The sequence below is a fragment of the Halomarina halobia genome, assembly GCF_029338575.1.
In the GTDB taxonomy this organism is placed as follows: domain Archaea; phylum Halobacteriota; class Halobacteria; order Halobacteriales; family Haloarculaceae; genus Halomarina; species Halomarina halobia.
The window spans coordinates 2,470,858-2,524,815 of the sequence record NZ_CP119992.1 but is presented as its reverse complement, the minus strand read 5'-3'; the positions used below and the strand labels follow the sequence as shown (position 1 = coordinate 2,524,815).

At 69.3% G+C, this 53,958-nt stretch carries 59 protein-coding genes, 1 tRNA gene and 1 pseudogene (2 of these 61 cut by a window edge); 28 read left to right on the top strand and 33 right to left on the bottom strand.

The features are described from left to right. Positions 1-1,596, top strand: partial view of a PAS domain S-box protein gene (locus tag P1K31_RS13380; protein WP_276303826.1) — the 3' end only. It extends 2,127 nt beyond the left edge of the window; the window shows 1,596 of its 3,723 coding nt (coding positions 2,128-3,723); the start codon falls outside the window, past its left edge; the stop codon is at positions 1,594-1,596. Positions 1,597-1,703: 107 nt separating this feature from the next. Further along, on the top strand, positions 1,704-2,162 hold the full coding sequence (locus P1K31_RS13375) for a spore germination protein GerW family protein (RefSeq protein WP_276303825.1): 459 nt from the start codon (positions 1,704-1,706) through the stop codon (positions 2,160-2,162). Between the two features lie 23 nt (positions 2,163-2,185). Here P1K31_RS13375 and P1K31_RS13370 read toward each other — a convergent pair whose 3' ends face one another. The 4 genes and pseudogenes from P1K31_RS13370 to P1K31_RS13355 all read right to left on the bottom strand — a co-directional run bounded on the left by P1K31_RS13370 (position 2,186) and on the right by P1K31_RS13355 (position 6,456). Continuing rightward, the gene (locus P1K31_RS13370) at positions 2,186-4,369 is read right to left on the bottom strand and encodes a heterodisulfide reductase-related iron-sulfur binding cluster (RefSeq protein WP_276303824.1); all 2,184 of its coding nucleotides are present in this window, start codon (positions 4,367-4,369) and stop codon (positions 2,186-2,188) included. A 77-nt stretch (positions 4,370-4,446) separates the two neighbouring features. Next, positions 4,447-5,247: pseudogene (locus P1K31_RS13365) on the bottom strand (energy-coupling factor transporter transmembrane component T family protein); the annotation flags it as partial. After that, positions 5,148-5,870 (bottom strand): energy-coupling factor ABC transporter ATP-binding protein, encoded by a 723-nt coding sequence (locus P1K31_RS13360; protein ID WP_276303822.1) that lies wholly within the window; start codon positions 5,868-5,870, stop codon positions 5,148-5,150. The gene P1K31_RS13360 and the pseudogene P1K31_RS13365, both read right to left, overlap by 100 nt. A 4-nt stretch (positions 5,871-5,874) precedes the next feature. Next, positions 5,875-6,456 (bottom strand): biotin transporter BioY, encoded by a 582-nt coding sequence (locus P1K31_RS13355; RefSeq protein WP_276303821.1) that lies wholly within the window; start codon positions 6,454-6,456, stop codon positions 5,875-5,877. A gap of 102 nt (positions 6,457-6,558) precedes the next feature. Between P1K31_RS13355 and P1K31_RS13350 the strand changes: the two genes are divergently transcribed. Both P1K31_RS13350 and P1K31_RS13345 read left to right on the top strand, forming a co-directional pair. Beyond that, on the top strand, positions 6,559-7,155 hold the full coding sequence (locus P1K31_RS13350) for a sigma-70 family RNA polymerase sigma factor (protein ID WP_276303820.1): 597 nt from the start codon (positions 6,559-6,561) through the stop codon (positions 7,153-7,155). A 327-nt stretch (positions 7,156-7,482) separates the two neighbouring features. Further along, positions 7,483-8,136 carry a CRISPR-associated protein Cas4 gene (locus P1K31_RS13345; protein ID WP_276303819.1) on the top strand — a complete coding sequence of 218 codons (654 nt, stop codon included), beginning with the start codon at positions 7,483-7,485 and terminating at the stop codon, positions 8,134-8,136. Positions 8,137-8,243: 107 nt separating this feature from the next. On the opposite strand, the gene P1K31_RS13340 is transcribed toward P1K31_RS13345, so the two are convergent. The 3 genes from P1K31_RS13340 to P1K31_RS13330 are packed head-to-tail and all read right to left on the bottom strand — an operon-like array spanning position 8,244 to position 9,672. Further along, positions 8,244-8,852, bottom strand: a complete 609-nt coding sequence (locus P1K31_RS13340; RefSeq protein ID WP_276303818.1) for an L-threonylcarbamoyladenylate synthase — start codon at positions 8,850-8,852, stop codon at positions 8,244-8,246. Positions 8,853-8,896: 44 nt separating this feature from the next. Continuing rightward, positions 8,897-9,409 carry a redoxin domain-containing protein gene (locus P1K31_RS13335; RefSeq protein WP_276303817.1) on the bottom strand — a complete coding sequence of 171 codons (513 nt, stop codon included), beginning with the start codon at positions 9,407-9,409 and terminating at the stop codon, positions 8,897-8,899. After that, the gene (locus P1K31_RS13330) at positions 9,409-9,672 is read right to left on the bottom strand and encodes a glutathione S-transferase N-terminal domain-containing protein (RefSeq protein ID WP_276303816.1); all 264 of its coding nucleotides are present in this window, start codon (positions 9,670-9,672) and stop codon (positions 9,409-9,411) included. The genes P1K31_RS13335 and P1K31_RS13330 overlap by 1 nt, the downstream gene beginning before the upstream one ends. An 85-nt stretch (positions 9,673-9,757) precedes the next feature. Here P1K31_RS13330 and P1K31_RS13325 point away from each other — a divergent pair, with 85 nt between their 5' ends. Further along, positions 9,758-11,128, top strand: coding sequence for a hemolysin family protein (locus tag P1K31_RS13325; protein WP_276303815.1), 1,371 nt, complete (start codon positions 9,758-9,760; stop codon positions 11,126-11,128). Here the strand turns inward: P1K31_RS13325 and P1K31_RS13320 are convergent. The 3 genes from P1K31_RS13320 to P1K31_RS13310 form a co-directional block, all read right to left on the bottom strand. After that, on the bottom strand, positions 11,117-12,322 hold the full coding sequence (locus P1K31_RS13320) for an inorganic phosphate transporter (protein WP_276303814.1): 1,206 nt from the start codon (positions 12,320-12,322) through the stop codon (positions 11,117-11,119). The genes P1K31_RS13325 and P1K31_RS13320 overlap by 12 nt on opposite strands. Positions 12,323-12,424: 102 nt before the next feature. After that, positions 12,425-13,114, bottom strand: coding sequence for a DUF5828 family protein (locus P1K31_RS13315; protein WP_276303813.1), 690 nt, complete (start codon positions 13,112-13,114; stop codon positions 12,425-12,427). A 61-nt stretch (positions 13,115-13,175) separates the two neighbouring features. Continuing rightward, positions 13,176-13,394: a DUF8007 family protein gene (locus tag P1K31_RS13310; protein WP_276303812.1), complete on the bottom strand. Its 219-nt coding sequence runs from the start codon at positions 13,392-13,394 to the stop codon at positions 13,176-13,178. A 79-nt stretch (positions 13,395-13,473) separates the two neighbouring features. Here P1K31_RS13310 and P1K31_RS13305 point away from each other — a divergent pair, with 79 nt between their 5' ends. Next, entirely contained in the window at positions 13,474-13,857 is a 384-nt protein-coding gene (locus tag P1K31_RS13305) for a cupin domain-containing protein (protein WP_276303811.1), read from the top strand. Then, the gene (locus P1K31_RS13300; protein ID WP_276303810.1) at positions 13,854-14,519 is read left to right on the top strand and encodes a DUF8052 family protein; all 666 of its coding nucleotides are present in this window, start codon (positions 13,854-13,856) and stop codon (positions 14,517-14,519) included. The genes P1K31_RS13305 and P1K31_RS13300 overlap by 4 nt, the downstream gene beginning before the upstream one ends. Positions 14,520-14,574: 55 nt before the next feature. Here the strand turns inward: P1K31_RS13300 and P1K31_RS13295 are convergent, their stop codons facing one another. The 3 genes from P1K31_RS13295 to P1K31_RS13285 all read right to left on the bottom strand — a co-directional run bounded on the left by P1K31_RS13295 (position 14,575) and on the right by P1K31_RS13285 (position 17,846). Continuing rightward, positions 14,575-16,401: a carbon starvation CstA family protein gene (locus tag P1K31_RS13295; protein WP_276303809.1), complete on the bottom strand. Its 1,827-nt coding sequence runs from the start codon at positions 16,399-16,401 to the stop codon at positions 14,575-14,577. A 174-nt stretch (positions 16,402-16,575) separates the two neighbouring features. Continuing rightward, positions 16,576-17,550, bottom strand: coding sequence for an ArsA family ATPase (locus tag P1K31_RS13290; RefSeq protein ID WP_276303808.1), 975 nt, complete (start codon positions 17,548-17,550; stop codon positions 16,576-16,578). Next, a complete protein-coding gene (locus P1K31_RS13285) occupies positions 17,550-17,846 on the bottom strand; it encodes a DUF7990 family protein (RefSeq protein ID WP_276303807.1) in 297 nt (98 codons plus the stop codon). The genes P1K31_RS13290 and P1K31_RS13285 overlap by 1 nt, the downstream gene beginning before the upstream one ends. A gap of 542 nt (positions 17,847-18,388) precedes the next feature. Between P1K31_RS13285 and P1K31_RS13280 the strand changes: the two genes are divergently transcribed. Then, positions 18,389-19,651 carry a GTP-binding protein gene (locus P1K31_RS13280; protein ID WP_276303806.1) on the top strand — a complete coding sequence of 421 codons (1,263 nt, stop codon included), beginning with the start codon at positions 18,389-18,391 and terminating at the stop codon, positions 19,649-19,651. Positions 19,652-19,659: 8 nt separating this feature from the next. Here the strand turns inward: P1K31_RS13280 and P1K31_RS13275 are convergent, their stop codons facing one another. From P1K31_RS13275 to P1K31_RS13265, 3 genes are all read right to left on the bottom strand, one after another. Beyond that, positions 19,660-19,872, bottom strand: coding sequence for a hypothetical protein (locus P1K31_RS13275; protein WP_276303805.1), 213 nt, complete (start codon positions 19,870-19,872; stop codon positions 19,660-19,662). A gap of 65 nt (positions 19,873-19,937) precedes the next feature. Further along, positions 19,938-20,348, bottom strand: coding sequence for an SRPBCC family protein (locus tag P1K31_RS13270; protein ID WP_276303804.1), 411 nt, complete (start codon positions 20,346-20,348; stop codon positions 19,938-19,940). A 14-nt stretch (positions 20,349-20,362) separates the two neighbouring features. Beyond that, positions 20,363-20,683 carry a hypothetical protein gene (locus tag P1K31_RS13265; RefSeq protein ID WP_276303803.1) on the bottom strand — a complete coding sequence of 107 codons (321 nt, stop codon included), beginning with the start codon at positions 20,681-20,683 and terminating at the stop codon, positions 20,363-20,365. A gap of 57 nt (positions 20,684-20,740) precedes the next feature. Between P1K31_RS13265 and P1K31_RS13260 the strand changes: the two genes are divergently transcribed. The 3 genes from P1K31_RS13260 (at position 20,741) to P1K31_RS13250 (ending at position 22,226) form a co-directional block, all read left to right on the top strand. Beyond that, entirely contained in the window at positions 20,741-20,917 is a 177-nt protein-coding gene (locus P1K31_RS13260) for a DUF8107 family protein (protein WP_276303802.1), read from the top strand. Positions 20,918-21,057: 140 nt separating this feature from the next. Further along, the gene (gene upp / locus P1K31_RS13255) at positions 21,058-21,735 is read left to right on the top strand and encodes a uracil phosphoribosyltransferase (protein ID WP_276303801.1); all 678 of its coding nucleotides are present in this window, start codon (positions 21,058-21,060) and stop codon (positions 21,733-21,735) included. Positions 21,736-22,034: 299 nt separating this feature from the next. Next, positions 22,035-22,226: a hypothetical protein gene (locus P1K31_RS13250; RefSeq protein ID WP_276303800.1), complete on the top strand. Its 192-nt coding sequence runs from the start codon at positions 22,035-22,037 to the stop codon at positions 22,224-22,226. A 15-nt stretch (positions 22,227-22,241) separates the two neighbouring features. On the opposite strand, the gene P1K31_RS13245 is transcribed toward P1K31_RS13250, so the two are convergent. From P1K31_RS13245 to hisB, 3 genes are all read right to left on the bottom strand, one after another. Beyond that, complete coding sequence (locus P1K31_RS13245; protein WP_276303799.1) at positions 22,242-22,910, bottom strand: IMPACT family protein; 669 nt, start codon at positions 22,908-22,910, stop codon at positions 22,242-22,244. Positions 22,911-22,955: 45 nt separating this feature from the next. Continuing rightward, positions 22,956-23,468: a TrpY family transcription regulator gene (trpY, locus tag P1K31_RS13240; RefSeq protein ID WP_276303798.1), complete on the bottom strand. Its 513-nt coding sequence runs from the start codon at positions 23,466-23,468 to the stop codon at positions 22,956-22,958. Between the two features lie 780 nt (positions 23,469-24,248). After that, positions 24,249-24,836, bottom strand: coding sequence for an imidazoleglycerol-phosphate dehydratase HisB (gene hisB, locus P1K31_RS13235; RefSeq protein WP_276303797.1), 588 nt, complete (start codon positions 24,834-24,836; stop codon positions 24,249-24,251). 167 nt (positions 24,837-25,003) lie between these two features. Between hisB and P1K31_RS13230 the strand changes: the two genes are divergently transcribed. Further along, positions 25,004-25,297 (top strand): GYD domain-containing protein, encoded by a 294-nt coding sequence (locus tag P1K31_RS13230; protein WP_276303796.1) that lies wholly within the window; start codon positions 25,004-25,006, stop codon positions 25,295-25,297. 38 nt (positions 25,298-25,335) lie between these two features. Here P1K31_RS13230 and P1K31_RS13225 read toward each other — a convergent pair whose 3' ends face one another. Continuing rightward, positions 25,336-26,676 carry a tryptophanase gene (locus tag P1K31_RS13225; RefSeq protein WP_276303795.1) on the bottom strand — a complete coding sequence of 447 codons (1,341 nt, stop codon included), beginning with the start codon at positions 26,674-26,676 and terminating at the stop codon, positions 25,336-25,338. Between the two features lie 133 nt (positions 26,677-26,809). Then, positions 26,810-27,532, bottom strand: coding sequence for a 1-(5-phosphoribosyl)-5-[(5-phosphoribosylamino)methylideneamino]imidazole-4-carboxamide isomerase (gene hisA / locus P1K31_RS13220; RefSeq protein WP_276303794.1), 723 nt, complete (start codon positions 27,530-27,532; stop codon positions 26,810-26,812). A gap of 138 nt (positions 27,533-27,670) precedes the next feature. Between hisA and P1K31_RS13215 the strand changes: the two genes are divergently transcribed. Then, positions 27,671-28,807, top strand: a complete 1,137-nt coding sequence (locus P1K31_RS13215) for an inorganic phosphate transporter (RefSeq protein ID WP_276303793.1) — start codon at positions 27,671-27,673, stop codon at positions 28,805-28,807. 62 nt (positions 28,808-28,869) lie between these two features. Continuing rightward, a complete protein-coding gene (fer, locus tag P1K31_RS13210; protein WP_276303792.1) occupies positions 28,870-29,259 on the top strand; it encodes a ferredoxin Fer in 390 nt (129 codons plus the stop codon). A 159-nt stretch (positions 29,260-29,418) separates the two neighbouring features. Here the strand turns inward: fer and P1K31_RS21905 are convergent, their stop codons facing one another. Beyond that, complete coding sequence (locus P1K31_RS21905) at positions 29,419-29,640, bottom strand: hypothetical protein (protein ID WP_368410864.1); 222 nt, start codon at positions 29,638-29,640, stop codon at positions 29,419-29,421. Positions 29,641-29,980: 340 nt separating this feature from the next. Next, complete coding sequence (gene prf1 / locus P1K31_RS13205; protein WP_276303791.1) at positions 29,981-31,231, bottom strand: peptide chain release factor aRF-1; 1,251 nt, start codon at positions 31,229-31,231, stop codon at positions 29,981-29,983. Between the two features lie 79 nt (positions 31,232-31,310). Between prf1 and P1K31_RS13200 the strand changes: the two genes are divergently transcribed. Both P1K31_RS13200 and P1K31_RS13195 read left to right on the top strand, forming a co-directional pair. Further along, the gene (locus P1K31_RS13200; protein ID WP_276303790.1) at positions 31,311-32,459 is read left to right on the top strand and encodes a MinD/ParA family ATP-binding protein; all 1,149 of its coding nucleotides are present in this window, start codon (positions 31,311-31,313) and stop codon (positions 32,457-32,459) included. Positions 32,460-32,513: 54 nt separating this feature from the next. Further along, positions 32,514-32,678 carry a hypothetical protein gene (locus P1K31_RS13195; protein ID WP_276303789.1) on the top strand — a complete coding sequence of 55 codons (165 nt, stop codon included), beginning with the start codon at positions 32,514-32,516 and terminating at the stop codon, positions 32,676-32,678. On the opposite strand, the gene argS is transcribed toward P1K31_RS13195, so the two are convergent. Continuing rightward, positions 32,670-34,427: an arginine--tRNA ligase gene (gene argS, locus P1K31_RS13190; RefSeq protein ID WP_276303788.1), complete on the bottom strand. Its 1,758-nt coding sequence runs from the start codon at positions 34,425-34,427 to the stop codon at positions 32,670-32,672. The two genes, P1K31_RS13195 and argS, sit on opposite strands and share 9 nt — an antisense overlap. Before the next feature lie 185 nt (positions 34,428-34,612). On the opposite strand from argS, the gene P1K31_RS13185 reads away from it, so the two are divergent. Further along, positions 34,613-35,314 carry a DUF120 domain-containing protein gene (locus P1K31_RS13185; protein ID WP_276303787.1) on the top strand — a complete coding sequence of 234 codons (702 nt, stop codon included), beginning with the start codon at positions 34,613-34,615 and terminating at the stop codon, positions 35,312-35,314. A 1-nt stretch (position 35,315) separates the two neighbouring features. Beyond that, on the top strand, positions 35,316-35,969 hold the full coding sequence (gene ribB / locus P1K31_RS13180) for a 3,4-dihydroxy-2-butanone-4-phosphate synthase (protein ID WP_276303786.1): 654 nt from the start codon (positions 35,316-35,318) through the stop codon (positions 35,967-35,969). On the opposite strand, the gene P1K31_RS13175 is transcribed toward ribB, so the two are convergent. Then, entirely contained in the window at positions 35,966-36,709 is a 744-nt protein-coding gene (locus tag P1K31_RS13175) for a hypothetical protein (RefSeq protein WP_276303785.1), read from the bottom strand. The genes ribB and P1K31_RS13175 overlap by 4 nt on opposite strands. Before the next feature lie 161 nt (positions 36,710-36,870). Here P1K31_RS13175 and P1K31_RS13170 point away from each other — a divergent pair, with 161 nt between their 5' ends. After that, complete coding sequence (locus tag P1K31_RS13170; RefSeq protein ID WP_276303784.1) at positions 36,871-37,806, top strand: branched-chain amino acid transaminase; 936 nt, start codon at positions 36,871-36,873, stop codon at positions 37,804-37,806. Between the two features lie 57 nt (positions 37,807-37,863). On the opposite strand, the gene P1K31_RS13165 is transcribed toward P1K31_RS13170, so the two are convergent. The 3 genes from P1K31_RS13165 to P1K31_RS13155 form a co-directional block, all read right to left on the bottom strand. Beyond that, complete coding sequence (locus tag P1K31_RS13165; RefSeq protein ID WP_276303783.1) at positions 37,864-38,958, bottom strand: DUF373 family protein; 1,095 nt, start codon at positions 38,956-38,958, stop codon at positions 37,864-37,866. A 42-nt stretch (positions 38,959-39,000) separates the two neighbouring features. Then, a complete protein-coding gene (locus tag P1K31_RS13160) occupies positions 39,001-39,666 on the bottom strand; it encodes a DUF6517 family protein (RefSeq protein WP_276303782.1) in 666 nt (221 codons plus the stop codon). 159 nt (positions 39,667-39,825) lie between these two features. Next, positions 39,826-40,482 carry a DUF6517 family protein gene (locus P1K31_RS13155; RefSeq protein ID WP_276303781.1) on the bottom strand — a complete coding sequence of 219 codons (657 nt, stop codon included), beginning with the start codon at positions 40,480-40,482 and terminating at the stop codon, positions 39,826-39,828. Between the two features lie 89 nt (positions 40,483-40,571). Here P1K31_RS13155 and P1K31_RS13150 point away from each other — a divergent pair, with 89 nt between their 5' ends. Next, positions 40,572-41,204 carry a YbhB/YbcL family Raf kinase inhibitor-like protein gene (locus P1K31_RS13150; RefSeq protein WP_276303780.1) on the top strand — a complete coding sequence of 211 codons (633 nt, stop codon included), beginning with the start codon at positions 40,572-40,574 and terminating at the stop codon, positions 41,202-41,204. A gap of 133 nt (positions 41,205-41,337) precedes the next feature. Beyond that, positions 41,338-42,333, top strand: a complete 996-nt coding sequence (locus tag P1K31_RS13145; protein WP_276303779.1) for a radical SAM protein — start codon at positions 41,338-41,340, stop codon at positions 42,331-42,333. Positions 42,334-42,566: 233 nt separating this feature from the next. On the opposite strand, the gene P1K31_RS13140 is transcribed toward P1K31_RS13145, so the two are convergent. Continuing rightward, positions 42,567-43,259, bottom strand: coding sequence for a twin-arginine translocation signal domain-containing protein (locus tag P1K31_RS13140; protein ID WP_276303778.1), 693 nt, complete (start codon positions 43,257-43,259; stop codon positions 42,567-42,569). Between the two features lie 557 nt (positions 43,260-43,816). Between P1K31_RS13140 and P1K31_RS13135 the strand changes: the two genes are divergently transcribed. Continuing rightward, on the top strand, positions 43,817-44,059 hold the full coding sequence (locus P1K31_RS13135; protein WP_276303777.1) for a DUF8593 domain-containing protein: 243 nt from the start codon (positions 43,817-43,819) through the stop codon (positions 44,057-44,059). A gap of 81 nt (positions 44,060-44,140) precedes the next feature. Here P1K31_RS13135 and P1K31_RS13130 read toward each other — a convergent pair whose 3' ends face one another. Beyond that, the gene (locus tag P1K31_RS13130; RefSeq protein ID WP_276303776.1) at positions 44,141-46,171 is read right to left on the bottom strand and encodes a DEAD/DEAH box helicase; all 2,031 of its coding nucleotides are present in this window, start codon (positions 46,169-46,171) and stop codon (positions 44,141-44,143) included. A gap of 118 nt (positions 46,172-46,289) precedes the next feature. Then, complete coding sequence (locus tag P1K31_RS13125) at positions 46,290-46,658, bottom strand: cupin domain-containing protein (protein ID WP_276303775.1); 369 nt, start codon at positions 46,656-46,658, stop codon at positions 46,290-46,292. Positions 46,659-47,266: 608 nt separating this feature from the next. On the opposite strand from P1K31_RS13125, the gene P1K31_RS13120 reads away from it, so the two are divergent. From P1K31_RS13120 to P1K31_RS13110, 3 genes are read left to right on the top strand one after another with little or no spacing between them, the layout of a single operon-like run. After that, a complete protein-coding gene (locus P1K31_RS13120; RefSeq protein ID WP_368410863.1) occupies positions 47,267-48,271 on the top strand; it encodes a thiamine pyrophosphate-dependent dehydrogenase E1 component subunit alpha in 1,005 nt (334 codons plus the stop codon). Continuing rightward, positions 48,271-49,287 (top strand): alpha-ketoacid dehydrogenase subunit beta, encoded by a 1,017-nt coding sequence (locus P1K31_RS13115; protein WP_276303773.1) that lies wholly within the window; start codon positions 48,271-48,273, stop codon positions 49,285-49,287. The genes P1K31_RS13120 and P1K31_RS13115 overlap by 1 nt, the downstream gene beginning before the upstream one ends. Beyond that, a complete protein-coding gene (locus P1K31_RS13110) occupies positions 49,284-49,544 on the top strand; it encodes a biotin/lipoyl-containing protein (RefSeq protein ID WP_276303772.1) in 261 nt (86 codons plus the stop codon). Before P1K31_RS13115 ends, P1K31_RS13110 begins: the two co-directional genes overlap by 4 nt. A gap of 41 nt (positions 49,545-49,585) precedes the next feature. Here the strand turns inward: P1K31_RS13110 and P1K31_RS13105 are convergent, their stop codons facing one another. Continuing rightward, entirely contained in the window at positions 49,586-50,767 is a 1,182-nt protein-coding gene (locus P1K31_RS13105; protein ID WP_276303771.1) for a M14 family zinc carboxypeptidase, read from the bottom strand. 160 nt (positions 50,768-50,927) lie between these two features. On the opposite strand from P1K31_RS13105, the gene P1K31_RS13100 reads away from it, so the two are divergent. From P1K31_RS13100 to P1K31_RS13090, 3 genes are all read left to right on the top strand, one after another. After that, positions 50,928-51,518, top strand: a complete 591-nt coding sequence (locus tag P1K31_RS13100) for a 2Fe-2S iron-sulfur cluster-binding protein (RefSeq protein ID WP_276303770.1) — start codon at positions 50,928-50,930, stop codon at positions 51,516-51,518. 195 nt (positions 51,519-51,713) lie between these two features. Then, the gene (locus P1K31_RS13095; protein WP_276303769.1) at positions 51,714-53,213 is read left to right on the top strand and encodes an MATE family efflux transporter; all 1,500 of its coding nucleotides are present in this window, start codon (positions 51,714-51,716) and stop codon (positions 53,211-53,213) included. A gap of 47 nt (positions 53,214-53,260) precedes the next feature. Continuing rightward, a tRNA-Arg gene (locus tag P1K31_RS13090) sits at positions 53,261-53,333 on the top strand. 399 nt (positions 53,334-53,732) lie between these two features. On the opposite strand, the gene P1K31_RS13085 is transcribed toward P1K31_RS13090, so the two are convergent. Then, positions 53,733-53,958, bottom strand: the 3' end of a protein-coding gene (locus P1K31_RS13085; protein ID WP_276303768.1) for an ATP-binding protein. Its footprint extends 1,166 nt past the window's final position; the window shows 226 of its 1,392 coding nt (coding positions 1,167-1,392); its start codon lies off the right edge, out of view; the stop codon is at positions 53,733-53,735.

Below are 53,958 nucleotides of genomic sequence, written 5' to 3'. Positions count from 1 at the left end.
GAACTCGAGCAGTACGAACGGATCGTCGAAACGATCTGGGACGGCGTCTACGCGGTCGACGGGGACGACCGGTTCGCGCTGGTCAACGAGGCGTACGCCTCCATGTTCGGGTACGAACCCGAGGAGCTGCTCGGCGAGCGCGTCTCGCGCGTTCACGGCGACGCGATCAACGAGAAGTTCCGTCGGCTGAACGGGGAGATGGTAGGCGGCGAGCGCGAGCGGGCGTCCGTCGAACTGGACCTCCGGACGGCCGAGGGCGAGACCGTTCCGACCGAGACGAAGTTCGGCCCGTATCGGATCGACGGGGAGCGGTACGGGCGCGTCGGCGTGACGCGCGATATCACCGAGCGGAAGCGAAGCGAGCGGCAACTCGAACGACAGCGTGAACGGCTCGCGGCGCTCGACGACCTGAACGCGGTCGTTCGCGACATCAACGAGGCGCTCGTCCGGCAGTCGACCCGCGAGGAGATAGAGCGGACGGTCTGCGAGCGACTGGCCGGGTCCGACTCCTACCGGTTCGCCTGGATCGCCGAGGCCGACTCGAAGGGCCGGTCGATACGACCGCGAGTGGAGGCCGGCGTCGACGGATACGTGGACGGGATCCCCGTCTCTATCGACTCGGACGATCCGACCGGGCGAGGACCGATCGGCCGAGCCGTCCGGACGAAGGAGATCCAGATCGTGGACGACGTGTTCGCCGACCCCGACTTCGAGCCGTGGCGCGACTACGCCGAGGAGTACGGGTACCGGTCGGTGGCCGTGCTCCCCATCGTCCACGAGGAGACCTTCTACGGGATCCTCGGCGTCTACGCGCTCCGAACGGACGCCTTGGCGGACGAGGAGCGCGAGGTGGTGAGCCACCTGGGGGAGGTCGTCGGCCACGCCATCGCGGCGGTCGACCGCAAGCGGGCGCTCATGGGCGACGAGATCGTTGAGATCGAGTTTCTCCTCCGCAATATTTCCGAGGGCACCGACGTTTCGACGGCGCTCGACGGGCCGATCACGTTCGATCGCACCGTCCCAGTCGGCGACGGGACGTACCTCGAGTACGGAACCGCGCCCGAAGACGCCGTGGCGCTCCTCGAGGCGCTCGTCGAACGGCTCCCCCACTGGGCGGACGTGACGGTCCTGAGCGAGGAGTTCGGCGACGTCGCGTTCGAACTGCGCCTCTCCGAGCCGCCCGTCGTGTCGGTCATCGCGTCCCACGGCGGCTACGTCGAGGAAGCGGCGATCGAGGGCGGCGACTTTCACATGACCGTCCACCTCCTGCCGAGCGTCGAGGTGAGGGAGATCACGGAGGCGATCCGGAGCGCGTATCCCGACATCGAGATGCTGGCGCAGCGACAGGTCAGTCGCATCGACGAGGCTCCGAAGCGGATCGAGCGGGCCTTCACGGAGAGCCTGACCGAACACCAGCGGGCCGCTCTCGAGGCCGCCTTCCACTCGGGGTTCTTCGAGTGGCCCCGCGACAGCTCCGGCGAGGAGGTGGCCGCCTCCCTCGGCGTGACCGCCTCCACGTTCCACCAGCACATCCGGCTCGCGGAGGGGAAACTCCTCGAGGCGTTGTTCGCCGAACCGCGATCGCTTCGACGCTGATCCCGTCGCACAGCGCCGGGAGAGCGGCGCTCCGACCTCGCGGAAATCGGTACCGTCGAGCAACGGTTTTCCGTCGCGCCCGCCAATTCGAGTCGGTGAGATGACGCATGGGGGAGACGGAGAGCGCGGGGAGCGACGGCGCGGCGAGCGACAGCGTGACCGGCCTGCGCGAACGCCTGGGCGGGTTCGTCGAACAGTTGAGCGACGCGACGAACGCGAGGACCGTCTACGCCGATCCCGTGGAGGTTGGCGACCGGACGGTCATCCCCGTGGCCCGCGTCGCGTTCGGCTTCGGCGGCGGCTACGGACCGGGACGCGCGCGCGGCGATAGTGAGGGTGAGAGAGAGGATGAGGAGGGCGGCGGGGACGGGACGGCCGGCGACGCGGCGGGCGCTCCCGGCGAGGGGTGGGGCGGCGGCGGGGGCGTCAGCGCGACGCCGCTGGGCGTCGTTGAGGTGACCGACGACGGGGTGCGGTTCGTGCGGTTCGCGGACCGCCGACGCCTGGCGGGCGCGTTCCTGCTCGGCGTCCTCGCGGGCGCGGCGCTGCGGCGTCGGCGGTCGTAGAGAGACGGGAGGGGAGGGAGACTCTAGTCGTCGGCGGGCGCGGCCGACCGGTCGGCCTCCCTGCCGGCGGCGGTCGCGCCGTCGTGCGTCGAGACGGCCTCGGCGAGCAGCTCCGAGAGGCCGACGATCTCGATCTCGTCCTCGAAGCCGCCGGTCTTGCGACCGTCCTCGTACATCGTCATGCACATCGGGCAGGCGACGACGAACTTCTCGACGGCCGCACCGGCGTCGGTGTCCGAGAGCGCCTCGCGCAGGCGCTCCTCGCTCGGCTTCGAGTCCTCCTCTAAGTCCATCCAGAGGCCGCCGCCGCCGCCGCCACAGCAGAAGGAGTTGGCGCGGTTGCGCGGCATCTCGTGGAGGTCGCAGCCGGTCGCCCGGACGAGGTTCCGCGGAGTCTCGTACACGTCGTTGAACCGGCCAAGGTGACACGGGTCGTGGTAGGTGACGGTGTAGTCGAGTTCCGTCCCATCGAGGGGGAGCCGTCCCTCGGCGACGAGTTCCGCCACGACCTGCGTGTAGTGATACACCTCGATCTCGCCGTCAGCGTTCCAGCGTCCGTCGACGTCGAAGTCCATCATGGGGTCGTCCGCGAACTCCTCGAAGTCGACGTCCGGGTACTCGTTCTTGAACGTGTTGTAGGAGTGGGGGTCGGTGCAGACGAGCGTCTCGAACTCGCAGGCCTCGAAGGACTCGACGAGCGTCCCCGCCTGTTCGAGAAAGAGGAACTCCTCGCCGACCCGGCGGACGTCGTTTCCGTCGTACACCTCGTCGTCGTAGAGGATGCCCACGGAGGCGTCCGCGTGCTCGAAGAGGGTCGCGAGCGATCGGGCTACCCGCTTGTTGCGGTCGTCGAAGCTCGGGTAGTCGCCGACGTACCAGAGGTACTCGACCGGCTCCTCGCGGGCGTCCGCGATCTCGAAGTCGAGCTCTTCGGTCCAGTCGGCGCGCTTGCGCGCGGGATCGCCGAACGTGTTGCCCTTCTGCATCACGTTCTGGAAGACGTCCTGCATGCTCGGTCTGATGGCTCCCTCGTCGGTCATCTGGCGGTTCAGCCGGGTGAAGGAGTTGAGGTGCTCGATGTCCACCGGGCAGGCGTCCATGCAGGCCATGCAGGCCATGCAGGACTCCATCGTCACCGTGTCGATGACGCCGCCGCCGTCCGCGACGATCGGCCGCTCCTCGCCGCCCGCGTCGAGGGACTCGCGGTAGCTCTTGAGGTCGAGGATGACGTCGCGCGGGTCGAGGTGGCGGCCGGACGCCTTCGCCGGGCAGACCGACGAACAGCGACCGCACTTCGTGCAGGCGTCCTGGTCGAGCAGCTCCTTCCAGCTGAAGTCGTCGATGTCCTCCGCGTTCGTGTGCTCTAAGTCCACGGGGATGCCGGGCAGGCGCTTTCCCGCCCGCTCGTCGTGCGTCACCACGTTGGCGAAGCTCGAGATCATGTGGAACGGCTTCGCGTACGGGATCGCGGCGATGAAGACGAACGCGAGCAGCGCGTGCGACCACCAGGCGAGGGGATAGACCGCCCGCGCCGTCGCCTCGTCCACGCCGGCGATCGCGAACACGTCCGCGACGAACCAGCCGACGAAGCTCACCGTCTCGAACGACGGGAAGCCGGTCCCGAGGATGCGGATCCCCTCGACGGCGTAGCCGCCGACGCCGAGCAGGAACAGCGTCCAGACGAGGAAGTCGTCCTCCCAGCTGGTGTGCTTCCCCCAGAGCCGGTCCACGTTGACCACGTAGCGGCGGTAGAGCGCGACCCCGAGGCCGACGACGAACAGCAGGCCCATCGCGTCCATCACCAGCGAGTACGACAGGTAGAAGTCCCCGACGAAGAACGACGCCTGTCCGAGCCCCTTCGTCCAGAGGTCCATGTCGACGGCGAGGATGGTCGTCCCGATGAGCAGCGTCAGGAACCCCCAGAGGATGAACGCGTGCATCACCCCGCCGACGAAGTCGCGGTTGAACTGCTTCTCGTTCGATGCGACGATCTTCGCGGCGCGCGCGACGCGCCCGGGCAGGTCGTTCAGGCGGTCGAAGGCGTCCGCGCTCCCCCGCGAGTAGCGGGCGAAGCGCCGATAGACGCCCCACAGGAACACGACGATGGTGAGGACGGCGAGGTAGTAGAATATCAGCTCACCGACGGGCCCGATGAGCCAGAACGTCTCGCGCGTCACCTCCGTCCCCGCCTGCAACGGGTATGTCATATCCTATCAGCAACGAAGCACGGGGTTAAGTCTTACCAACGGTATCCACGTCGCGGGGAGTTTTTTCCGACGTTACCTCAGACGATCGCCCAGGTGAACAGTCCACACGCGAGCGCCAGTACCGGGGCGTCGCGCGGGCCGAGGGAAAGCGGGGGGAGCGTGGGGTTCCACGAGAGACAGCGCGCCCGCATCGCGAGCGAGAGCGCGTCGGTGCGACCGAGCGACCGGGCGAGGCCCGCCGTCGCCAACAGGCGAATCCGATCCGCGAGCGGTCGCTCGCCGCCGAGGCGGGCGTCCATCGCGCGCCGGGAGCGCCGGAGGTCGCCCCGCAGGACGGCGACGTGGCGGAAGACGAGGCCGACGCCGAGCGCGAGCACGCGGCCGGGCTTGCCGGGGACCAGCCACTGGACCGCGGCCTGCGACTCGCGCACGGGCGTCGTCCGGACGTAGGCGGCGCTGACGAGCACGACGAGCAGGACGCGATAGCTCGCCAGCGCCGGGGCGTAGGCGTCCGACGGGACGAACCACGGCGGGCCGAGCGCGAGCCCCTGCACCAGCGGGGCGAGGACGAGAAACGGGAGGAGCGCCCGGAGGTCGGAGAGCGCGGACAGCGGCGAGAGCCGCGCGGCCCCCAGCGCGACGGCGGCGACCGCGGTGCAGATCGCCAGCCCCCGCGGCGTCGTGTGCGCGACCGCGGCGGCGGCGAAGCCCGCCTGGACCGCGAGTTTCGTCCGCGGATCGAGGCGGTGGGCGAGCGTCCCGCCCGGCGCGTACGTCGTCACGGCTCCGCGGACGACCGGCGAGGGGGCGGTCTGACGCCGACGTCGGCGAGGCGGTCCCGGACCGCGTCGAGCGGCCCGTCGAGCGCGACGCGGCCCCCGGAGAGCGCCACCACCCGGTCCGCGTGCGCGGCCACGTCCCGGAGATCGTGGGTGACGACGACGACGCTCGTCCCGTCCCCGTGGAGGGCGACGAGGCGGTCCTCGACCGCCTCGCGCGCCGGCCAGTCCAGCCCCGCGAACGGCTCGTCGAGCACGAGGTGGTCGGGTTCCATGGCGAGCGCGCCGGCGATGGCGACCCGGGCCTGCTCGCCGCCCGAGAGGGCGTCGATCCGCTCGTCACCGCGACCGTCCATCCGCACCGCCGAGAGCGCCTCGCGCACGCGGCGGTCGACCTCCTCGCGCGGCAGGCCGAGGTTCTCCGGGCCGAAGGCCACGTCCGCGCCGACCGTCGCCGCGACGAACGACTCGCGTGGATCCTGGAACACCATCGCCACGGCGGTGCGGGCGGCGACCACGTCGGCCGCGACGGACCGGCCGTTCACCGACACCGTCCCCGAGTCGGGTTCGAGCAGGCCGTTGAAGTGGCGCACGAGGGTCGTCTTGCCGGAACCGTTGGCCCCCGCGAGGACGACGAACTCGCCGTCGTCGATCGCAAGCGAGACGCCGGCCAGTGCGCGCGCCTCGCCGTAGCGGTGGACGAGGTCGCGGGTTCGGATCACGCGTTCACGACGCCGCGATGGCGTCGCTGCGGACCACGCCGACCGCGGCGGCCATCTTCAGCGCCTCGGCGGGGATGAACGCCACCGCGGAGACGAGAAACGCCTCGTAGAGGCCGACGTTCGCCGCGAGGGCGAACCCGACGGTCCCGAGCGCGTAGATGATCGCCGTCCCGACGACCATCGCGCCCACGAGGCGGAGCAGGCCGACCGAACCCGGGTCGCGCGTCGCCCTCCCCCCGTGGACGATCGCGCCGATCGCGGCGGCGGCGATCGGGTACGACAGGAGGTAGCCGCCGGTCGGGCCGACGAACGCCCCGAGGCCCGACGACCCGCCGAGGAAGACGGGCGCGCCGAGCAGGCCCGCGACGAGGTACAGCGTCATCGAGACGCCGCCCCAGACGGGGCCGAGCAGGATGCCCGCGAGGAACACCCCGAGCACCTGGAGCGTAATGTCGGTCGGCGACACCGGGTTCGGAAAGGCGACGTACGCGAACGCGCCCGTGAGCGCCGCGAGCAGCGCCGCGCGCGCGACGTTCTCGACGGTCGCGTCCGGGACGAGGTCGACGGTCCCTTCGTTCGTGTTCATGTCGTCTCGCACGTATCCGTCAACTGCATTGAACCCGTCGGTTGACGGACGCACGCGGGCAGTAGATTCAAGTATCCGACCGGCGTTCAGTTTCAGCCACTAATGAACGAGAAGACCGCAGAACTCCGCGACATCTTTATCGACGTCACCGACGGGGACACCGTGACGGAAAAGCAGGAGGCGGCGCGCGGGTCGCTCACCGAGGACGAGGACCGGATCGACGACCGGATCGACGCCATCATCGCGCGCATGCGCGAGCAGTTTCCGTTCGAGACGGACCTCTCGACGGACGAACTGGGGCGGATCGTCCGGGGGTTCTTCGACGGTGAGAGCGACGCCCGACTCGCGGACGACGTGGGGGTCGGTCGGGAGACGCTCGTGCGCGCGCGTCACGACCTGCACCTCCTCCGCGAGCGCGAGCTGGACGCCCCCTTCGAACTGCCGCGCCTGCGCGAGCTCGTCGACGAGGAGCACACCGTCGCGGAGATCGCCGACGAACTCGGCGTCCCCGAGGAGACCGTCCGAGAGTACCGGACGGTCGCCGAGACGCGGATCGAGATGCGGAGCGTCAACGACCGCTTCCGGAGCGAGTTCGAGGAACTGCTCACCGACGCCGACCTCGCCGGGCACACCGAGGAAGTCCAGGAGGACGGCCTCGAGGAGGCGACCGACGGGATGGAGACGGACGTTTCATTCTAGCCGACCTTTTGCTGCGGTCGCGTGCGGCCGACCCGCTTCGCGGTCGGCCGCGGCTCCCGGGCAAAAGCTCGCTCAAAACCGCTCCTCACCCCCTCAGTCGCGCCTTCGGCGCTCCTTCGAGGGTTCGGCGCGTCCGCTCGCTCACTGCGTTCGCTCACGGCCAGCAGAGCCGGCCGTTCGCGTTGTCCGCGGGACTCTTCGAGTCCCGCGCTACTCGCGGTACGACTCGGGCGACACAACGTGACGTGGCGTGACGTGATACGACCCCGGCCGACGCGACGTGATCGCGGCGTAGATTCAAATACCGGAACGGGACCAGAGTACCCCGTGCACGCGTTCACCGACCTCGCGCTGGCCGCCTACTGCCCGCGGAAGCTCTACTACCGCCGGCGGGACGGCACCGACCCGCCCGAGCGCGACGAGCGCCACGAGCTGGCCTTTCGGTACCGGGAGCTGCTGGACCCGGCGACCGACCTCGCGGCGGAGCCGATCGACTGCTCGCCGACGACCTACCGCGTCGCGCTCGGTCGGTCGAAGGCCCGGGTCGACGCGTTCGAGGCGCTCGCGGACCCCCCGATCCGGGACGCGTTCCTCGAGGGCCGGCGGGCCCGCGGGATCGCCCACAAGGTGATCGAGGAGCCGCTCGCCCCCGCTATCGTCTCGGCCGGCGCGCCGCCGGAGAGCGGCGTCTGGCGGCCCCAGACCGTGCGGGCGGTGGCCGCCGCGAAGGCGCTCGCCTGGGAGCGCGAGACGCCGGTCGAGCGCGCCTACGTCGAGTACCCGACCCGCGGGGTGGTCCGCGAGGTGGAACTGACCGCCCGCCGCACGGGGCTGTACCGGCGGGCGGTGCGCACCGCCGCGAGCCTCGACGGACCGCCGCCGCGAACGCGCAACCGCGACAAGTGCGCACCCTGCGAGCACCGCGGGGAGTGCGGCGTTCGAACCCGGTCGCTGCAGTCGCTCAGGTCGCTCGTGGAATGACGCGGCGCGAGGCGGCGCAGGGCGACGCGATCACGGCGTAGGTTCGAGTACCGGAGCGGGGCAGGATACCGCTGTGGTCCGAGACCACGCGCGCACCCGCGACGGCGCTACCCCCGGTGGTCGGCCAGCCACGCCTCGATCGCGTCCGCGTTCGCTCCGCGCCGGTGGATCGTCCCGGCGGAGACGTTCACCACGGTGCTCTCGGTCCCCGGCGTCTCGCCGTCGTCGAGGACGACGGCGACGCCCTCGCGGACGGTCGGGTGAACGTCCGCGACGCGTCGGGCGCTCCCCGCGCCGCTGCGGTTCGCGCTCGTGGCCGTGACCGGCGTCGGCGCGACCCGGCGGAGCAGGTCGAGCGCCACCGGATGATCGGGGATCCGCACGCCGACACGCTCGCGGCCGCCGGTGAGCGCGTCCGGCACGGCCTCGCGGCGCTCCACGACGACCGTCACGGGGCCGGGGAGGAACGCGCGCATGAAGTCCAGTTCGCGCTCGGTCGGGCGCGCGTACCGACGAGCGGCGGCCACGTCGGGGACGGCGAGCGAGATCGGCCTGTCGCGGGCGCGCCCCTTCAGGTCGAACACCCGCTCGACGGCGGCCGGGTCGAGCGCGTCCGCGCCGAGGCCGTAGACCGTCTCCGTGGGGTAGACGACGGGCTCGCCGTCGCGGACGGCGGCGGCGGCCGCGTCGAGGTCGGATTCGGACACGTGGCTCATGAGCGGAGGTGAGCGCGCGGCGCGAAAAAGCGTGACGGGTTCGCCTACGCGGCCAGCGAGTCGATGGCCTCCTCGACCTCGTCGTAGTCGGGGAAGTCCGGCCACTCGCTCGCGACCCAGGCGTACCGTATCGTGCCCTCCCCGTCGACGAGGAAGACGGCGGGACGGGGCTCGCTCACGCCGGCCATCCCGTCGAGGTCGTTGACGATGCCGTACCGCTCGGCGACGCCGTTCTGGGGGTCGGAGAACAGCCGCGCGTCGATCCCGCGCTCCTCGATGAGCGTCTTGTGCTCGTACGGCGAGGAGATCGAGCACCCGACGACCTCGATCCGATCGCCCCACCCGCGGTCGCGGATCTCGTTCCAGACGTACGTCGAGGGGAACGCGCCGTCCATCGTGTGAAAGACGAGCAGCACGGGCCCCTCGGCGTAGAGTTCGGAGAGGGAGGCGTCCTCCCAGTACTCGTCGTTGACGAGCGGGCGGGTGAAGTCGGGGGCCTCCTCCCCGACGGAGGGGTGATCCGTCGGGCCGAGTTCGACGACGTCGAAGTCCACCATCAGGCGGCCCTCCGCTCGCCGTACTCGGCTTCGAGGTACTCGACGATGTTCGCGCTCTCGGACATCGTGACGCCCGTGTTCTCGTCGACGATCGCCGGGACGGTGCGCTTGCCGCTGATCCGCTTTACGACGTTGCGGTCCGCGTGCATCGGTTCGACGAACCGCGAGCGGTAGGGGAGATCCAGGTCGTTCAGGACTCGCACGACGCGCTCGCAGTACGGACACGCCTGGAGCCGATAGAGCGTGATGGTCGCCTCGGACATGCCCCTTCGTTCGGGCGTCGGTACCCTAAGCCCTTCGACGACCATGACAACGCTTAATCTCGACGGGCCAGAAGGGCATCCGTCAATGGGCCATCGTTCGTCAGGAGTCCTCACTCTCACCCCCGCCCTGCAGGTCGATATCGGACCAGTCGTGCTGTCCGATCTCCAGTTCACTCTCCTCGGCGTCGGCGTCATCGTACTGCTCATCGCCCTCTCGGCGTTCTTCTCGTCCTCGGAGATCGCCATGTTCTCGCTCGCGTCCCACCGCGTGGAGAAGCTCGCGGAGGACGGACAGCCGGGCGCGACGACGGTCAAGCAACTGAAGGAGGACCCCCACCGCCTGCTCGTGACCATCCTGGTCGGGAACAACCTGGTCAACATCGCCATGTCGTCGATCGCGACGGGGTTGCTCGGCCTCTATCTCACCGGCGGGGCGGCGGTCGCCGTCGCGACGGTCGCCATCACGGCCATCGTCCTGCTGTTCGGCGAGAGCGCGCCGAAGTCCTACGCTATCGAGAACACCGAGAGCTGGGCGCTCCGCATCGCCCGCCCGCTGAAACTGAGCGAGTACGTCCTCCTGCCGCTGGTCGTGACGTTCGACTCCCTGACGCGGGCGGTCAACCGCATCACCGGCGGCCGGGCGGCCATCGAGACCTCCTACATCACCCGCGAGGAGATCAGCGACATCATCGAGACGGGCGAGCGCGAGGGCGTCCTCGACGAGGAGGAGCGCGAGATGCTCCAGCGCACCCTCCGCTTCAACGACACCATCGCCAAGGAGGTGATGACCCCCCGCCTCGACATGACCGCCATCCCGAAGGACGCGACCATCGAGGAGGCGATCGAGACGTGCATCCAGAGCGGCCACGCCCGCATCCCGGTGTACGAGAACTCCCTCGACAACGTCGCGGGCGTCGTCCACATCCGCGATCTCGTGCGCGACCTCAACTACGGCGAGGTGCGCACGCTCGAACTGAACGACCTCATCCAGCCGACGCTCCACGTCCCCGAGTCGAAGAACGTGGACGAGCTCCTGCGGGAGATGCGCGAGAACCGGATGCACATGGTGATCGTCATCGACGAGTTCGGCACCACCGAGGGGCTGCTGACGATGGAGGACATCACCGAGGAGATCGTCGGCGAGATCCTGGAGGGCGAGGAGGAGGAGCCGATCGAGTTCATCGACGAGGAGACCGCGCTCGTCCGCGGCGAGGTCAACATCGACGAGGTGAACGACGCCCTGGAGATCGAACTGCCGGAGGGCGAGGAGTTCGAGACCATCGCCGGGTTCATCTTCAACCGCGCGGGCCGCCTCGTCGAGGAGGGCGAGGAGATCAGCTACCGGGACGTCACCATCCGCGTCGAGCAGGTGGACAACACCCGCATCATGAAGGCGCGCCTCTCGAAGGACCCGGAGTACGAGGAACCCGCGCCCGAGGGACTCTCAACCGAGTAGCGCGTCCAGCCCGGCCGAGACGGCGACGTAGGACCCGTAGCCGAGGACGACGGCCCCGACGAGCGAGGCCAGCCACGCGAGAACGGTCCTCCCCATCTTGCCCTTGCTGACGCCGGCACCGCCCGCGGCGTAGCCGCTTCCGACGACGGCGCTGACGATGATCTCGTTGAACGAGACCGGGACGCCGAGAAAGACCGCCACCTGCGCGATGACGAACGAGGGGATGAGCGCGGCGATCGAGCGCCGGGGGCCGAGCGAGGAGTAGTCCTGCGCGATCGCCTTTATCATCCGCGGAGCGCCGGTCCACGATCCCAGGAGGAGGCCGAACCCGCCGAAGAGGAGGACGGCGACGAGCGAGACGGTCACGCTGAACTGTTCGAGCAGCGGGAGGAGCGGCCCGATCGCGAGGCCCACCTGACTGCCGCCGGCGGAGAACGCCACGAGCGCGCCGAGCGTCAGCAGGAAGTGGCGCTGCCCGCGGATCTCGTCGGCGTCGAGATCGCGCAGGAGGAGAAACGCGAACAGACCCGCGATCGCGAGCGTGACGGCGGCCTCGCCGACCAGCCCCGGGAGGAAGTCGAGGCGGTCGCCCACCGCCTGCGCGAGAGACGCGCCCGACCCCGAGGAACCGAGCACCGTGAACTGGATGTTAGCGAGCACGACGCCGACGACGCCGCCGAGGAACGGGATCGCGACCCGCTCGGGGACCGACTCGTTGCGGAGCAGTCGGGCGGTCGCGTAGGCGACGCCGCCACCGACGAACGGGACGAGCACCCAGACGGCGCTGATCTGCCGGTACTTCGCCCAGGCGGGGTCGCCGCCGAGGGCGAGCCCGACGCCGATCACCGCGCCGGTGACGGTGAACGCCGTGGCGATCGGATAGCCCGTGAAGACGCCGATGGCGACGAGCGCCGCCGCGAGCAGCAGGGCGATGGTGGCCGCGAGCGGGCTGAGCGTGACGCCGCTGATGAGGCTGCGACCGACCGCTTCAGAGACGTTCGCCCCCTGCAGGACGGCACCGAGCAGGCCGAGCAGGCCGACGACGAACCCCGCCCGCATCACTGAGATGGCGTTCGCCCCGACCGCCGGGGCGAACGGGGTCGACCCGGAGGACCCGGCACCGATCGCCCACGCCATGAACAGGCTGGCGACGCTGGCGACGACGAGCGTGACGACGACGAGCGCGGAGACCATCTGTCGATGCGGTCTACTCGCTATGCCGTCATGAAGGGCTCGCTTGCCGGCGAGAAAGGTGTGAACCGGGAGTCGAGGATCGGGACGGGGGGCGGGTCGGTGTCAGTTCGCGGTGGGCCGCACGTCGTCGTGGCTCTCGGGGATGTCCACGCCCTCCCCACCCTCGACGGTCTCGAGCGCCTCCGTCTCCTTCTCGGTGTCGACGTGCCAGCGGTCGACCGACGTCTCGTAGTCGGCGAGCTGCTCGGACACCCGCTCCTTCAGGTCGTCGTCGTTGACGTTCACCTCGAAGGCGTAGGTTCGCTCGTCGCCGCGGCCGACCCGCTGGAGGTTCGCGCTGACGAGGTCGTTGTCGAAGTAGTAGGGGGCGATCTGCGTCATCACGTTCCGGTAGACGGCCCCCTCCACCTTCCGGATGGCCCGCCGGCTGGCGGAGTCGGCCGCGCGGGCGACGTAGTCGATGGACTCGCCCCACCGGTCCATCGCCTCGTCGGCGTCGTCGGCGAGTTTCTCGTAGGACTCGGTGAGCTTCTCTCCGGCGGTCTTGAGGTCGTCGTCCGGGTTCTTGCCCGCCCGTTCGCCCTTGCCCTCGTTGACCCAGGCCTGCTCCGCGGTCTTCTCGTTTACGTCCTCGTCCAGTCGTTCGTGGCTCTTCGGTCGCCAGTCGTCCCACTCCTCGAAGGCCTCGTCGTCGACGCCGAGGTCGAGGAGCGCTCGGGAGATACGCTCGCCGTGTTCGACGACGTCCCCCCAGGAGCCGCGGACGCTGAATCCCGAGACGCTCTCTTCCATCAGTGGACGGGGTTATGCGGTGAAGGGTAAAAAACCTCTCTTGGCACCGGCCGGCACGATCCTACCGACCGTACGTGAGTCGCGTCGCCGCCTCGTCCAGACGTGACTTCAGCCCGCCCAGCCACGCGCCGGGCGAGACGAGGCGCGCCTCGCGGTCGGCGACCTCGATGCGCGCGTCCCCGTACGGGTCGCGGGAGCGCTCCTCGTCGTCCTCGAGCGTGACCGAGACGACCGACGTCATCGCACATCGGCCGCACGCTTCCGCCTTCTTTCCACCCATGCGTGACACCTCGGACGCCAAGGGGTTAAGCGTTCGCGTGGAACACGCCGTTTATGGTTTCGCTCCACCGTCTACGCGTATGGGCTACCGCGTCGTCAGTGCGGACGACCTCGAACCGGAACCGGACAGACCGTGTACGCTTCGCCGACTCGCACCGTCGGCGGGACTCGAGCACGTCGCGGTGAACCGCTTCGACGCCGAACCGGGCGAACAGCTCCCGCTCGCGTACCACTACCACGACGAACAGGAGGAGGCGTTCTACGTCCTCAGCGGCACTCTCCACGTCGAGACGCCGGAGCGGACGTTCGTCGTCCCCGCCGGCGACCTGTTCGCCGTCGAGCCGGGAAACCCCCAGCGGGCGTACAACCCCGAGGACGCCGACGAGGCAGTGGAAGTGCTCGCGATCGGCGCGCCCCCGGTGCGGGACGACGTCCACGCCTACGATCCGGACGGGGAGCCATGAGCGACCCGCGCCCGGAGCCGGATCCGGCCCCGAACCCCGACCCCGAGCGACGCCCGGACCCGGAGGCGGCCCCCACCCGCGCCGACCTCGGAATCCCCGACTGGGACGACGAGTACGTGGACCGCGTCGCCGACCGCCTGATGTACAACTACGACCTCGACGACGACTACCGGGTGCGCGGCGAGCGCTTCGACCTCTACGGGCGGATGCGCGTCGAGAGCCGGAAGCACTTCTTTCACCCCTCGCTCAACTACGCGAACCACGGCTCGACCGAGCACCTGTTCGTCCGCCGTGCGTCGGGCGCGACGCGCGCCGACCTCGAACGGCTCGTCGACCTCGGCCACGACCTCGCGGCGGAGTGGATCGACGCCGACGAGGAGCACTTCAGCACCGACTTCACGTTCGTCCTGGTCGTCCCGGAGCTCCCGGAGGACGTGCGCGAGTTCGTCTCGGGGTTCAGGGATCGAACGCTGCTCAGGTTCGGCTACTACGGCCACTACGAGGTGAACCTGCTCGTCGTCGCCCCCGAGCGGGAGGCCCTCGCGGCGAGCGCGAACGCGGACGTCGCCCACGCCTTCCGGCTGTGGACGCCCGTCGACGCGCCCGCCGAGCCGACCGGGCTGGTCGACCGGCTGGTCGGTCTGCTCCGTCGGGAGGGCTGACGCGGCGCTCCGAGCCGGAGCGCGAAAACGGAGTAGGAGCGAAGAGCGCCGTCGATCAGTCGTCGTCCGATTCGCCGCCGTCAGTGACGGCGGGGCCCGCCCGCCCGCGGGCCTTGCGGATGTTGCCGATACCGATGTAGACCAGCGAGAGCGCCAGTCCGATGAGGGTGAGCGCGAGCACGATCTGGACGATCGCGGAGGCGGTGCCGACCGCCCCCAGCTCGGCCGGACTTCCCTGTACGAACTTCACGTAGATGTTGTCGTGGAACGCCAGCCAGCTGAGCCCGAGGATGGTGATCGTGACCATCACCGCCATCGGGACGCCCGTGCTGATGAGCTGCTTGCTGCGGTCCCAGTTGGCGAGCCAGACGGTCGCCGTCAGGAGCGCGAGCGCGGCGAGCAGCTGGTTCGCACCGCCGAACAGCTGCCAGAGGGTGAGCCACGAGCCGCTCGTGATGAGGAGGTACGCCGGGACCGCCTGGATTCCCGCGTTAGCGTAGCGGTTGACGGCGATCCCCTCGACGCTGCTCTCGGGCGTTCCGACGATCTCCTCCATCATGTACCGACCGAGCCGGACGGCGGTGTCGGTGGAGGTGAGGAGGAAGCTCACGAGGACGAGCGCCATGAAGGGCGCGCCGAAGGACGTCGGGATGCCGAAGGCGGTGAGGATGACGCCGCCGCCGGTGGCGAAGTTGGGGAGCGCCTGGCCGATGCCGCCGCCCTCGACGGTGATGCCGACGAGGGCGACCGTCGAGAGCGCCACGGCCGCGAGCAGCCCCTCGCCGAGCATCCCGCCGTAACCGATGAGGCGGGCGTCGGACTCCCGGTTCAGCTGCTTGGCCGTCGTCCCCGAGGAGACGAGCGAGTGGAAGCCGCTGATGGTCCCGCAGGCGATCGTGATGAACAGCAGCGGGAACAGCGGCGTCACGCCGGTCGTCCCCCAGAAGCCAGCGAACGCCGGGACGTTCTCCGCGATGACGAACGGCTGGCTGGCACCCAGGAAGGTGCCGACGATGATCGCCAGCAGCGCGCCGCCGACGCCGGCGTACAGCAGGAACGACGAGAGGTAGTCCCGGGGCTGGAGGAGCATCCACACCGGGAGGACGCTCGCGAGGCCCGCGTAGAGCAGGATGACCGGGATCCACGCCGAGACGTTGGGGTTGATGACGTTCGGGATCGGGAGCGGCCCGTTCAGTAGGACGATGACGTTGTCCGGCCACGTCTCCGGAACGGGCGTCACCGGCGTTATCGCGACGGGGAACTGGATGCCCACCCAGACGCTGGCGAACACGCCCGCCACGAACGCGACCGTCCCCGCGAGAAACGGGAGGTCGAGCTGGTAGAGGTACACCCCGAAGACGAACGCGAGGCCGATGTAGAGGAGGCTCGCCGTCGCCGCCTGCGGGTAGGCGTTGAACACGATGCCGACCACGAGCGCGAACACCGCCACGACGAGGACGATCGTGAGGAAGGCGAACCAGAGGAGCATGTTCTTGCCCCGCTCGCCGACGTACTCGCCGATGATGTAGCCGATAGACTTCCCCTCGTGCCGGAGGCTGGCCGACAGCGCGGTGAAGTCGTGGACCGCCCCCATGAGCGGGTTGCCGATGGCGATCCACAGCAGCGCGGGCAGCCAGCCCCAGACGACGGCCGCCGTGATCGGGCCGACGATGGGCGCGCCGCCCGCGATGCTCGAGTAGTGGTGGCCGAGGAGGACCGGCTTCTTCGCCGGGACGTACTCCTGTCCGTCCTCGTACTTGTGCGCCGGCGTCTCGCGGCCGTCGTCGAGTTCTACGAATCGCGACAGGTAGCGCGAGTACCCGATGTATCCCACGCTGAACAGCGCGAGAACTGTTACGACGAGCCAGATTACTTGGACCATGGTATCAGTGCGTATGGTCGCTGGCTCGTGGGCTTAAAACTTCCCTATCGATTACCGCAGTTGATAGAACCGAACGGAGACGATCAGTCGGCTAACGGGGACCCCCGGATTCGTTCACGTTAGAGTGTCAGGGAACGCACTACTTTCCGGGGAGGTCGTCGAGAGGACGAGGGGTCACCTCGCGGGCGGTCCGTCCGTCGCCACCTCGATGTCGAGTTCGTCGGCCACGTCCGCGAGGAAGTCGCCCTTCACCTCCGCGACGCGCGTCTCGATGACGCCCGCGACGGGTTGCTCGAACGAGTTGCGGACCTCCGCGAGGCGCTCACGCTCGGTCGCGCAGCGTCGGCGGAGGAAGCGCGCTCCCCGCCCCTCCTCGTGGTCCTCCGGTTCGGGCGTGAGCCGGTTCACGACGAGCCCGACGACGGTGAGGCCGTAGTCGTCGAGGCTGTCGACGGCGCGACGGGTCTCCCGGATCGAGAGTTCGTCGGGATTGAGCACGAGGAAGAAGGCCGCCTCGTTCCGGAGGGTCTCGCCCGCGAACTCGAAGTTCTCCTTGCGCTCGCGGAGTCGGGCGACGATGGGGTCGCCGACCCGCGTCCGGCGGGGTTCCCGGTTGCCGATGGCCGCCTTCTCGAAGAGGTCGATGCTCTGCTCGCGCTTCTCCACGAGGCGGTCGATCCACCCGCCGAGGTACTCGGGCAGCGAGAGCAGTCGGAGGGTGCCGCCGGTCGGCGAGGTGTCGAAGACGACGCGGTCGTACTCGTCGCTGTTCCGCATCACGTCGATGAAGCGGTCGAACAGCGCCGCCTCGTGCGCGCCGGGAGTCTGGTGGGCGAGTTCGACCTGCCGGTCGATCTCGTTCACGATCGCCGGGCTCACCTGGTCGCCCATCGCCCGCTTTATGCCCATCAGGTGGCGGGTCACCTCCTCGTCCGGGTCGATCTCCATGGCGGAGAGCGCGTCGTACCCCTCTACGGGCCGCGGTTCGTCGGAGAACGCCTGATCGAACACGTCGGCGGTGCTGTGGGCCGGGTCGGTCGAGACGACGAGCGTCTCCAGCCCCGCCTCGGCGCACTTGTGCGCGTAGGCGCTGGAGACGGTAGTCTTGCCGACGCCGCCCTTGCCGCCGAAGAAGACGAACTTGCGCATCAGAAGTGGTACTGGTGGCCCTTGCGCTCGAGCAGCGACTCGCGGTCCCACATCCGCCGCTCCCACGCCTCGAACTCCGTCGAGAGGTACGGGAGCAGTTCGGCGGTGTAGTAGGAGACGGGACTCGGGATGCCGAACGCGTCGGGGAAGCACGCCAGCAGGAAGGCGTCCTCGGCGTCCTCCGCCTCCTGCTCGATCTTCTCGTAGGCCGGGTGGGAGATCATCCCGTGGTAGAGGCCGCGGAGCCACTCCTCGACGACTTCGCGGTAGGCCGCGATGCGTTCCCACAGTTCCATGTGCACGGATCACGGAGACGGGCGCGCAAAAGCGTGTCGGGGCGGCGTGGGAGTCGAAGGGGAACGGGGAGGAGGAGGAGGAGGAAAACGGCCGATCCGGTCGGGTCGGTGATGACTCGGAGACGAGGGAAAGCCCTCCCGCTCGCTTCACTCGCGGGAACGCCCGTTCAGTCCACCAGGTCGAATTCCACATCGGCATCTCACCTCCCCGGAACGGACACGACGAAACGCGCCTGTAGTGCGGCACGCCCTCGTACCGCGGCCGGGAGCGCGTGTCCGAGCGGAGCGAGGACCGCGCGACCCGGGGGAGGGAAGGGGCGGTCCTGGCGGAATCGCAAAGGGCGAGCGTTTTCGGGGAAGACGGACGACACAAGCACCGCAGAACGCGAGCGTAGCGAGCGTTCGAGGAGCGCAGCGAGTCCCTCGACTCGAAAACGCGAGGGCTTTGCAGTTCTCGTTCGCCCCGTTCGACCGAGAGAAAAGCGGGATCCGAAACGCCGCCGTCGCACTCCCTAAGTACGAACGGTCACAAACGACATCGCATGAACGACGGAACCCCCGTGACCGTCCTGAGCGGCGCGCTGGGGGCGGGTAAGACGACGACGCTCAAGCACCTGCTCGAGCACGCCGACCGACGACTCGCCGTCCTCGTCAACGACGTCGGCGAGATCAACATCGACGCGGCGCTCGTGGAATCGCGCGCCGACGGCGTCGCCGAACTCTCGAACGGCTGCATCTGCTGCGACCTCCGGGACGACCTGGAGATCGAGGTCTCCCGCCTCGCCCGCGAACGGGACTTCGACCACCTCGTCGTCGAGTCCTCCGGGATCAGCGAACCCGCGCCGGTCGCCCGGCTCTTCACGACCGGCGCGGCGAGCGCCGCCTACGAACTGGACACGCTCGCGACCGTCGTGGACGCCGCCGCGTTCCGGCGGACGATCGCGGACAGGAAACGGGAGACCGCGGAGGCGGACGGGCGCGTCGAGGACGCCGAGGGCGACGACGGCCCGCGCCCGCTGTCGGAGTTGCTCGTCGCGCAGGTCGAGTGCGCGGACGTGGTCGTGCTGAACAAGTGCGACCTCGCGGACGAGGACGCGCTGGCGGAGACCGAGGAACTGATCCGATCGCTCAACCCCCGCGCCCGGATCGTCAGGACGGTGCACGGGGACCTCGAACCGGGAGCGATCGTCGGAACGGGGCGGTTCGACCTCGACACCGTGAGCGAGACCGACGGCTGGCGGCGCGCGCTCGAACACGCAGCGCATCACCGCGGCGAGGACGAGGGGCACGACCACGACGACCGCGCGGACCACGACCGCACCGACCACGACCACGCGGAACACGACCACGCCGGCCACCACCCCGCCGCGCGGTACGGCGTGGACTCGTTCGCCTACCGCCGCCGCCGACCCTTCCACCCCGGTCGCCTCGCCGAGGTGTTGGAGGACCTCCCGCCCTCGGTCGTCCGCTCGAAGGGCCTGCTGTGGGTGGCCGGGCGGGATGACGTCTCGCTGCACTACGGGCAGGCGGGGCCGTCCTCGCGCGTCGAGGTGCAGGGCGCGTGGATCGCCAGCCTCGACGAGTCGCGCCGGGAGATGCAGCGGCGGATGCACCCCGAGGTCGAGTGGGACGAGGAACACGGCGACCGCCAGTCACAGCTAGTCTTCATCGGGACGGGGATGGACGAGGAGGCGATCGTCGCGGCGCTCGACGAGTCGCTCGTCACCGACGACGAGTGGGACGCGGGGACGTACGGCGAGAACCCGTTCCCCGACGCGGGCGACGACCCGCTGGTGCTTCGGTAGTCCGACCGTCAGCAGGCGCACCCGGCGCTGTCCGGCGAGCGCTCGAACGTCAGCGCCTCGCCGCACTCCGGACAGGCCGGGTCGTCGGAACCGACCTCGGCGTCGAGCAATCGGACGCCGCAGTCGTGACACCAGTACGCGCCGCTGGATTCGGTGTCGGACCGGTCGGAGGTCCGCTCCGGCGGTTCGAGCGCGTCGCGGATAGTGCTAATGAGACCCATACACCGGCACGTCGGCGAGCGGTGATAAATCGCGGAGCGGTCGTGCGCCGCCCCCGGACGACCGTTCAGCAGTCGGCCGCCAGCGCGGAGAGCGCCCGCTTCAGTTCCCCGCGGCGCTTCCACGCCGCCACCTTCCCCGAGAGCGCGGGAACCGGCAGCCCGAGGTCCACGTCGGAGCGCATCGTCACGCGCGAGCCCTCGTCCTCCGCCTCGACCGCGACCCACGTCTCCATCGCGTCGAAGGGGCCGGCCTCCCCCTCCTGGCGGTAGTACCATCCGTTCGGGCGCTGCTCGAAGCGGAGGGCGAGTTCGAGGCCGCGCGCGCCCGCCGTGACGACCGTCGCGCCCTCCTCGGGTTCGTGGACCTCGCGGACGGCGAAGCTCCCCTCGTAGGCGACGAGGGCCGCGGGCGTGAGGCGGCGCAGGACGACGCGCGGCGGGGCGCTGACGAACCGCGAGACGGTGACTTCGGGCATGACACGGCGTTGGACTAGCGGAGTAAAAGCGGTAGGGAGAGCGCCCCGAGCAGGAGGAAGACGACGAGGACGGCGTACAACAGCCGAACGAGACGCGATTCGGCGGGCACCTCGCCGAGCAGCGACGGGCGCGCGGTCCAGACGAGGCGGTAGTAGGCGACGACGACCGCCGCGAGGAAGACGACCGTGGGGGGGACGAACACGAGGGGGCCGCGCAGGCCGTACTCGTAGCTGAGGATCGGACCGAACGCGAAGCTGAGCAGGAAGGCGAACGCGCACACGACCAGGAACGGCACCGGATCGACCGGCGTGCCGCGACGGTTCGACGGCTTCACGGGCCACCTTGGGGCCGCGACACAAAGTATCAAGCCGGTGGCCGAGCGTGAGGTGACATGACCTCCCGCGGCGATCCCCGCGTCCTGCTCGCGATGAACATCGTCCTCTCTGCGGCGTTCGCCGCCGTCGTCCTCTGGGGGCTCGAGTACCTCGACGCCTACCGCTTCACGTTCGTCAACTTCGCGGCGCTGACGCTCGCGCTCGTGGTGCTCACGCACGTCGTGACGCAGTAGGCTACGCCACCCTCCGCGACGGTGCGCCGAGCGCGCCCGAAACGTCCGGAGCCGTTCCAGTCGTTCGCTCCGCTGGGCAGGAGCGACGTCGGGGGTAATTAGCTGACTTTTTACGCCGCGGCGACTCGCTTCGAGTACGCATGACCATCGAGGAGCGCACGAACGCGTCGCTCGTCACACACGCGCTGGCCCGGGACACGCTCTCGCGCATCCGCGACGTGGAGACGCAGCAGGTGTCCTTCCGGAAGGGGCTCGTCAAGCTCGGCCGCATCTGCGGCTACGAGATAATCGACGGTGCGATGGAGACGGAGTACGTCCCCGTCCGGACGCCGCTCACGGAGATGACCGGCGAGCGCGTCACCGGTCTGGAGAACATCGTCATCATCAACGTCCTGCGCGCGGCGACGCCGTTCGTCGAGGGGCTGCTCAAGGCGTTCCCCCGCGCCCGACAGGGCGTCATCAGCGCGGGGCGCGACGAGGAGGCGGGCATGAACGAGCGCGGGGAGTTCCCCATCTCCATCGACTACGTGAAGCTCCCCCAGATCACGCCCGAGGACACCGTCATCGTCGCGGATCCCATGCTCGCCACGGGGAGCACGATGTGCGTCGTCCTCGATCACGTCCTCTCGGACCAGCCCGAACCCGCGAAGCTGTTCGTCCTCTCGGCGGTGAGCGCGCCCGACGGGCTCCTGCGCGTATCGGAGCAGTTCCCCCAGGCCGACCTGCTCACGGTCGCCATCGACGACCACCTCGACGAGAACGGGTTCATCGTCCCCGGCCTCGGTGACGCGGGTGACCGCGCGTTCGGCACCGACTGAGCGCGGCTCCGGATTCGAACCCTCTCGCTTCGGGTGGAGACCGACGGAGAGCGGTCCGTCTGACGGCTCAAACGCCGGTGACGAAACCGTCCCCCGTCCGTCTCTGGAGGCGACCGGAGGGGTGACGAGCGGGGGAGAGCGCTCCGCCCCGACGGGTACCGCTCCGCGATTCGCCGCGGCGAACCCGATCCCTTCGTATCAAGACCGATTCGCGGCCCGTCGTTCCGCAGGAGGCGCTCCGGAAGCGTCCCCGGGTGATAGACTGTAGCATTATGAGTAGTGAGCGCGTAGAGGGAGCTATGGACAGACGACGGCTGCTCCGCGGAGTCGCGCTCGCGGGCGCTGGAGGGCTCGCGTGGTTCGCCGGCTGTACCACCCCCGGCGGGGAGGGAGAGGGTGAAGGCGGCGAGGAGGGCGGAGGCGGTGACGGCGAGGGGGAAGGAGGCGGCGAAGAGGGGGAGGGAGAGGGCGAGGACGGCGGCGGGTACTGAGCCGCCGCCGGCGCGTCACTCGATCTCGGCGCGTCCGCTCGTCGCGCTTCGCAACCGATCGACGAGCGCGTGGGCGTCGGTGACCGGGACGCGCGCCTCGAACGTCACCCGCTCCTCGTAGGTGGCGTCGAACTCGACGTCCGCGCTCTCCAAGATCCCCCGGACGGACCCCGAGTCGTCGTACGCGACGACGACGCGGAGCCGTCGGTGGGGGACCGCCTCGACGGTGCCCGCCGCGGCCACCGCGTCCTTCGTCGCGCGGGAGTACGCGCGGACGAGGCCGCCCACCCCGAGGTTCGTCCCGCCGTAGTAGCGCGTGATCACGACGGCGACGTTCTCAAGGTCCTGTCCCTGCAGGACGTTCAGCATCGGCTTGCCCGCGGAGCCGGAGGGCTCGCCGTCGTCGTTCTGGTACTCGCGGAGCATCGCCGATCGGGGGACGTCACCGCGCGGGCGCTGCCCGGCCACCCCGTCCGCGGCGCTGGACGCCGAGCGATCCCCTACGCGAACGCGGTAGGCCGGCACGTTGTGCGTCGCGTCTGGGTGGCGCTCGCGGATCGCCCCGACGAACGCCTCGGCCCCGACCACGTCGTCCACGGGCGCGGCGTAGCCGATGAACTCCGAGCCCTGTACGGCGAACGACGCCTCCCCCGCTCCGGCGAGCGTGCGGAACGATCCTGACACGGTCGAGTTTCGACGGGGGCGGTGAAACGGCTTTCGCGCCGCCGGCTACTCAAGTTCGATCTTCCGGACGAACGGGAGCGCCCGGACCTGGTTGATGAGGTCGCCGGGGAGCGCCTCGTCGGTGATGACGGTGAGGCTCGGTTCGTCGGTGAACTCCGGGTCCTCGCTGATCGTCTGTCGGATGCTGATGCCCGCGTCGGCGAGCAGGCCGGTCACCCGGGCGACGATGCCGGCGGCGTCCGCATCGTCGACGTAGACGGTGAGGACGGTCAGGTCGAGCACCGGCGCGAGGTCCTTCAGGCTCGGGATGGCCGAGATGTTCTGGAAGATGCGTCGCAGTTCCGGATCGTCGAGGATGGCGCTCGTCGTCGCGTCCACGACCCGCCGATCGACGTCGATCTCGCGGGCGATGCCCGTGTTCGGTATCCCGATGCCGCCCGAGACGACCCGGCCGTCGTCGTCCACGGAGAACCCCCGTTCGAGCAGCAGGCGGATGACGGCCTGCTGGCTCGGGCTGTTCTCGAACTTCTCCATGATCCCCTCGAAGTCGCTCGTCATAGTCTCCGGGTCACTCCCTGATCGCGTTCTACGCCGTCAGTTGTCCCCCCTCCGCGAAAGGTGTACCCATCCGATCGTCGGGCGACGCGAGTGGACGAGAGCTCCACGGTCGGCGGCTGGACTGACCACCGTGAACACCCCGTCTCGCACCGCGAGCGCAGCGAGCGGACGCGTCGAACCCCCCGAGCGAAGCGAGGGGGTGAGGCGCGGTGTTAGTCCAGGTTTTGCCAGGGAGCGAGCGCGAGCGACCGTGGTTCGAGACAGCTTCGCTGTCTCGTCATCACGAAAGGCGCTTTGCGCCTCTCGAACGACAGCAAAACGTGGGCGGACAGGCGACGCCGCGGGCTGCTCGCGGAGCGTGGCGTCGCGCAACCGCGGAGCACCCCGCGACGATTTTCACGTCACGGGGGCTCTGGTCCCGCTCTCGGATATAAAGGTACGGAACGGTAAACCGGTATTACCACCACCGACGCCAGCGCGGCAGCCGCGAGCGAACGCGGGGCCCGCGAGTTGGGCGGGACCGAAGGTCCCGCTGGAAGCCGGCCATCGGCCGGCGACGCAGTGAGTGGGAGCACGCTGGGCGAGCGTAGCGAGTCCAGCGGAGTGAGCGAGCGGACCGACGAACCCCCGAAGGAGCGAAGCGACTGAGGGGGTGAGGAGGGTTTTGGTCCTTCCAGAACCGCGGGCGGTTCTGGAAGCCTGCGAGACGCGAAGCGTCTCGCAATGCAGCGTTTGCCAGCGGGGGTCCTTCGGACCCCCGTGCGGCAAAAGGTGGGTTCTCTAGAGCGCCCCCTTCGTGCTCGGCGTGTCGCCCCGGCGCTCGTCGATCCGCGTCGCGTCGTCGAGCGTCCGCGCGAGGCACTTGAACAGGGCCTCGATCTCGTGGTGGGCGTTCTCGCCCTCGACGTCGGCGTGGAGGGTCAGCCCGGCGTTCGTCGCCAGCGAGCGGGCGAAGTGCTCCGCCATGTGGCTGGTGAACTCCCCGACGCGCTCCTGGGAGAACGTGCCATCGAAGCGAAAGAGGGGTCGGCCCGACACGTCCACGACGGCGCTCGCGACGGCCTCGTCGAGCGGGACGCGCCGGTCGGCGAAGCGGACGATGCCGCGCCTGTCGCCGAGGGCCTCGTCGAACGCCCGTCCGATCGCGATCGCCACGTCCTCGACTGTGTGGTGGTCGTCGACGTGGAGGTCGCCGTCGCAGGAGACGGCGAGGTCGAACAGGCCGTGCTTGGCGAACGACGCGAGCATGTGATCGAAGAAGCCGATACCCGTCTCGACGTCCGCCTCGCCCGCGCCGTCGACGGCGAGCGTCACCTCGATGTCCGTCTCGCTCGTCTCGCGCGCGACGGTGGCGCTCCGGTCGGTCATACCCCATTCAACGGGGCCGCGGACAAACCCGTTGCGCTCCGCCGGGACGGAGCGCGGCGGACGACGGCCACCGGCCGCCGGACGAGAGAGTCACCGTCCGCGATGATTTCCGGCGATCGAACGGTCGACGAAACGTTCATCCCCGGCGATCGCATATTGGCTGTGCCATGCCAACATACCTCTTACTTAGCGACTGGACCGGCGAGGGGTTAGCCGAGATCGCGGAGAGTCCGAACCGTCTCGACGACGCCCGCGAACTCGCCGAGTCGATGGACGGGGGGGTGCGGGAGTTCTTCATGACGATGGGCAGACACGACATCGCGGCACTGATCGAGATGCCCGACGACGACGCCATGGCGAAGTTCGCGCTCGCGCTCGGGAAGCGCGGCGCGGTCACCACGGAGACGCTCAGGGCGTTCCCCGAGGAGGAGTACCGCGAGATCGTCGGCGACGTGCCCTGATCGGGCCGTTCTAGCGGTTTCGGAACGCGAGTTCCGAGTCAGAGCGGGCGCAGTTCCGCCGTGAAGTGGCGCAGTTCCTTCATCGGCGGTTCGCTCACGATCTCCAGACCGGCGTACTCGTCGGCGCGCTCGCGCACCGTCGCGGCCGTCCCCGCGACGTGTTCGAGGTGTTCGCGCCAGTAGGTGCGCCGCGGGAGCGCGAGGCGGACGTAGTCCGGGCGGTCCGCGTCGGGAAAGGCGAAGGAGCCGAGTTCGACCGTCCGGACCCCGCCCTCGCGGTAGAGTTCGCAGACGAGCCGCTGGCCGGGGAACTCCTCCGGCGGAATCCCCGGGAAGAGGTCGCCCGCGTCGACGTAGACGGCGTGGCCGCCGGTCGGTGCGACGACGGGGACGTCGGCCTCCGAGAGCAGTTCGCCGAGCGTGGCCACCTGCTCGACGCGCTCCGCGACGTACGGCGGCTCGACGGCCTCGCGAAGCCCCACCGCGAGCGCCTCGAGGTCGCGCCCGGCCATCCCGCCGTAGGTGGGAAAGCCCTCGTAGAGGATCGCGCGCTGCTTGGCCAGCTCGGCGAGGTCCGGGTCCCGAACGGCGGCGAAGCCGCCGATGTTCACGAGGCCATCTTTCTTCCCACTCATCGTGACCGCGTCGGCGTAGGAGAGCTGTTCGCGCGCGACCGCCGCGAGCGTGCGATCCTCGAATCCGGACTCGCGCTCCCTGATGAAGTGGGCGTTCTCCGCGAACCGGCAGGCGTCGATCACGAACGCGGCGTCGATCTCCTCGGCGAACTCGGCGGTCGCGCGGACGTTCGCCATGCTCACGGGCTGGCCGGCCGCCGAGTTGTTCGTGATCGTGAGGACGACGACGGGCACGCGCTCCGCGCCCACCTCGTCGACGACCCCGCGGGCGCGCTCGACCGAGAAGTTCCCGAGGAAGTCGCCCTCCGCCGAGCGGTCCCACGCCCCCTCGACGGGGCAGTCGACGGCCGCCGCGCCCTGGTTTACCACGTGGGCGCGGGTCGTGTCGAAGTGCGTGTTGTTGAGGACGACGTCCCCCTCCTCCAGCAGCGACCCGTAGAGGACGTTCTCCGCGCCGCGGCCCTGATGCGTGGGGATCACGTGCTCGAAGCCCATCACGTCATCGACGGCGGCCGCGAGGCGGTGGAAACTCTTACTGCCGGCGTAGGCCTCGTCGCCGCGGACGAGCGCCGCCCACTGCGCGTCGCTCATCGTCCCGGTCCCCGAATCGGTGAGGAGGTCGACGTACACCTCGGCGGCGTCGAGGTTGAACGCGTTGTACCCGGCCGCCGCCAGATTGCGCGAGCGCTCCTCGCGCGAGGGGAGACGGATCGGCTCGACCATCTTCGCCTTGTACGAGCGCATGACCGGGAATCGGGCCGCCCCGACATAACGTCACGTTTACACGTGTGTACCCGAGCGCCGGCATCGAGACAGGAACGGTCAGAATCGGGGATCGATCGCCACGTCGGTCCGGAGGGTGAACCCTCCGCCGGCGCTACGCCACGGCGTCGATCGCCGCCTCCAGCGTGAACCGCCCCTCGTAGAGCGCGCTGCCGACGACGACGGCGGCAGCGCCCGCGTCGCGGAGCGCGCGCACGTCGTCGAGCGTGGCGACCCCGCCGCTGGCGACGACCGGGACGTCCACGGCCGCCACGACGCGTTCGACGGGAGCCGTCCGAACTCCCTCCAGTTGCCCCTCCACGTCCACGTCGGTGAACAGGATCGCGCCCGCGCCGAGGTCCTCGTAGCGTCCGGCGGCGTCGGCCGGATCGAGACCGGTTCCCTCCGTCCAGCCGGAGACGACCACCTCGCCGCCGCGCGCGTCGAGGCTCACCATCACCGCGCCGGGGTAGTCGGCGCTTATCGTCTCGACGATCTCGGGCGTCTCGACCGCGGCGGTGCCGAGGATGACCCGGTCGACGCCGCGGTCGAGCACGGCCGTCGCGTCGGTGGCGGTTCTGATCCCCCCGCCGAGCTGGACCTCGACGTCCACGGCCTCGACGATCCGCTCGACGGCGGCGGCGTTGACGCGTCGCCCCTCGAACGCCCCGTCGAGGTCGACCAGGTGGAGCGTCCGCGCGCCCGCCTGAACCCACCGCTCGGCGGCGTCGACGGGATCGCCGTAGGTCCGTTCGGTCCCGCGCTCGCCGCCGACCAACTGGACGACCCGGCCGTCCTGCATGTCGACGGCGGGGATCACCTCGAACTCCGGAAACATGCCCGGGCCTTCGCGGGGGCCGAGGGTAAGCGCGACGGTACGACTCGACAGTCACCGAAGCCGGAGGAGGCCGAAACCGAAACCCGTCGCCCGGACGCCAACGTCATCGTTTAAGTCACGTCGCCGCAAACTATCGGTGTGTTCGAAGCGCTCCTACTCGTCGGACTCGCCGTCGCCGTCTTCGTCGGGTTCAACATCGGCGGCTCCTCGACGGGAGTCGCCTTCGGCCCCGCCGTCGGGAGCGGAACGATCTCGAAGCTCACCGCCGCGGCGCTGATGACCGGCTTCGCGCTCCTCGGCGGCTGGACCGTGGGAAGGAACGTCGTCGCCACGATGGGTGGCGAGATCGTCCCGTCCAGCCAGTTCACGCTCGCGGCCAGCGTCGCCGTCCTCTTCTTCGTCGGCGTCGCGCTCCTCGTCTCCAACCTCTTCGGCGTCCCCGCCTCGACCTCGATGACCGCCGTCGGCGCGATCGCCGGGCTGGGCGTCGCCACCGGGACGCTCGACTGGGCGAAGATGGGACAGATCGTCTCGTGGTGGCTCGTCTCTCCCATCCTCGCCTTCTGGATCTGCGCCGTCATCGGTCGTTACCTCTACCCCTACCTCGACGCCATCCTACAACTCGACTCGCCCGGCGACGAGGTGACCCTCCGCGAGCGCGTGGGGACGGTGCTCGTCGTCGCCATCGGCTGTTACATGGCGTTCTCGGCGGGCGCGTCGAACGTGGCGAACGCCGTCGCGCCGCTGGTCGGCAGCGGCGCGATCTCTATCGAGTTCGGCGTGCTGCTCGCGGGACTCGCCATCGGCCTCGGGGCGTTCACCATCGCCCGCCGAACCCTCGACACGGTCGGCAACGACCTCACCGACCTGCCGCTGACCGCGGCGCTCGTCGTCGAGGTCATCAGCGCGAGCATCATCACGTTCCTCTCCGCGCTCGGCATCCCCGCGAGCCTCGCCGTGAGCGCGACGATGTGCATCGTCGGCCTCGGCTGGGGGCGCGCCAGCCGCACGATGACGCCCTCGCAGGTCGCGAGCGCCGCGATGCGCGGGGACGGCCCGGGACTCTCGGTTGACGCGCTCGCCACCGACGGCCGCGGCACGACCCCCCGGGTCAGGGACGTCCCCCGCATCGGCGAGGAGGACCCCGACGCGCTCACTGCGGGGGACCTGTTCGACTCGCGGGCGACCGCCCGGGTCGTCGTGCTCTGGGTGCTGACTCCCACCATCTCCGCCGTGGCCGCGTTCCTCGTCTTCGAGTTCCTCCCCCTGTTCTGATCTACTGGCCCGGTTAGACGCAACAGCAAGGTCTAACACCCATGCGGTCGAACGCACCGATGATGCCCACTGTTGAATACCTCAACTACGAAGTGCTAGACGACCAGGGCTGGGATCTCAACGACGACGGCCTGTTCGACAAGGCCGCCGACGCCGGCTTCGACGACGAGGACTACGGCTCGCTCGACGTGAACGAGGGCGAGTACATCCTCGAGGCCGCCGAGGCCCAGGGCTACGACTGGCCGTTCTCGTGCCGCGCCGGGGCCTGCGCGAACTGCGCCGCCATCCTCTTCGAGGGCGAGATCGAGATGGACATGCAGCAGATCCTGAGCGACGAGGAGGTCGAGGACAAGAACGTCCGCCTGACCTGCATCGGCTCGCCCGCGGCCGACGAGGTCAGGATCGTCTACAACGCGAAGCACCTGGACTACCTCCAGAACCGCGTCATCTGAGACCACCTTTTGCTGCGCAGATCACCCTCGGGCGATCTGCGCAGTAAAATCTGGATCGAAAGCCTGCGTCACCCGTTCGAGCGCTTTGCGCTCTCACGGGTTCCTCGGCCCGCTTGGCACGCCGGCGTGCCAAGCGGTGAGCGACAGAACAGCAGCGATCTAACGGAATCTACAACCAGTTCCGGCTAACGTATTCCAGGGTGACGTCGGACTGATCGACGTATTGCGCCATTTCGTGAACGATATTCCCCCCTCTCGTGAGGAGAGCGTCTGGTCCCTCTGGAACAGTACTCCCGCCGTCCGGTCGATATCGAGTTCCGTAAAGAAGTCATCGTCTCGGGTGAGAATGAGACGGTCGGTATCGCTGGCGTAGGCCGCGATCGACTCGTCGTCGGCACCTAAACCCAGGTCACGTCACCGATCCATTCGACGTCGTAGTCGAGCTTTCGGAGGAGATCGATCGTCGCTCGTTCGACGTTCTCGTCTCGCTTCGCTCGGCGAGAACAGAGAGCAGTTCCGCTGTGACCGTGTTTTCGTGATGAAAACCCGCAGAGCGTCGAAGCGTACGTTTCGCAGTCATCACCGGCACACTCACCGCGAGCGGGCCAAGGAACCTTCGAGGGCGCGAGCGCAGCGAGCGTCCGAGGAGGTGACGCCGGCTTTTGGTCCAGATTTTGCCAGGGAGCGGCCGGAGGCCGCTCCTGCAGCAAAAGGTGGCGGTTTAGATCCCCGTCTCGTACCGCAGAATGCCCGCCACTCCGCCGAAGGCGGTGTAGAGCTGTTCGCCCTTCTCGAAGTCGGTGGAGACGAACTTCGTCTCCGTCCCGCGCTGGTCGGCGATCGCCATCAGGTGCTCGATGAGGTCCTCGCGCTCGCCCTCGTCGGCGCTCACCGTCTCGCCGCACTCCTCGCAGGTGTGAGCGGGCGTCTCCTTCCGGCGGTCGATCACCTCGCGCTCCTCATGGCCGTTCGGGCAGACGTAGGTGACGACGTCCCGGCGGACGTCCTCGCTGATGAGCAGGCGGTCGACCGACCCCATGACGAGGTTCTTGCGGGTGGCCTCGAAGCCGTAGGTGGCGAGGTCACCGTCGTGGAGCTGCTTGAAGAAGTCGTCCATCTGCCGCTTGTCCTTCATCACCTCCGTCTCGGCGAGCACGTCCTGGGCGGCGTCGACGAGGTCGTAGAGGCCGGACTCGTCCGTGTAGGAGACGTCGAACTTCCCGAGCACCTTGTCCTGGAGCTCGTGGTGGAGGTACTCGCCGTCGAGGAACTCGTCCTTGGTGGGCGAGGGGCCGCCGACGAGCACGCCGTCCATGTCGTGGCGCTTGGGGACGAACAGCTCGTTCGCCATCTCCGCGACCTCCTGGTAGAAGTTGTCGATCGCTTCGAGGCGCAGGCGGTGGAACCGCTGGGCCGACTGGCCGCCCTTGCGCTGCTTGCCGGGGACGAGCGAGGACGCCGACTTGACCGGTTCGACGCGCTTTCCCTTCAGCCAGCCGACGTTCGCCTCGCGGCGGTCGAGGACGACGAGCCCGTAGAGGCCCTTCTCGCCGAGCATCTCCTCCAACGGTTCGGTGAGGAACTCCGAGTCGCAGTGATAGACGAACGACTGGAAGGGCTCGGGCGGGTTCTCGAGCACCTTCGTCACCATGTCGGTCTGCCCGCCGCCGGTGTCGATGGCGCCCGAGAACAGCACCATCCCGTTCTTGGGGGCAGTCTTGTAGTAGCGCAGTCGGTCCTTGATGCTCGTCAGCGCGTCCTGGACCGCGGTGCGCGTCTGCTTCGACTTGATGTTTGACGCCTCGCTGTGCTCCTGGGTGACGTGCGCCACCACGTCGGATATCTGGCGGTCCTCCGGGACGTAGATCGAGACGAGCTGTGTTCCTGACCCCTTGTACTCCTTCAGGTCCTCGATGACCTTCTTGAACTCGTACTTCTGGCGGTCGGACTGCGCTTCCTCCTGCTGACTCATTACCTCACCTAAACGAATCAGCGGTAAGTACCCTTTGACCACAGCAAGGGTTTTATCCCAGTCATTCACAGAATGAGTAATGACTGGGCAGGTGTACGCAATCGCTGGCGGTAAGGGAGGGGTCGGCAAGACGACCACGACGGCGAACCTCGCCGCGGCGTTCGCGGCCGCGGGGTACGACACCGTGGTGATCGACGTCGACCTCGGGATGGCGAACCTCGGGCCGGTGCTCGACGTCGATCCGGACGAGGAGACGACGATCCACGACGTGCTCGCGGGGCGGGCGGATCCGACGGCGGCCGCCCGCGCGTCCGGGGAGGGCTTCGACGTCGTTCCGGGCACGCAGTCGCTCGACGGCTTCGCCGAGGCCGACCCCGCGAACCTGCGGGAGGTGGTGACGCCACTCGCGGAGGAGTACGACGTCGTCCTCCTCGACACGAGCGCGGGGCTCTCACACGAGGTGACGGTCCCGCTCGGGCTCGCTGACGCCGTCGTCCTCCTGACGACGCCCGACATCGTCGCGATCAAGGACGCCGCGAAGACCGGCGAACTCGCGAAGCGCGTCGGTGGTACCGTGAAGGGCATCGTCCTCAACCGGGCGCGCGACGACGAGTTGACCGACCGCGTCGTCGACGAACTCGGCGACGAGATCATGGCCATCGTGCCGGACGACGCGGCCATCACGACGGGTCGAACCGTCGCCCGACCCGGGAGCGAGGCAGCCCGGGCGTACAACGCCCTCGCGGCCGCGCTGCTCGGCGTCGACGCCCTCGAGGAGACCGCGGCGGCCTACGCGTTCCCCGACCCGCCCGAACCGGCGACCGTCGAGGCGGACGCGCTCGACGCCGCGGTCGTCCCCGTCGAGGAGGTCGAGAGCGAAAGCGAAACCGACCCCGCGGGCGCGACCGGCGGAACCGGGGCGACGGGCGCGGGGGAGGCAGGTGAAGGGGAAGCGGACGCGGACGCGGGGACGACGGACGCCTCGGACGCGACGCCGGACGACGCCGTCGCGGAGGCGGAGGCGGAAGCGGAAGCGACCCCGGAGGGGCGGATCGAGGAATCCGACTCCGATGTGGCCGTCGACGCGGTCGCGACGGCCGCCGGGCCGGTCACCACCTCCGCCTTCGAGGAGGACGCCGACGCCGAGATGGGCGGGTCGTTCCTGGACGACGACGACGACGAGAAGCGGAAGGGAGCGCTCGGTCGCCTCCGCGGGCTGTTCGAGTGACGGCGGGGGGTCGGCGACACCACTATGGTGGTGGTGCGTGAACGATCGGGTATCATGGCAGACGAGAGGGTGCCGCTGCGCTGGGTCGTCCTGTTTCTCCTGCTCGCGCTCGGCGTCGGTGCGGCGGCCGTCATCGCGCTCGGGGGGTTGCTCCCCGGCGGCGAGGGCGGCGAGGGCGGTGGCGTCCTCCTCCCGCTCGTCCCCCTTCTCCTACATTGAGGTCGGCGCGGAGACGCCGAGCACGGCGAGCGCGTTGGCGACGGTGTTACGGGCGGCCGCGACGAGCGCCAGCCGCGACGACGCCACGTCGTCGTCCTCGGCGTTGAGCACCGAACACTCCCGGTAGAAGGCGTTGAACGTCTCCGCGAACTCGCGGGTATAGGTGGCGATCCGGTGGGGTTCGAGGTCCGCGGCGGCGCGGTCGACCGCGCCGGGGAAGCGCGCGACGACGCGCAGGAGGTCGCGCTCCTCCTCGGTCACGAGCCGCGAGACGTCGAGGGCCGGTTCGATGCCCGCCGCGGTCGCCTCGTCGACGATGCCGCAGGCGCGGGCGTGGACGTACTGGACGTACGGCGCGGACTGCGCCTCGAAGTCGAGCGCGCGGTCCCACTCGAACGTGATAGCCTTCTGGGGCTGCTTCGAGACGATGTCGTAGCGCACCGCGCCGATGCCCACCTGGTGGGCGATGCGCTCGATGTCGGTCGGAGAGAGGTCGTCGTCGCGGATGCGGGTGTCGAGGCGCGACTCGACCTCCTCGCGGGCGCGGGCGATGGCCTCGTCGAGCAGGTCGTCGAGGTTCACGCCCGTCCCCCGCCGGGTGGACATGCTCCCGCCGTCGGGGAGGTTCACCCAGCCGTAGAACACCTGCGCGAGTTCGTCGGTGTCGTTGCCGAGGATCCGCAACGCCCGGTCGAGTTGCTCCGCCTGCAGGCGGTGGTCCTCGCCGAGGACGGTGACCGCCCGGTCGTAGTTCGCGAACTTCCACTCGTGGTGGGCGAGGTCGCGCGTCGTGTACAGCGAGGTGCCGTCCGAGCGCAGGAACACGAGGTCCTTGTCGAAACCCCACTCCGAGAGGTCGAGCTGCCACGCCCCCTCCTCGAGGAAGGCGTACTCGGTCTCCCGGAGCCGCCTGGCGACGTCCTCGGTCGCGCCGTCGCGGATGAACCGCGTCTCCTTCACGAACTCGTCGAACTCCGCCGGCAGGCGCTCCAGGCACTCGCGCATCCCCGAGAGCACCCGGTCGACGACCGTCCCGACGCGCTCGTAGGTCGCCTCGTCGCCCTCCTCCAGGCCCTGCAGGATCTCCCGGATCTCGTCCTCGGCCTCCTCGACGGCCTCCGGGGCGGCCTCCTCCAGGAACTCGTTGCCCCTGCGGTAGTAGCGCACGAGGTCGTACTCGACGCGGTCGCGTTCGGGGGCCGGCAGGTCGGCCTCGTCGAACGTCTCGTAGGCCCACGTGAAGACGGCCATCTGCCGGCCGGCGTCGTTGACGTAGTAGTGGCGCTCGACGTCGTAGCCCGCGAAGTCGAGGACGTTCGCGACCGCGTCGCCGACGATGGGGTTGCGCGCTCGCCCGACGTGGACCGGCCCCGTGGGGTTCGCGGAGGTGTGCTCGACGACGACCGACTCCCCGCGGTCGGGCAGGTGCCCGAAGTCGTCGCCCTGTGCCGATTCCAGCGTCCCGGCGAAGTACGCTTCGCTCGGCAGGAAGTTGACGTACGGTCCCCGGTTCTCGACGAGGTCGACGTACTCGCAGTCGCCGAGGTCGATCGCCTCGACGAGTTCGGCGGCCACCTGCGGCGGCGACGCGCCCGCCTCGCCCGCCAGTCGGAAGGCGACGCTCGACGCCAGGACGGCGTCCACGTCGGCCGGCGGTTCCTCGATGCCGAGGTCCGTCGTCTCGTACCCCTGCGCGGAGAGCGCGTCCGTCAGGACGGTACGGACCTCGTCGCGGAAGGAAAGGAACATACCCCGGCTTGCCCGGCCGCCGGTAAAGGGGTTTCTTTAGCGCGCCGCGGCGCGTGCGCGCCGATAGGCTTACCACCGGACCGGTCCGAGTGAGGTCGGAAACGCGTCTCGATCACCTCCATCTCGATTTTGGGATGCATCTCACGTTCGGTACACTTATGCGACCGTCGCCCCGAGGGTGGAGCATGGCCGAATCAACGCTCGCGGTCGGGGCCGACGCCCGCGAGACGCTCAAGGTCCTCGCGCTACAGGGGGCGCTCGCGGACCGGGCGCACGTCACGTGCTCGGGGCTGGCCGAGCGCCTCGACGTGTCGACCCAGACCGCCTCGCGCCGGCTACAGGAACTCGAGGACGCCGACCTCATCGAGCGCGAGATACTCGCCGACGGACAACTCGTGCACGCCACCGACGAGGGCGAGCGCGTCCTCGAACGCGAGTACGCCGACTACCGCCGCCTCTTCGAGACGGACCGCTCCATCGCGCTCGCCGGGACGGTGACGAGCGGGATGGGCGAGGGGAGACACTACATCTCCCTCCCCGGCTACATGCGCCAGTTCGAGGGGAAGCTGGGGTACGAGCCGTTCCCGGGGACGCTCAACGTCGAACTCGACCGCGACTCGACGCGCGCCCGCGCCGGGATGGACGCGCTCGATCCCGTCCGCATCGACGGCTGGGAGGACGAGGATCGCACCTACGGGCCGGCGTTCTGCTGGCCCGCGACCGTGGAAGCCGACGGCGCGACCTACGACCGGGCGCACGTCATCGCCCCCGAGCGGACCCACCACGGGCAGGACAAGGTCGAACTCATCGCGCCGGACCGGCTGCGCGACCGACTCGACCTGGCCGACGGCGACCGCCTGACCGTCCGCGTGGCGGAGGAGAGCTGAGATGCAGCGAGCCAGCACCGTGGCGGACGTGATCGCGGCGTTCCGCCGCGGCGAGCCCGTGCTCGTCCACGACGCCGCCGACCGGGAGGGCGAGACCGACCTCGTCTTCCCCGCCGGAGCCGTCGACGCCGCGGCGGTCGCGCGCATGCGAAACGACGCGGGCGGCCTGGTCTGCGTCGCGCTCTCCGACGACGTCTGCGAGGCGTTCGACCTCCCGTTCATGCAGGACGTGCTCGACCACCCCGCGAGCGCCGGTCACGACCTGCGCTACGACGAGCGCTCCTCGTTCTCGCTGACGGTGAACCACCGCGGGACGTTCACCGGCGTCACCGACGAGGACCGCGCGCTGACGATCACCGAACTCGCGCGGGCGGCCGCCGACCCCGACCGGGTCGACTTCGCCGAGGAGTTCCGCGCGCCGGGACACGTCCACCTGCTCCGGGCCGCCCCGGCCCTCCTCGACGACCGCCGGGGGCACACCGAACTGGGGATCGCGCTCGCCGCGGCGGCCGGGCTCCCGCCCGCCGTCGTGGTCTGCGAGATGCTCGACGACGAGACGGGCGCGGCGCTCCCGCCGGGGGCGGCGCGGGCCTACGCCGAGCGCCACGACCTGCGGTACATCGAGGGCGCGGCGCTCGTCGAGCGCCTCGGCTAGAACGCCCCGAGGACGAACCCGATCCCCATCAGGATCAGGACGGCCGCGGACACCGTCGGGAAGTACGCCGCGTAGCCCTCGACGCGCTCCTCGTACCGCTCGAACCCCGCCACCAGCAGCAGCGTCAGCCCGACGAGCGCGACGATGACCGCTACCGCGTAGGTGAGCATCAGGCTCAGGCAGTGATCGGCCGCGCCGGTGCAGAAGCCGAGGATCTGGATCTCCTCCTCGTGGGCGAACCCGAGCAGGAACGCGGCGCTCGCGATCCCCCACAGTCCCCGGGAGTCGTCGGCGTCGAGAGCGTGGTCGCAGTCGCGCCCGCCGTCGGTGTGTTCCCGGCGGTTCCGGCGCCCCTCGTGACCGTGATCGTGGGCGTGGCCGTGGCTGCGGGGATGCCCGCCGTGATCGTGATCGTGGGCGTGGGCGTGCCCGTCGTGCTGCCCGTGGCGGTACTCGCGGATCCCGAGCAGGATCAGCAGTATCCCCGCGACGTAGCGCACCCACCCGAGGCTCCCGAGGTCGAAGAACGACGCCGCGAGCAGGAAGGCGACGACGACGGCGACCGAACTGACGAGGTGGCCGACGCCGATCACGACGCCCGCGGCGAGGCCCGCCAGCCACTTCCGCCGTCGGTCGAGCGCGTACGCGGCGGCGATGGGCCAGCCGTGTCCGGGCTCCGCCCCGTGGATCAGCCCGAGCACGACCGCGCCGAGGAAGACCGAGAGCGAGCCGTCGAACATATCAGAACGGAGGAAGGCAGCGACCCTCAACCTTGTTATGCGCGTTTCCGGATCGCGTAATACCGCGTGGAGCGGCCGCCGGCGAGTCGGTCGGTTTCGCCGCGGTTCGAAAGGAAGCAATAATCGCCAAGACTCAATACCACCGGCACGGAGTGGCCCATATGGCATTCGCCGACATGGACGTCGACACCATCTGGATGGATGGTGAGTTTCTGGACTGGGACGACGCGCAGGTGCACGTCCTGAGCCACGGGCTGCACTACGGGACGGGGGTCTTCGAGGGCGTGCGGTGTTACGACACCGAGCGCGGCCCCGCGATCTTCCGCTGGGAGGAGCACCTGGATCGGTTCTACGCCTCCGGGAAGCCCTACGGGCTGGAGATCGAGCACTCACGCGAGGAGCTGACCGAGGCGACGACCGAACTCATCCGCCGGCAGGACCTCGAATCGTGTTACATCCGGCCGCTCGCGTTCTACGGGTACGACAGCCTCGGCGTCTCGCCGGGGAACTGCCCGACGCGGACGATGATCGCCTGCTGGCCGTGGGGGGCCTACCTCGGTGACGAGGCGCTCGAGGACGGCGTCGACGTGATGGTCTCCTCGTGGCGCAAGCACGCCTCCAGCCAGATCCCCACGAACGCGAAGGCGACCGGGCCGTACATCAACAGCCTCCTCGCCGGCGAGGAGGCCCGCTCGAACGGCTACGTCGAGGCCATCCTCCTCAACAAGGAGGGCAACGTCGCCGAGGGGCCCGGCGAGAACATCTTCATGGTGAACGACGGCGAGATCTACACCCCCGGCCTCGCGGAGTCCATCCTGGACGGCATCACGCGGAGAACCGCCATCCAGCTCGCCCGCGAACTCGGGTACACCGTCCACGACGAGGCGACCATCAGCCGCGGCCAGCTCTACACCGCCGACGAGCTGTTCTTCACCGGCACCGCGGCCGAGGTGACGCCCATCCGCAGCGTCGACGACAACGCCATCGGCGAGGGAACGCGCGGGTCCGTAACCGAGGACGTGCAGTCCGCGTTCTTCGATCTCGTCGAGCGCCGGGTCGACGACCACGACGACTGGTTCCTCTACGTCGAGGAGTGACGCGACGACCGGCGGGCGCGATCCGCCGCCGGGGCGACGAACTCGTCCGGTTCACGCTCACGCCGCGGGATCCGCCTCGCGGGGGAAGCGGGCCTCGGCGATGGCGAACACGAGGGTGCTGACCACCCCGAGCAGGGTGCCGACGGTGAGCGCGGCGGCGAGGTACGACGACCCCTGGAGTCCGAGGAAGTAGGCGCTCACCCCCTGGAGGACGGCGGCGATGGAGAGGACGTAGAACGGGGCGTTACAGTAGCGCCACTCGAAGCTGTCGTGCAGGTACTCGTCGGTGATGCGCCCGAGGCTGGCCACGACGCCCGCCGCGGCGAACCACTGGACCGACCCGTAGACGAGCGCCGCGAGCGCGTGCAGGAGTCCGGCCGTGTCGGTCGCGGGCAGGGTCCGTCCGACGCGGAGGACCTCCTCCGCGCCGTCCGCCCCGCCGATGACGATGAGCGCCGCCGCCACGACGTAGGTGATGATGGTGACCCGACCGGTGTAGAAGCCGGTGCGCGCGCGCGCGACGGCCCGGTCGACCGCGCGCTCGGCGCCGAGCCCGCGCAGCAGCAGGTAGAGGCCGAGCAGTCCGCTGACGACGCCGAAGGTCGCGCCCGGGAGGTTGAGCCGGTCGGCGAGTTCGAGCAGCGGGTAGACGAGCAGCAGGACGCCCATCGGAACGAGGATCGTGCCGCGCGTCTCGGGGTCGTTGAGGACCTGCTTGATGGTGTAGTACATCGACTCGAGGTCCTGGGCCTGGCGGACGACGACGCGCCGGACGCCGTCGATGGGGACCCGCGAGCGGATGACCGGGATGACCGACTCGTCCTGCGCGCCGTCGGTGACGACGAGCGCGTGGACGTCCTCGCCGGTCGTGAGGCGCGCGAGGACGGTGTCGACCTCCTCGCCGACCTTCCGGTTGGCGGCGACGTCGTTCCCGTTGGTGCCCGTGACGACCGCGACCTCGCGCTCCACGTCGTCGATGCCGTCGTAGAGGTGGATCCCCTCGAACAGGACGTTCACGTCGCTGTCCTCGGGATCGGCGGTGGCGAGCGCGACGGCCGCCGACTCGACGGCCGCCCGTCCCACGACCGGCGTCTCGAGTCCTGTCTTCCGACCGAGGTCGTCGTCGAGGTCGACACACAGCACCAACAGCATTGGCGGTGGGTATGCTCTCCGTAGGTAATTTCTCTTTGGAGTCTACCCCGCCTCCTTCCACACGCCCGGATGCTCGACCGCTCGCGTCAGCTCGAGGATCCGGTCGTGTTCACCCGGGACGCTGGTGGGGAACATGCTGGTGGCGAGCACGAAGTCGGACTCGGACGGAACCGCCTGACTCACGGTGAAGTAGATCGGTATCCGACGGTCGCGCGACGGTTCGTCGGCGACGGCGGTGTACCGAGAGATCGCGACCTGGTTACCGAGCAACCTCCCCGAGACCGTTCCGTCCTCGTTCAGGTCGCCGACCATCTGCTGTCCCTTGTCGATGAGCCCCGCGACGACCGATGGCGGCATGTTGTCGAGCGGGTTGAGGCTCTGACCCAGCACCTCGACGCGTGGCGCGCTCACCGTCCCGAAGATCCCTGTGCGAACCGGATCGTCGAACGTCGGGAGCGCGCTCCACCGCTCGTACTCGGCGACCAGGACCGTCACCCCGACGGTACGCTCGACGCCGAACACCTCGAGCGTCCGCGTGAACGACTCGCGGCGGAGCCGTCGCTTTCGGTAACCGGTCGAGCGGAGCGCGTCCGACGACACCGTCGCCGGACGCGAGAGCTGATGCGTCCAGCTCTCGCCCACGCACCCCGACATCGCGCCGACGATACCCGTGGCGACCCCGGCGAGGAACCGCCGTCGATTCACCATACGAAGGTGTACCGTTTACGGATATATCTAACTTATTATAATATTCAATTCTAATTCATCGGCGTGAGTCAGTGATTAGATAGTGAGCGGGGAGCGAGACAGTACGCGGCGAGCGATAGTCAGCGGCTCGGAGATCTCACCGTCTCGGTCGGCGATCCGTCAGTCCCCGTGTCGGACGCCGTTTGCGAGGGCCGTGACCGTCTCCCGCTCGTCGAGCGACCGGGGATAGGCGGCGAAGCAGAGCACGAAGTCGTCGGCGTCGGCGACGACTTCGGTCACGGTCAGATACACCTCCACGCTCGCGCCGGCCGCGAGCGTCGCGTCGGCGGTGTAGCGTACCGCCTCGGTCTCGGTCCCGAGGATCGACACGGTCCGCGAGTCCGCCCGCCTGACGTTCTGGACGCGCTCGTAGCGCTGCTGGACCATGTCGACGATCTCGTCGGTCGACATGTCCTTGACGGGGTTGAACGTCTTCCCGAGGATCTTCACCTGGGGAGTGCTGAGCACGGTGAACACCGCGGCGCGGGCGCGCCCGGCCACGGGAATGTCCACGCCCCGGTCGTACTGCGCGACGACGTTCTGTACCGTCACCTCGCGGGTCTGGCCCGCCGCCGAGAACTCGCGGGTGACCTCGGGTTTGGTCGTCTCGTGTTCCTCGTAGCCCTCGGAGTCACGCACCGACGGCGGAACGACGGCCGCCTGCGCCTCGAAGCGCAGCGCCTCGTCTCCGGTGAGCACGCCGAGACAGCCGGCGAGCGCGACGCCGGTACCGATCCCCGCCGCTCCAGCCACGAAGCGGCGACGTGACATCGTCATACACGAGTTCATGAACGATCAGGGGTTAAATACTTCGTGGCCCGGCGGCGGTCATCGGGGTTGAAGTTCCAGCCAACCGTACGGCGGCCATGGACAGACGGGGCTTCCTCGTCGGCGTCGGCGCGACGGCGAGCCTGCTGGCCGGGTGCATGGACGATCCGGACGCGGCCGCCGTTCCCGGCAACGAGACCGAACGGGAGCGGGGGGCCGCGAGCGACACCGTTCCGCCCGACCTCTCCTACGAGGTCGAGGGGCTCGGCTTCGACATGACGCTCCCTCCTCGTCACACCTGCGAGGGGGCGAACATCTCGCCCGGGATCAACGTGACCACGGTCGACGACGCCATCGACACGCTGGCGCTCGCGTTCGTCGACGAGTCCACGGGGGAGCCCTACGTCCACTGGCTGCTGTGGGGCCTCCCACCGACCATCTCGGTGCTGGATCCGGGGATCGCGCCGCGCCCGCGCGTCGAACTCGAGGTCGACGCGACAGGCATCTCCGAGACGATCGTCGTCACCCAGGGGACGAACAGCGCGGGCTCGGTCGGCTACACGGGTCCCTGTCCGCCGGCGGGCGACCCCGTGCACACCTACCTGATGACCATGTACGGCCTCGACGGGCCGGTCGACGCGGAGCCGGGGGCGACCTACGACGAGTTCCGGCGGGCGATAGAGGGCACGGTCCTCTCGACGACGGTCTACGCCGTCAAGGGGAAGCGGTAGTCGGCGATCGTGACGGGCCGTGCCGGCGGTCGGCGGCGTGCGGTGTGTGACAGCCGAGACACCGGGTCACACTGAGCCGCGTCTCCGTGCGGAACGTGTCGCTTTTGCCCGTCCGCGGCGAACGGGGGCACGAATGATCTCGAAGGGCTGTGAGCAGTGCGCGATGGGCGGCAAGATGGTGCTGTTCGTCTACGGTTACTGTGACCAGCGCGACTGTTTCTACTGCCCGCTCGGCGAGAACCGCAAGAACGTCACGGACGTGTACGCGAACGAGCGCCGCGTCGAGTCCGACGCGGACGTCATCGAGGAGGCAAAGCGCATGGACGCGCTCGGCACCTCGATCACCGGCGGCGAACCGCAGGAGGTCCTCTCGAGGACCTGCCGGTACCTCTCGCTGCTCAAGGAGGAGTTCGGCGAGGACCACCACACCCACCTCTACACCGGCATCACTGGCGGACGCGAGAACATGCGCCGTCTCGCCGACGCCGGCCTCGACGAGATCCGCTTTCATCCGCCCTACGAACGGTGGGGCGACCTCCACGGCACCGAGTGGGAGGAGATCCTCTACGTCGCGCGCGAGGAGGGGCTCACCCCCGCCTTCGAGATCCCCGGCATCCGCGCCGAACCGGAGTTCCTGGAGTTCCTCGACGAGGGGGCCGCCGAGTTCTGCAACGTCAACGAGTTCGAGATGAGCGACGGGAACTACCGCCGGATGCGGGAGGAGGGGTACGAACTCCAGGAGGGCCACATGAGCGCCGTCGACGGGTCGAAAGCGGCCATCCTCGAGGCGATGGGCGACCACCCGCGCGTCTACTTCTGTACGAGCGTGTTCAAGGACGCGGCCCAGCACCGAAACCGCCTGAAGCGCATGGCCCGAAACGTCGGCCGCGAGTTCGACGACGTGACCGACGACGGCACGCTCGTCTACGGCAAGACGTGGCTCACCCCCGACGAACTGGCGGCGCTCGGCGTCCCCGAGGAGTTCTACGTCGTGAAGGACACTCACGTCGAGATGGCGTGGTGGCTGCTGGAGGAGATGGTCGAGGCGGGCGACGCCGAGACGGGCGAGATCGTCGAGCAGTACCCCACCTACGACGGGACGGTAGTGGAGCGGACGCCGCTCGCCTGACGGACGACACCCGCGAGTGAGTGAAACGAGCGGGCGGCTCTTTTTGGTCCAGATTTTTCGAGGAGTGGTGGACGAGCGAAGCGAGTCCACCCGACGAAGAAAAAGGTGGGAGATGGACGCCGCTCGCCTGACGGACGACACCCGCGAGGTGACGTTTCCACCGCACGGCGCGGCTACGGCACGGCCTACCCGTCCGCCGAGAACCGAAGCGCCGTCACTCCGTACCGGGACCGTCACAACCCCAGCATACAGCAGGGGCTGACGAACGGCGGAAGGCAAGCACAGCCCCACTGGCGGCCGTCGGGGAGCACGACCCAGTCGCCGCGGACGTCGGATTCCTCGTCGGTTCCGTGCGCCCAGTAGACGCCGGCGATCCCGGTGGCGGCGGCTGCCGTGAACGGGGCGGACGATTCCCCGCGGAAAGTCGCCGTTCCGGACACGGCGTCGTCCTCCACGGTGAGCTCCACGGTGGCATCGAAGTCGCTGAGGTCACCACTCTCGAGCGTCGCCGTCCCCTCGGCATCGACCGCGCCGATCAGGACCGCGAGCTCCTCCCGATCGTACAGGTGAACGACGATCTCACCGTCGACGTCGCGGTCATCTCCGACGCCAACGTCGTCGAGGAAGGCGATACCGATCGCCCGGCCGTCGTCGATGAGCCCGACGTACGAGTTCTCCGCACGCTCGGCCCGGAGGGTTCCGAACTCGGTGTCGGCCTCCAGCGTGTCGAGGTCTAGTTCCGAAGCGGGAGCATCCTCCGAGGTCGGGGTGGGAGCGTCCTCCGAAGCCGGAGTGGGATCGTCCTCGGGGGCGTCCGCGTCCGTACCCGTACAGCCGGCCAGCCCGACCGTGCCGATGCCGACCGCACTGGCTTTCAGTAGTGTTCTGCGCGAGACGCCGTCGAATCGTGTGGGTTCGTCCGTCATCGTGTCTGCTCTGGTATCGTGTCTCGGGGTGTCCTCCGGTCACTCATCGCTGAGTTCGGTCCCCGGTTTCCTACCGGTCAGTCAGAGACGGTAGGACGCGGGAGCTAATGGAGGAAACGCGTGGAAATCGCCCACCGCCTGCCCGAACTGCAGGGGGTGAGAACCCGACCACCGGCTGCACGTGGACGACCACCTACTCCGTTCGCACCGTGTAGTGAGCCGACGCGTGGGTGTCCGCTCACCCCCGAACGCATCGACGCCATCGGCCGCGTTTACCGGCAATCCCGCGAGTGAGACGTTCGGTGACGTCCGCCGGACGGGCGTCTCCGGGCGGTCGAACGCCTCGCGGAGGGTCGAGGAGGGTGCAGGGGTGAGTCGAGGGGACGGCACGAATGGGGGGCGTCCCGACGAGGTCAGTGGTCGTCTCCGCAGATATCGGAGGCCCGGAATCGTGTGAGGCGCGCAGCGTCTCGAGCGTGATACACTCCCGGGCAGATTAACGGCCGGCGGGCGCAGGGACGCCAACCAAGCGCGTCCGACCTCAATTCTCACCCGCAATGGCAGCGACTGACTTCAGCGAGGACGACGAGGGGAAGAGAGTGGTGAACGCCGACGGTGACACGGTCGGTCGCGTCGTCGAGGTCGATCACGGGACCGCCTACGTGGACCCCGACCCGGGGCTCACGGAGACGGTGATGTCGAAGCTCGGGTGGGCCGACCGCGACGAGGACACGTATCCGCTGCAGAAGGCGTCGGTCGCGTCCGTCGACGACGACGAGATCCGACTCCAGTCGTTCTGAAGGGAGCGACGTCGACAGCGGAGACGCCGACGCGGGGACGCGGATCGACGGCGGCGGTGTCGCGGTCCCACCGTCGTCCGCCTACTCCTCTTCGAGCAGTTCGAGGGCGGCCACGACGTCGTAGGGGTCGCTTCCGGCGCGGATGCCGTCGAGCATGACGAACGCGCGCTTCGGCGAGAGGAAGTGCCGCGAGACGACCCGTCCGAGGCGCGTCGGGCTGGCCCCCTCGATGAAGCCGTACTGGAGGAGTTTGCCGAGCGCGTGCTTCGTCGGCACCTCGCCGATCATCCGGTCGTTGAGGCGCTTCGCGCCCCGCCCGGCGACGACGATGTTGGCGAGCGTCTCCTCCACGGCCGCGGCCTCGTCGTAGCGCGTGATCACGGACTCCATCTCCCCCTTGAGGAGCGTGAACGCGACCTCGTCCTCGGTCGCCTCCATCGAGTTGTGGTACGAGCCGTCGGGTTCGACGAGCACGTAGACGGTGCCCTTGTCGTGGTAGTCCGGCCGTCCGGCGCGACCGAGCATCTGGTGGAACTCCTGGACCGAGAGCCACTCGATGCCCATCGCCAGCGAGTCGAATATCACCTGCGAGGCGGGGAAGTCGACCCCGGCGGCGAGCGCGGCGGTGGTGACGACGGCGGCGAGTTCCTGGTCCGCGAACATGCGCTCGACCCGCTTGCGCCGCTTGTAATCGAGCCCGGCGTGGTACGGCGCGGAGTCGTACTGAAGTCGGCGGGAGATCTCGTGACAGCGACGCCGCGAGTTGGTGAAGATGATGGTCTGACCGCGGTACCCCTTCGAGGACGTCGCGTCGAACGCGCGCTTGACGAGCTTGTTCTCGACGTCCACCTTCTCGTGGCCGTCGGCGAAGGTGACGTGGCGCTCGATGGGGACCGGCCGCTCCTCGAACTCGATGAGCGTCGCGTCGAGGCCGGCCGCGAGCTGTCGGGGGTTGCCGACCGTCGCCGAGAGGTAGATCCACTGCGTGTCGCAGTCGTTCGTCTCGGAGTAGTGTTTCAGCCGGGAGACGAGCCCGTCGAGGCGGTGGCCGCGCTCCTGCTCGCCGAGGGTGTGCACCTCGTCGATGACGACCGTTCCGACGTCGCCGAGGTCCCTGCCCGTGCGCAGCGCGTGGTCGATCCCCTCGTAGGTACCGACGATGACGTCCGCGTTCGGGTCGAAGCGCGCGCCGTCGTCGCGGATGCGCGACGCCCCCACGCGGATGGTCACCTCCCCGAGGTGACCGTAACGCTCCTCGAAGTCCTCATGCTTCTGGTTCGCGAGGGCGACGAGGGGGACGAGAAAGAGCATCTTCCCCTCGCCCTTCAGCACGCGGTCGATCCCGGCGAGCTCGCCGACGAGCGTCTTGCCGGTCGCGGTCGCGCTCACGACGAGCTGATCGCGCCCGTCGAGCAGGCCGTTCTCGACCGCGAGGCTCTGGACGGGCAGCAGGGTGTCGAACTTCCCCGCGACGAGCGACTTGAGTTCCGGGTGGAGGTCGAGCGAGTCCGTCCGGACGGGGTCGACCTCGTCGACCGTCGCGCTGATCTCGTCGAACTTCGTCAGTTCGGGATCGAGCCGCCCCTGGAGCAGGTTGACGATGCGCTCGAGGTCGCCAACCTCGACCAGGAGCTCTTCGAGCCGGTCGCGCGCGCCCGACCGGAGGTTGCGGTAGTTGAGCTCCCGCTCCAGTTCGCGCTTGGCGCAGTCCGGGCAGACGAACTCGTCGTCCGCCCTGATCGCCGTCTCGGTCGTGAGCGGGGAGTACTGCCCTGCGCTCGCGCAGTAGCGGCAGGTGCGGACGACCTTCGCGTCGAGCTGGAAGCCGTCGAGCAGGTCGTGGAGCTCCTCGCGTCCCTCGCGGGAGGTCTGCTCGGAGATGCGGATGCGCTCGGCCCGCCGCGCTAGCTCGACGAACTGATCGGGGCTCCGGAGGTCCTCGTCGGAGCCGTTCTTGACCCGAAAGCGCGCGGGGCGGGGGCCCGCGCTCGTCTCCTTCAGTTCGAGGACGGCGTGGAGCGCCCGCTCGCCGCCCCGTCGCACGACGACGGAGTAGTGCCTGTCTCGTTCGTGGAGGAACAGCGTGTCCACCCGCGCGACCTGCTGTGACACGTCTGACGGTCCTACGCGGTCACGGTATTTGGTTCGTCCGGAATCCGCGTCAACAGGGGACACGAGCCGCCTCGGACGATCCGGCCCGACCGTCCGACCTCGACCTGCAGCGCCGGCGCTACTCCTCGACGACTCTAATTTCGTCGTCGCCGGTCGGGACGGCGCAGAGGAACGCTCCCTCCTCGTCGCCCTCGTTGCGGTACCAGTGGACCGTCCCGGCGGGAATGAACAGCGAGTCGCCCGCGCTCACGGTGACCTCCTCGTCGTCCAGGCCGACGACGTACTCGCCGTCGAGGACGTACTGCTCGTGTTCGACCTCGTTCGTGTGCGCGGGCACCTCCGCCCCGGGGGCGAGCGTGAACCGCCTGATCGCCAGGTTCGGCGCGCCGTGCTCCTCCCCGACGAGCACGCCCTTCCTGAGTCCCTCGGCGGCGCTCACGTCCTCGTAATCGATCTCGGCCGCGCGGCGAACGAGCGGATCGGTCATGGTCGGAGGGTGGTCGCGGGGGGACAAAAGCCCGTCCGGTTCCCGCCCGGGCGCGTTCGGGGCGGCGACGGACGCACCAGCAGCTAACAACGACGGAGCGCGACCGTTCGTCGACGCCGGCGCGCTCGTCGCGAGCGAGCCAGCCCCGCCGACGAGCGAGCGGACGCGCCGACCCCCCGGAAGAGCGGAGCGACTGAGGGAGTGAGGTGCGGTTTGGGCGGAGGGGGTACCAGCGAGGAGCGCGCCAGAGGCGCGCGAACGAGCGCGGTAACCGGTTGGCGGACAGGCGACGCCGCGACACTACTCGCGGGGCGTGGCGTCGCGCAACCGCGGAGCGCCCCGCGACGGGAGTCAGATCACACGGACGCTGGTCCCGCTCTCGGATATAAAGGTACGGACCGAACGACGGAGCGCGACCGCTCGCCGAGTCGGCGTGGCACCCGCGAAGAGCGTGTGTAACGGACGAGCGGATCGATGCGTGACCACGAAGCGTATCGCTGCCATGTGACCGCACCAGCGGGTGGGACCTGTTACCGAGATTTTATCATTGCGGTCGGTAAGGGGACACCTGGGGTGGATGTATGCCAAGCGCTACCGAACTGCAAGAGATGTACGAGGAGATGGTCACCGCTCGCCACTACGAGGAGCGCCTACAGGAGGAGTACCTGGAGGGGAAGCAGCCGGCGTTCGACATCTCCGCCGGGCCGATCCCCGGCGAGTTGCACCTCGCGGCGGGCCACGAAGCGGTCGCCGCCGGGGTGTGCGCGCACCTTCGCGACGACGACGTGGTGACGGCGACCCACCGACCGCACCACGTCGCCATCGCGAAGGGGGTGGATCTGAAGCGGATGACCGCCGAGATATTCGGCCGCAGAACCGGCCTCTGCAAGGGGAAGGGTGGGCACATGCACCTGTTCGATCCCGAGGTGAACTTCGCCTGCAGCGGCATCATCGCGGAGGGTAGCCCGCCCGCGGTGGGGGCGGCGCTCGCCGCGAAGAAGCGCAACACCGACGGCGTGGCGGTCTCGTTCATCGGCGAGGGGGCCATCGACCAGGGCGGTTTCCTGGAGTCGCTGAACCTCGCGGCGGTCCACGACCTCCCGGTCGTGTTCGTCATCGAGGACAACGACTGGGCGATCAGCATGCCGAAGGAGCGCGTGACGGACGTGGCCGACGGCTCCCAGCGCGCCGCGGGCTTCGACATGCCCGGCGTCCGCATCGACTACGACGACGCCGTTGCGGTGCACGAGGCGGCTGAGGAGGCGATCATGCGCGCCCGGGCGGGCAACGGCCCGTCGCTCCTCGAGGTGCAGGTCCACCGCCGGATGGGCCACTTCATGGGCGACGCGGAGGCCTACCGCCCGGAGGAGGACGTCGAACGCCATCAGCGGCTCGACTCCGTGGAGCGGCTCGCCGACGACCTGCGCTCGACGGGTGCGAGCGACGACGAACTGGAGGAGATCGAGGAGCGCGCCCGCGAGCGCGTCGAGGAGGCGATCGCGTGGGCGAAGGAGCAACCCGAACCCGACCCGGAGGAGGCCTACGAGGACGTGTTCGTCGAGAGGGGAGAGCGGCACCAGGAGCCGGCCGCGCCCGCCGGAGGTGAGGACTGATGGCGCAGGCCGCCGCGGAGCGGGAGTTGACGATGAGCCGCGCGATGGTCGAGGCGATCGCGACCGAGATGCGCGGGGACGACGAGGTGTTCGTCATGGGCGAGGACGTCGCCGACTACGGCGGCATCTTCGACTCGACGCAGGGCCTGCTGGAGGAGTTCGGCCGCGACCGCGTGATGGACGTCCCGATCAGCGAGACGGCGTTCATCGGCGCGGCGGTCGGGGCGGCCCAGCAGGGGATGCGCCCGATTGCCGAGCTGATGTTCGTCGACTTCTTCGGCGTCTGCATGGACCAGATCTACAACCAGATGGCGAAGAACACCTACATGAGCGGCGGGGCGGTGAACGTCCCGATGGTGCTCATGACGGCCGTCGGGGGCACCTACAACGACGCCGCCCAGCACTCCCAGACGCTCTACGGCACCTTCGCCCACCTCCCGGGGATGAAGGTAGTCGTCCCCTCGACGGCCTACGACGCGAAGGGACTGATGCACGCCGCGATCCGGGACGACAACCCCGTCGTCTACATGTTCCACAAGCGGCTGATGGGGCTGGGCTGGATGCCCGCCCCGGAGGGGCCGAAGACCCCAGTCCCCGAGGAGGACTACGAGATCCCCTTCGGCGAGGCCGACGTCAAGCGCGAGGGCGACGACGCCACCGTCGTCACCCTCGGCCTGCACGTCCACCGGGCGCTCGAGGCGGCCGAGGCGCTCGCCGACGACGGCGTCGAGGCCGAGGTGATCGACCTGCGGACGCTCGTCCCCCTGGATACGGAGACCGTGGTCGAGTCCGTCCGGAAGACCGGCCGCCTCGTCGTCGTCGACGAGGACTACCGCTCGTTCGGCCTGACCGGCGAGATCGTCGCTCGCGTCGCCGAGGGGGCGCTCTCGGACCTGGAGGCAGTCGAGCGGCTCGCGATCCCCGACGTGCCGATCCCCTACGCCCGACCGCTGGAGCGGGAGGTCAACCCCGGCGTCGAGGACATCGCCGAGGCGGTGCGCGCGACGGGGGCATGAGCGACGGCGACCGGACCGCGATCGACCCCGCGGCGGTCTGGCCGGACGACGCCGACGACGTGGCGGAGGGCGTCGTCGCCAACTGGTTCGTCCGCGAGGGCGGCCGCGTCGAGGCCGGCGCGACGGTCTGCGAGATCCAGGTCGAGAAGGTGAGCGTCGACGTGCCCGCGCCCGCGACGGGGACCGTCGAGGTGCTCGTCGGCGAGAACGAGACCTTCGCCCGCGGCGACCCGCTGGGGTACGTCGCGCCCGAGTGACACCCAGCCTCGGACGGGTCGTCCCGGGCGTCGGCGACGCCTCAGACGACGAAGTTGTTCGTCTCGCGTTCGGGGAGTTCCGCCACCCGGTTCGGATCGACGTCGTCGAGCGAGCCGTCGGCGGTGGCCTCCAGGGCGGCGAGCAGCGACTCGAACACCTGCCGGATCCGGAACGCGCGATCGCCGAGCGTGCCGGTGCTCAACTCGAAGAGCACGCTCCCCCGGCCCTGGAGGCCGTACGCGTTGCGGGCGAGGCCCGCGTGGGTGCCCCCGGGATAGCGCGTGATCGTCGAGCGGTCGAGCGCGCCGAGCGACTCGCACATCGTCCAGACGAGGCGCTTCGAGCGGTCCCGGGCGGCCGTCGGGACGCCCTCGGCGATGGGCCAGAACAGCGACGCGGTGACGAGTTCGCCGCCGCCGTCGTCGTCGGGGTCCGGGGGGTACCGCCCGCGCTCGTAGGCCGCCCCCGGGTTCGCCGGGTCGAAGGTGGCGTCCGGATCGACGGCGTACGTCCCCTGGCGGTGGTAGTCGACGACCCAGTCGGGGTCGACGCGGTCGACCGCGTCGAGGAGCGCCCGCGCCTCGGTGACCGGGTTCTCGGGGTACGCCTCGGGGAGCGCCCGGTAGAGGTCGCTGTCGGTCCAGTCGGTCCAGTGGTAGCGGTTGACGTCCCAGCCGATCCCCGTGAGCTGGGAGGTGTGGAACCCGCCGTCGCCGCCGAAGACGTCGTCTCCTTCGCTACGGGCGGGCGCGTCCGTGTCGACGTTGTAGCGCTGTCGAGCGACGAAGCCGTCCGGATTCGCGCGGGGGACGACGTGGAGCGTGACGCGCTCCCGGACGTCGGCGGCGTCAGGGGCGCGCGCGAGGTACTCGACCGCCGAGAGGAGCCCCTCCGCCGACGAGATCATCTCGTCGCCGTGCTGCTGCCCGATGGCCATCACGTCGACCGCGTCCGACCCACCGGACCCGACGCTGACCGACCAGATCGAGCGACCCTGGTTGGATCGACCGATACGGCGGAGCCGAACGCACTCCGGATAGACCCGCCGCAACGAACGAAGGATGCGCTCGAGCTCGCCGTTGTCGAGGAGGTCGTCGTCGGAGAGGTAGTCGAGCGCGACGCGCTCGCGGGGGGCGCACGCGCCCGCGGCGGTGCCGCCGGACGTACCGACAGCGAGAACGCAACCGAAGGCCTTCAGGGCGGTCCGTCGGGTCAGTTCCATAGGATGGAACTGTACGCGATCGAGTAATGAATTTAATTCACGTAATAATTTATTGACCCAGTGTCACTGTCGAGCGACATATCTGCGCGGTAACCGAGGGGACGAGGGGGTAGAACGGACAATCACAACGCAATTAAGCACCTGATGCGAATCGGTCAGCATGGTTGACCCACTGCTGGGTATCGGGCTGGGAGCGCTCTTCACGCTCATAGCCGTCACGTTGCACGTCACGAGGGGCACCGAGTGGACCCCGACGGAGGACATCTCCGAGGAGATCCTCGAGCGACGCGCGGCGACCGTCGCCGAGACGGACTTCCCCGAGCCGATGAACCGCGCCATCGGTGCCGGGGGCGGGGCCGCGGGTGCCGTCGCCGCGGGCGAGGCGGGCGGCGAACTCGAGGAGGCTGGCGCGGAAGAGGCGGCCGGCGACGACCCCTCCGCCATCCCCGACGACGAGGCCGAGGTCTTCGAGATCGAGTACGTGAAGGAGGGCACGACCATCGAGGTCAAGGAGAACGAGACGCTCCTGGAGGCGGGCGAGGAGGAGGGCTGGGACCTCCCCTACGCCTGCCGTCAGGGCCAGTGTATCTCCTGTTCGGGTCAGATCACCGACGGCGGTCACAGCGAGGACTACGTGGTCCACCACACCAACGAGATGCTCGGCGACGAGGAGATGTCGGAGGGCTACACGCTCACCTGCGTCGCCTACCCCACCGCCGACTTCAGCCTTCAGACCGGCGAGAGCCCCTGACCGCGTTCGAGACCCGAGCGACGTGCTCCGTCTCTCGTTTCCCTCTTCGCTCCCTCCATCCTCACTCTCTTTCCGCCCGCCATCCGACGCGCGCCACGTCTCCCGTCGCTCCTCGTCCTTCGAGCGTGCCACACTCCTGTCACAGTGGGTGAGAAACCAACGTACTCAAATGTCCCCGCGCGATGAGTGAGACGAGTGAGCCCCGCACGAGACACCATCACGGAGGGGAGCCTGGCGCGTCCGCTCTTCACGCTCGCGTGGCCCATCGTCGTCACCGAGTTACTGCAGGTGGCGTACAACATCGCCGACACGCTCTGGCTCGGTCAGCTCTCGGCGGCGGCGGTGGCCGCGATGAGCATCGCCTTCCCGCTCATCTTCCTCTTTCTCTCCATCGGCGGCGGGTTCACCGTCGCGGGGAGCATCCTCGTCGCCCAGTACACGGGCGCGTCGAGCGACGACTCGGCGGGGGAGATCGCGGGCCAGACGCTCTCGTTCGTCACGCTCCTGGCGCTCGTCATCGCCGTCGTCGGCTACCTCTCGACCGGGCCGGCGCTGTCGCTCCTGCCGACCGATCCCGAGACCGCGACCGACGTGATCCCCCTCGCCGAGGAGTACATGCGCGTGTTCTTCCTCGGCACGCCGTTCATGTTCGGCTTCTTCGTCTTCTCGGCGCTCATGCGCGGCTACGGCGACACCCGGACGCCGATGCGCGTGATGTTCCTCTCGGTCGCGCTCAACGTCGCGCTCGATCCGATCCTCATCTTCGGGTTCGAGGCGAACCCGCTGTTCGGCGTGCTCGGCATGGACGGCCTGCAAGCGGCGCTGTTCGGCGCGACGGGATTCGCCGGGATGGGCGTGGCGGGCGCGGCCCTGGCGACGCTGCTCGCGCGCCTCGCGGCGATGGCCGTCGGCTTCTATCTCATCCTCCGGACGGGCATCGGCCCGACGGTCCGCCTCGCCGACCTCCGGCCGGACCCGACGGCGATCCGGAAGATCGTCCGCATCGGCGTTCCGAGCGCGCTCGAGCAGTCCACCAGCGCGCTGGCGATGATCACCCTCACCGCAATGGTCGCCGCCTTCCCGACGGCGACGGTCGCCGCCTACGGGCTGGGCAACCGCCTCATCTCGCTCGTGTTCCTCCCCGCGATGGGCCTCGGGCGGGCGACCGACACCATGGTCGGACAGAACCTCGGGGCCGAAAAACCGGGGCGGGCCGAGCGCGCCGTCCACCTCGCGGCGGGGACCGCCGCGGGCATCATGATCGTCGTCGCGCTCGTCGCGCTCCTGTTCGCCGAGTCCATCGTCGCGGTGTTCATCGGCGAGCGCACCCCCGAGGCGCTGCGCACGATCGAACTCGGCACCGAGTACCTGCGCGTCCGCACCGTCGAGTTCGCGTTCATCGGCGTCCTCCAGGTGCTCCTCGGGGCCTACCGCGGCGCGGGGCACACCCGCACCGCCCTCGCGTTCTCGATGGTCGCGCTCTGGGTCGGGCGCGTCCCGACGGTCTACGGCCTCGCGTTCGTCGCCGACATGGGCGCGACGGGCATCTGGATCGGGATGGCCCTCGGGAACGTCGTCGGCGCGATCGCCGCCGGGCTGTGGTTCCTCCGCGGCACGTGGAAGCAGGCGGTCGTGGACGTGCGGTCGCCCCCCACGCCGCGGGTCGAGGCGGCCGAGGCCGACGGCGAGGACTGAGGCGAACACACAACCGTTATACGACAGTGCGAGGTACGGGTGAACGGGAGCCTGTAGCTCAGTGGACAGAGTGCTTGGTTCCGGACCAAGACGTCGCGGGTTCAAATCCCGTCAGGCTCGTCTCCCTCGTCGCTTCGCTTCTCGGTCGACTCGCCTGACGACCCTCGCGAAGCCTCCGGCTTCGCTCGGTCCCGTCAGGCTCGCTCCGTTTCATGACGCTTTCAAACCAACAGACAGCAGCGGTGCGTTTATAAATACCGCCGCCAGATCGGGCCTGGAGTTCGTTATGCAGCGTGACGGCGACGCCGTAGTCTTGCGGTTGGTAGGAGCCAAATGGTACGTGGTCTGGCTTAATGCCTTGGCGCAGGAGACTCGTCACTCATTGTGCGTTGTTGAGGGCTGCTATCTCCCCCCCGTTCGTTCACCGAGCCCGTTTGTCTACACAGTCTAAACACGCCACACAGAAGATGCGCCGGATGTTTTGGGCCAACACGAATCGAACGACTGGCTCGGCCAGAGTCACGCGCTGAGAGCCTCGACGACATCTTCGACGGTGAAGAGTCGAAGATCATCCCGCTCTTCGGCAGCCTCTTCCACGGATGACTTGAATCCGCTCCGTGAGAAGAGCGCGTATTCGTGCGTTCGATCGCCACCACCTTTCGGCGTCCATCGTAACTCGTCGACGTGGTCTTGGAGCGTCGAGAACGCGCCGTATCCGAGCGGTGAGTTCTGGAACTTACATTCG

Bases quoted from the DNA above. Each gene is read 5' to 3' on its own strand.
- P1K31_RS13375 (WP_276303825.1), top strand. From the start codon at position 1,704: ATGGGGGAGACGGAGAGCGCGGGGAGCGACGGCGCGGCGAGCGACAGC.
- P1K31_RS13370 (WP_276303824.1), bottom strand. From the start codon at position 4,369: ATGACATACCCGTTGCAGGCGGGGACGGAGGTGACGCGCGAGACGTTC.
- P1K31_RS13355 (WP_276303821.1), bottom strand. From the start codon at position 6,456: ATGAACACGAACGAAGGGACCGTCGACCTCGTCCCGGACGCGACCGTC.
- P1K31_RS13350 (WP_276303820.1), top strand. From the start codon at position 6,559: ATGAACGAGAAGACCGCAGAACTCCGCGACATCTTTATCGACGTCACC.
- P1K31_RS13340 (WP_276303818.1), bottom strand. From the start codon at position 8,852: ATGAGCCACGTGTCCGAATCCGACCTCGACGCGGCCGCCGCCGCCGTC.
- P1K31_RS13335 (WP_276303817.1), bottom strand. From the start codon at position 9,409: ATGGTGGACTTCGACGTCGTCGAACTCGGCCCGACGGATCACCCCTCC.
- P1K31_RS13330 (WP_276303816.1), bottom strand. From the start codon at position 9,672: ATGTCCGAGGCGACCATCACGCTCTATCGGCTCCAGGCGTGTCCGTAC.
- P1K31_RS13325 (WP_276303815.1), top strand. From the start codon at position 9,758: ATGGGCCATCGTTCGTCAGGAGTCCTCACTCTCACCCCCGCCCTGCAG.
- P1K31_RS13320 (WP_276303814.1), bottom strand. From the start codon at position 12,322: ATGGTCTCCGCGCTCGTCGTCGTCACGCTCGTCGTCGCCAGCGTCGCC.
- P1K31_RS13315 (WP_276303813.1), bottom strand. From the start codon at position 13,114: ATGGAAGAGAGCGTCTCGGGATTCAGCGTCCGCGGCTCCTGGGGGGAC.
- P1K31_RS13310 (WP_276303812.1), bottom strand. From the start codon at position 13,394: ATGGGTGGAAAGAAGGCGGAAGCGTGCGGCCGATGTGCGATGACGTCG.
- P1K31_RS13305 (WP_276303811.1), top strand. From the start codon at position 13,474: ATGGGCTACCGCGTCGTCAGTGCGGACGACCTCGAACCGGAACCGGAC.
- P1K31_RS13300 (WP_276303810.1), top strand. From the start codon at position 13,854: ATGAGCGACCCGCGCCCGGAGCCGGATCCGGCCCCGAACCCCGACCCC.
- P1K31_RS13295 (WP_276303809.1), bottom strand. From the start codon at position 16,401: ATGGTCCAAGTAATCTGGCTCGTCGTAACAGTTCTCGCGCTGTTCAGC.
- P1K31_RS13290 (WP_276303808.1), bottom strand. From the start codon at position 17,550: ATGCGCAAGTTCGTCTTCTTCGGCGGCAAGGGCGGCGTCGGCAAGACT.
- P1K31_RS13285 (WP_276303807.1), bottom strand. From the start codon at position 17,846: ATGGAACTGTGGGAACGCATCGCGGCCTACCGCGAAGTCGTCGAGGAG.
- P1K31_RS13280 (WP_276303806.1), top strand. From the start codon at position 18,389: ATGAACGACGGAACCCCCGTGACCGTCCTGAGCGGCGCGCTGGGGGCG.
- P1K31_RS13275 (WP_276303805.1), bottom strand. From the start codon at position 19,872: ATGGGTCTCATTAGCACTATCCGCGACGCGCTCGAACCGCCGGAGCGG.
- P1K31_RS13270 (WP_276303804.1), bottom strand. From the start codon at position 20,348: ATGCCCGAAGTCACCGTCTCGCGGTTCGTCAGCGCCCCGCCGCGCGTC.
- P1K31_RS13260 (WP_276303802.1), top strand. From the start codon at position 20,741: ATGACCTCCCGCGGCGATCCCCGCGTCCTGCTCGCGATGAACATCGTC.
- upp (WP_276303801.1), top strand. From the start codon at position 21,058: ATGACCATCGAGGAGCGCACGAACGCGTCGCTCGTCACACACGCGCTG.
- P1K31_RS13250 (WP_276303800.1), top strand. From the start codon at position 22,035: ATGGACAGACGACGGCTGCTCCGCGGAGTCGCGCTCGCGGGCGCTGGA.
- trpY (WP_276303798.1), bottom strand. From the start codon at position 23,468: ATGACGAGCGACTTCGAGGGGATCATGGAGAAGTTCGAGAACAGCCCG.
- hisB (WP_276303797.1), bottom strand. From the start codon at position 24,836: ATGACCGACCGGAGCGCCACCGTCGCGCGCGAGACGAGCGAGACGGAC.
- P1K31_RS13230 (WP_276303796.1), top strand. From the start codon at position 25,004: ATGCCAACATACCTCTTACTTAGCGACTGGACCGGCGAGGGGTTAGCC.
- P1K31_RS13225 (WP_276303795.1), bottom strand. From the start codon at position 26,676: ATGCGCTCGTACAAGGCGAAGATGGTCGAGCCGATCCGTCTCCCCTCG.
- hisA (WP_276303794.1), bottom strand. From the start codon at position 27,532: ATGTTTCCGGAGTTCGAGGTGATCCCCGCCGTCGACATGCAGGACGGC.
- fer (WP_276303792.1), top strand. From the start codon at position 28,870: ATGCCCACTGTTGAATACCTCAACTACGAAGTGCTAGACGACCAGGGC.
- prf1 (WP_276303791.1), bottom strand. From the start codon at position 31,231: ATGAGTCAGCAGGAGGAAGCGCAGTCCGACCGCCAGAAGTACGAGTTC.
- P1K31_RS13200 (WP_276303790.1), top strand. From the start codon at position 31,311: ATGACTGGGCAGGTGTACGCAATCGCTGGCGGTAAGGGAGGGGTCGGC.
- P1K31_RS13195 (WP_276303789.1), top strand. From the start codon at position 32,514: ATGGCAGACGAGAGGGTGCCGCTGCGCTGGGTCGTCCTGTTTCTCCTG.
- argS (WP_276303788.1), bottom strand. From the start codon at position 34,427: ATGTTCCTTTCCTTCCGCGACGAGGTCCGTACCGTCCTGACGGACGCG.
- P1K31_RS13185 (WP_276303787.1), top strand. From the start codon at position 34,613: ATGGCCGAATCAACGCTCGCGGTCGGGGCCGACGCCCGCGAGACGCTC.
- ribB (WP_276303786.1), top strand. From the start codon at position 35,316: ATGCAGCGAGCCAGCACCGTGGCGGACGTGATCGCGGCGTTCCGCCGC.
- P1K31_RS13175 (WP_276303785.1), bottom strand. From the start codon at position 36,709: ATGTTCGACGGCTCGCTCTCGGTCTTCCTCGGCGCGGTCGTGCTCGGG.
- P1K31_RS13170 (WP_276303784.1), top strand. From the start codon at position 36,871: ATGGCATTCGCCGACATGGACGTCGACACCATCTGGATGGATGGTGAG.
- P1K31_RS13165 (WP_276303783.1), bottom strand. From the start codon at position 38,958: ATGCTGTTGGTGCTGTGTGTCGACCTCGACGACGACCTCGGTCGGAAG.
- P1K31_RS13160 (WP_276303782.1), bottom strand. From the start codon at position 39,666: ATGGTGAATCGACGGCGGTTCCTCGCCGGGGTCGCCACGGGTATCGTC.
- P1K31_RS13155 (WP_276303781.1), bottom strand. From the start codon at position 40,482: ATGACGATGTCACGTCGCCGCTTCGTGGCTGGAGCGGCGGGGATCGGT.
- P1K31_RS13150 (WP_276303780.1), top strand. From the start codon at position 40,572: ATGGACAGACGGGGCTTCCTCGTCGGCGTCGGCGCGACGGCGAGCCTG.
- P1K31_RS13145 (WP_276303779.1), top strand. From the start codon at position 41,338: ATGATCTCGAAGGGCTGTGAGCAGTGCGCGATGGGCGGCAAGATGGTG.
- P1K31_RS13140 (WP_276303778.1), bottom strand. From the start codon at position 43,259: ATGACGGACGAACCCACACGATTCGACGGCGTCTCGCGCAGAACACTA.
- P1K31_RS13135 (WP_276303777.1), top strand. From the start codon at position 43,817: ATGGCAGCGACTGACTTCAGCGAGGACGACGAGGGGAAGAGAGTGGTG.
- P1K31_RS13125 (WP_276303775.1), bottom strand. From the start codon at position 46,658: ATGACCGATCCGCTCGTTCGCCGCGCGGCCGAGATCGATTACGAGGAC.
- P1K31_RS13120 (WP_368410863.1), top strand. From the start codon at position 47,267: ATGTACGAGGAGATGGTCACCGCTCGCCACTACGAGGAGCGCCTACAG.
- P1K31_RS13115 (WP_276303773.1), top strand. From the start codon at position 48,271: ATGGCGCAGGCCGCCGCGGAGCGGGAGTTGACGATGAGCCGCGCGATG.
- P1K31_RS13110 (WP_276303772.1), top strand. From the start codon at position 49,284: ATGAGCGACGGCGACCGGACCGCGATCGACCCCGCGGCGGTCTGGCCG.
- P1K31_RS13105 (WP_276303771.1), bottom strand. From the start codon at position 50,767: ATGGAACTGACCCGACGGACCGCCCTGAAGGCCTTCGGTTGCGTTCTC.
- P1K31_RS13100 (WP_276303770.1), top strand. From the start codon at position 50,928: ATGGTTGACCCACTGCTGGGTATCGGGCTGGGAGCGCTCTTCACGCTC.